A 57,243-nucleotide genomic window follows, 5' to 3' on the forward strand; every position below is an offset into this window, starting at 1 on the left:
CGGGCACTCCCGCGATAGTTCGTTAGCGTTGCTAAGAACAATACTACCTTACGAACATACTTTCAAATTTTATGAAAAGTTGTTTTATAAATTGCATCTCGCCTCACACTTTTGACTTCCGTCCCCTGCCGGTAAGGCGTCGTCCCCCGCGCCCATCTCAGGCTCATCCAGTTACGGTTGCCTGGCAGGTCAATTCTCGCCGCTAAAATTGATCTGCCGATTAATGGCTTAAAATATTAAATTAAAACCATTCTCATTATTTTTAAATCGCCAATGCGTGTTATTCCCATTTGCATTATTAATAAATGATTTTATTAATTTACTTTTTGCAAATAAATTAATAACAAATTATAGTGAGCGCACAATAATCCTTAATTCTATTTTCCCGGAGCGGCCTGATGCTAAAAAATGAAATGATCGAAAAGCTGAATGCGCAGATGAACCTCGAACTTTATTCTTCTCTGCTTTATCAGCAAATGAGCGCCTGGTGCAGCTATCACAGTTTTGAAGGCGCCGCCGCGTTTCTGCGCCGCCACGCGCAGGAAGAGATGACCCATATGCAGCGCCTGTTCGACTATCTGACCGATACCGGTAGCCTGCCCAGCATCACCGCTATCGCTTCGCCGGTTGCCGAATATACCTCTCTGGATGAGCTGTTTCGCGCGACCTATGAACATGAACAGTTGATTACGCAGAAAATTAACGAACTGGCCCATGCGGCGATGACCAGCCAGGATTATCCAACATTTAATTTCCTGCAGTGGTACGTTGCTGAACAGCACGAAGAAGAGAAACTGTTTAAATCCGTTATTGATAAACTGTCCCTCGCCGGCAAAAGCGGCGAAGGCCTGTATTTTATTGATAAAGAGCTGGCAACGCTCGATACGCAAAATTAATAAAGACGGCAGCGAGGCTCAGCGCTCGCTGCCAAATTAATGGCGGCAAATTTTACTTTCGTGCGTATTAAACCCTTCATCAGCGGCAATAAACTTGCCTTTTTTCTGCAAAAACGCCACCAGCTCCGCCGCGCTCAGATTTTCCGCCGAGCAGGTATGGAATCGAGCCTCTTTCCCGAAACGGGCGATAATCGCCGCTTCCAGCGTAGCAACAGTGTAAGACTCGTCTGATGAAATCATCATTTGCAGCACTTCGTGACCATGAATTGATGGCATAACCCCTCCCGTAAACCCCGAAGAGTAAACCAGCCGCAGCGGCAGGTTATTGCGCCAGCGCAGCTTTAGCGCAACCCTTTGTGGTGTAAATTTTTCATTACGCTATCTGTAACCCTCATTTGACGAACTCACTGATTTCACATACTCTGCGCGGCATAATTAATTGTGTAATCCGTGATGGATAGAGAAAAGCGTGAAGAACCGCACTCTGGGTAGTATTTTAATCGTTGCCGGCACCACCATCGGCGCCGGGATGTTAGCGATGCCGCTGGCGTCGGCGGGCGTCGGTTTCGGCGTCACCTTAGGTTTGCTGATAACGCTGTGGGCGCTGATGTGTTACACCGCCTTACTGCTGCTGGAAGTGTATCAACACGTGCCGGCGGATATGGGGCTGGGTTCGCTGGCGGCTCGCTATCTGGGCCGTTACGGGCAGTGGGCTACCGGTTTTTGCATGCTGTTTCTGCTGTACGCGCTCACCGCCGCCTATATCAGCGGCGCCGGCGAGCTGCTGGCTTCCAGCCTCAATCAGTGGCTGGACTGGCGCCTGCCTCCCGCGGCAGGTGTCCTGATTTTTACCGGGATCGGTGGAACGGTAGTGTGCATCGGGACCTCGCTGGTCGATCTTTTCAACCGCTTTTTATTCAGCGCCAAAATTATCTTTCTCGCCATTATGCTGGCTCTTCTGCTGCCGCATATTCACCAGATAAATCTGCTGACTCTGCCGCTACAGCAGGGACTGGCGCTGTCGGCCATTCCGGTGATTTTTACTTCCTTTGGTTTTCACGGCAGCATACCCAGTATTGTGAGTTATCTGGGCGGAGATATTCGCAAGCTGCGCCGGGTATTTGTCATCGGGAGCTTTATTCCCCTGGTCGCCTATATTTTCTGGCAGCTGGCGACGCTTGGCAGTATTGACTCCCCGGTATTTACCGCGCTGCTGGCAAAAAATGCCGGGCTTAATGGCCTGCTGGAAGCGATCCGTGAAGTGGTTGCCTCGGCGCATGTTGAGCTGGCGGTACACTTGTTTGCCGATCTGGCGCTGGCGACGTCGTTCCTCGGCGTGGCGCTTGGGTTGTTCGACTATCTGGCCGATCTGTTTCAACGCCAGAACAGCGCCGCAGGACGGTTACAGAGCGGTCTGATTACCTTTTTGCCTCCGCTGGCCTTCGCGCTATTTTATCCACGCGGCTTCGTGATGGCGTTAGGCTACGCGGGCGTCGCGCTGGCCGTGCTCGCGCTCATGCTGCCTTCGCTGCTGGTCATGAAGAGCCGTCAGCAGCATCCCGACGCGGCATGGCGGGTGGCGGGCGGTTCTCCCGCGCTATGGCTTGTTCTGCTATGCGGAATCGGCATTGTCGCGATCCAGTTTGCGATTGTCGCAGGCCTGCTGCCCGCGGTGGGGTAAAAAAGAGGGGGCCGATTTGGCCCCCTTCTTTTATTTCACTAAACAGCACTGCTTGTATTTCTTACCGCTGCCGCACGGGCAGGGATCGTTGCGCCCAATCTTCGCCTCATTTCTGATGGGCTGCTGAACTTCCGCCGGTTGCGCGTGCTCAGTCCAGTAGTTGTATAGCGCGAGGGCCGCAGGACGAATTCGCTCAACGCTGGCGATAAACGCTTCGGCGGATAATTCATCGAGCGCCTCGAATCGCTCCTCGGTACCGTGCAGGGCGATGGCGTCCAGCTCCGCCTGCAGCTCAGACGGCAGCGCGGACCAGTCGCTCAATCCCACTCCTCGCATATAGCCGAAACACCACTCTTCGACAATCGTGAGTTCCTGCCCTTCCTCTTCCCGGCTGCCAAACATCGGCTCAAACTGATCGGGATAATCGCTTAAACGCTCGGCAATATCGCTCATTTGCTGCAGCGTCAGGTTCACAAAACGATCCCGTTCGCGATCGTTGGCCCAGCGCGGCACGTTATCCGCTCCTCCCCAGATAGCAATCAGCCACTGCGCGGGCTCAATCTCCGTCGGCCCGGAGAGAATGGCCGTCAGCAGCCCATCAAGCTCGGCAACGTCCATGATGGTGCCTTCTACCGCGTATTTCGACAGGATATCATCCAGCCATTCAACTTCGCTTTCGTTCAGGGGTCCAGTTTTCATAAACAGGCTCATCGTCGTAAAAAATGGCGCTTACAGTAGCGGAAATAGCGAGAGAAAACCACCCGGCTACTCAAGGTTCAGACGGCGCAGCGTCTCAGCAATCTCGCTAAAGGCCTCCGGCGAGAGCGGTAACAGCGGGCGCGGTAAGCAATCCTCAGCGCACATACCGAGGATCGTCGCCGCGGCGGCAGTGACCCGCAGGCTTCCGCCATACTTGCGGAACAGCATCCACAGCGGCTCCAGCCTGGCGCTTATCGCCGTCGCCCGCTGGGCCTCGCCCCGCCTCGCGGCAGCCACTATCTCTTGGGCAACGTTCGGGAAAAGTCCGCCGCACACGGAATACCATACCGCACAGCCGGCGTTCAGCCCATCGGCCGCGCTGGCGTCTCCGCTAATCCCAATCGACACCTCCGCCGGGAGCTGTCGCCGCAGGCTCTGCACGCGTTGCGCGACTTCATGGCTGGCGGGTCCGGGTATTTTCATTGAGGCAATACCCGGCAGCGCGGCTATCGCGCTTTTGAGCTCATCGGACAGAGAAATATGGGTAGTAACCGGATTGTCGTAAACGCAAACGGGTACAGAGACATGGCGACAAACGGTCTGGTAAAAAGTCAAAATTTCCTCATCTGACAGGGGCTGATAAGCCATCACCGGCAGGAGTAGCGCGTTCGCACCCGCCCGCTGGGCATCGTCTGCCAGACGAAGAACCTGATCGGTTCCCACCGCCCCGATCCCCACCATCATCGGCACCGAGCCGGCATGCGATTTTGCCTGTCGGACAACCTGCATTCTCTGCTCACGGCTGAGGTATGCGTAACTTCCCGTGGAACCGAGCACGCCGAGAGAATCGACAGCTGCGTCAACGAGACGAGTAACAATGCGAGCAAAAGCGGTTTCATCAACGCCGTGATGATTGAACGGAGTCAGAGGAAAAGCGCAGAGGCCAGTAAACATTTCATCCCCACTTATTGAGATAATGATCGAGTGCTGGCAGATAGTAGCAACAGAAGCTTGTTTTGTCCTATGACAAAATAGAGTGAGGTGACGTTGAGGGACTAAAGTGACGTTGTGGAAAAACAAAAAAACCACCCGTAGGTGGTTTCACGACACTGCTTATTGCTTTGATTATTCTGCTTTATCCCAATGGTACCCGGAGCGGGACTTGAACCCGCACAGCGCGAACGCCGAGGGATTTTAAATCCCTTGTGTCTACCGATTCCACCATCCGGGCTCGGGATAGAAATTGGAGGCGCGTTCCGGAGTCGAACCGGACTAGACGGATTTGCAATCCGCTACATAACCGCTTTGCTAACGCGCCTTAATGCTTTAACACCCGCAGCTGCCGATGTTCTAAACTGGAGCGGGAAACGAGACTCGAACTCGCGACCCCGACCTTGGCAAGGTCGTGCTCTACCAACTGAGCTATTCCCGCATCATCAAGCTAATTTGCTAATTACTTGATTTTGTTATCGTCTGCCAGACTGTGCTGCCGTTCGATGCGATGCATTCTACTTACCTGGCGCAATGAGTCAACGATATTTTTTAAAACCTTGTGTTGTTTGCTGAAAATTGCGTCGAAACGATCACTGATCAAGCAAATCGCCGCGCGCCGCGTTCAAATATTGCAGCATAGACCATAGCGTCAGCACAGCCGCGACGAGAAACAGACCAATCCCCGCCCATTCAACCCAGATATTTGGCCGCCACAGCATCCACACCAGCGCCGCCATTTGCGCCGTGGTTTTCACTTTGCCTATCCAGGATACCGCGACGCTGCTGCGCTTGCCCAGTTCAGCCATCCACTCGCGCAGTGCGGAGATAATAATTTCACGCGCGATCATCGTGGCGGCCGGTAACGTCACCCACCAGGTATGATAATGCTCGGCAACCAGCACCATGGCAATGGCAACCATAACTTTATCGGCAACCGGATCGAGAAAGGCGCCGAAACGGGTGCTCTGATTCCAACGACGCGCCAGGTAACCATCAAACCAGTCGGTCACAGCGGCAACAAAGAAAATTAGCGCGCAGGCAAAAGGCGCCCAGGTAAACGGCAGGTAAAACGCCAGTACAAAGAAAGGAATAAGAATGACGCGAAACAGGGTAAGCAATGTAGGGATATTAAATTGCATAGTAACGGGTAACTATCTGTTGTAAGTAAAAATTAGCCCTATGTTGCTACAGAGCCCCTAATGTTTCAACGAGTAGAAGATCTTTTCTGCCAGACCGTGAGATATACCCGGTACTTTAGCAATTTCTTCCACGCTGGCTTTCTGCAACCCCTGCAGACCGCCCATATATTTCAGCAGCATCTGTCGGCGTTTTGGTCCGACCCCTTCAATGGTTTCCAGCGTGCTGGTGCTTTTTACTTTTGCCCGTTTTTTACGGTGGCCGGTAATGGCGTGATCGTGCGACTCGTCGCGAATATGCTGAATCACATGCAGCGCGGGGGAATCCGGCGGCAGGCTAAAGCCCTCGCCTTCCGGTTCGAAGAATAACGTCTCCAGCCCCGCTTTACGATCGCTGCCTTTTGCCACGCCCAATAGCAGAGGATGATTTTTATCCCACGGCACATCCAGCTCGGCAAAAACCGCTTTCGCCTGCCCAAGCTGGCCTTTACCGCCGTCGATCAGTATGACATCGGGGATTTTATTCTCTTCTATTGCCTTGCCGTAACGACGACGCAGAACCTGGTTCATCGCCGCATAATCATCTCCCGGCGTGATGCCGGTGATATTGTAGCGGCGATACTCCGCTCGCAGCGGCCCGTTGCTATCAAAAACCACGCACGACGCAACCGTCTGTTCACCCATCGTATGGCTGATATCAAAGCATTCCATCCGGTTGACGGCGGGAAGCTTGAGCAATGTCGCCAGCGCCCGCAGGCGTTGGGTAATCGTCGAATGCTGGGAAATTTTGGTGGTCAGCGCCGTCGCGGCGTTAGTCCGCGCCAGCTTCAGGTAGCGCGCGCGATCGCCGCGGGGTTTAGTCTGTACGTTAACCCGGCGCCCGGCCAGTTCAGAGAGTGAATCCGCCAGCAGGGTTTTGTCGCCGAGGTTGAAATCCAGCAGGATCTCGCCCGGCAGCGTACGCATCTGGCTGCCCTGTAAATAGAACTGCCCGACAAACGTTTCCACCACTTCACCCAGCTCGGTGCCATTGGGCACTTTGGGGAAATAGCTGCGGCTACCAAGAACTTTCCCCTGGCGTATGAAAAGCACGTGGACGCACGCCATTCCGGCATCAAACGCCACGCCGATAACGTCCAGATCGTCCCCGGTATTGGAGACGAACTGCTTCTCCGTAACCCGGCGTACGGCCTGAATCTGGTCGCGGATCCGCGCCGCCTCTTCAAACTCCAGCGCCTGGCTGGCTTTTTCCATGCGGGCAATCAGCTGGGTCAGCACCTGATCGTCTTTACCTGCAAGGAACAGGCGTACGTAGTCGACCTGCTGGGCATACTCTTCCTCGCTCACCAGTCCCGCGACGCACGGCCCCAAACAGCGGCCAATTTGATACTGCAGGCACGGCCGCGAGCGGTTGCGATAAACGCTATTCTCACATTGGCGGATGGGGAAGATTTTTTGCAGCAGCGCTAAGGTTTCGCGAACCGCGTAACCGTTAGGGAACGGGCCAAAATATTCACCTTTAGCGTGCTTCGCCCCGCGATGCGTCGCCAGGCGAGGATGCGTATCACCGCTAAGGAAAATAAAGGGATAGGATTTATCATCGCGCAGCAGCACGTTGTAACGCGGCTGGTATAGCTTGATGTAGTTGTGCTCAAGCAGCAGCGCTTCCGTTTCGGTGTGGGTCACCGTGACGTCTATCTGGGCGATAAGCGCCACCAGCGCTTCGGTTTTACGCGAAGCCAGGTTGCTACGGAAATAGCTGCTAAGCCGCTTTTTCAGATCTTTTGCTTTGCCTACATAGATGACAGTACCGCCAGCATCATACATCCGATAGACGCCCGGCTGGCTGGTCACTGTTTTCAGGAAAGCTTTTGCGTCAAAAACATCACTCACTGACTTGCTAACGACTCCGCATTGCACAGGCCATGGCGAATTGCCAGGTGCGTCAGCTCCACATCACCATGAATATTCAATTTACTGAACATGCGGTAACGATAGCTATTCACGGTCTTCGGACTCAGATTCAGCTGCTCTGAGATCTCATTGACCTTCTGACCTTTGGTAATCATTAGCATAATCTGCAATTCTCGCTCAGACAAACTGGCAAACGGCGACTCCGCCTTTTCTGGTTCGATCTGGCTAAGCGCCATCTGCTGGGCGATATCAGAGGCGATGTAACGCTGGCCTGACGCCACGCAGCGAATCGCATTCACGACCTCTTGCGGCGCGGCGCCTTTACTAAGGTAACCTGCGGCGCCAGCCTGCATCACTTTTGCCGGCAGCGGATTTTCCGTATGGACGGTAAGCATAATGACTTTAGCATCGGCAACGGAACGGGCAATTTTTCGCGTGGCCTCAAGGCCCCCGATACCCGGCATGTTCATATCCATCAGGACAACATCTACGGGATTCGCGCGGCACCATTTCACGGCATCTTCACCGCAGCAGGCCTCGCCGGCAACTTTAATCCCTTTTATATCTTCCAGAATGCGTCGTATCCCTGCGCGCACCAGTTCGTGGTCATCAACAAGAAGGACGTTGATCAAAGGAATATTCTCCAGAATTAGGGATAACGCTACTGATAGCTTATCTCCCACATATTACCGGGTTTTAACCTAATTTTAAAAGCCAAAAAATGTTGTTGGAAAGATTTCTTCCGCCGCGATGGAAATTTGTCTGCACACCTGCTGGAAAGCCATACATAACATAGAGTTGTGCAATAGTTATTTTTTAACATTCATCATACAGATTACGTAAAAACACAACACATTGCGTAGGTGATAAATAAGCGCCTGAATATGTAACAATTATTAACACGAAAACAGCGCCATGAAAAAATTAGCCCGCTTAGACCTCATGAATACGTATTATTCAGTGAATTAAATCATTCACCATTCGGATGAGAGAACGGAAATCCAGCACTCCTTTTTTTTCCTTTGCTTGTGGTATACTGCGCCGCCTTCACTTTTAGTCATGCGCATTTGCGCAGAAAGCAACCGAGGATATCGATGAGCACACCAGATTTTTCCACTGCGGAAAATAATCAAGAACTGGCACAGGAAGTTTCGTGCCTGAAAGCAATGATAACGCTGATGCTGCAGGCCATGGGTCAGGCTGATGCAGGCCGCGTGATTATTAAAATGGAAAAGCAAATCGCGCAGATGGAAGATGAGGCTCAGGCTGCCGTATTCTCCAGCACCGTTAAGCAAATTAAACAGGCATATCGTCAGTAATCATTTACCGGCTGAAGGTATTACTAACAGCCGGTCTTACGTCTGGCACGCAGAACAACCAATTAAATCAAATTAAGCCCGTCGCTACGGCATAGCAGGCAATTTGGGTTTTGTTTGGCGCATTGAATTTTCGCTGCATATTCTTCTGGTGGAAATTGACGGTATTTTCAGAGATAGACAGAATCATTGCGACCTCAGCCGAGGTTTTCCCTTCTGCTGTCCATTTCAAAATTTCCAGTTCACGTCGACTAAATTTCATTTCCGGCGGCATAACCATCTCGTCCTCCAGGCGCAATAGCGTCAGCAGGCTCAATTCGGTTAGGGTTCTTAAGCGCATCTCCAGTTCGTCTTCCGCAAAAGGGCCCTGGCTATGGCTTGCGCCTGAAACCGACAGGAATCCCTGAGCATGGTTAGGCAGCGTCAGACACTGCGTCACGCCCTTGCGTAATCCGTGGTCGCGCGCGCCGTTCCATAATTCAGGCGTATCATTGAATAGCTTATCGTTCCAGGGCAAATGCCCACGAAGAAAATTCTCCTTACGCAGTACCGGGTCGATCGCAAAATAATTCTCGGCTTGATAATGCGCCATCCAGGCCTGCGGATAGGTTGATTGCAGCGTCACCCTGGGGCGAGTAAAAGGCACGGGATGCCGTACGCAGAGTGCGAAGTAGTCATATTCCAGCCCTTTTGCCTGCTGCTGGAGAAGATGAAAAACCCCCTCGCCTGCAGAAACTGACTGAAATTGTTGCAGCATTTCCCGCCGCCAGCTGAAAAAATCATTGTCCCTCATAACTGACCAAATAACTCCTGAGTGATAATCATTATTATAAATACATAAAACTAACACATAAATCCTGCTTATATGTATAAAAAATGGTAGCCACCGCATTTATTAGACTGCGGTTGGCAAAAGCGCCAGACGCGTTAAAAAATTATGCCAATTGACGTGGCACAAAACCTTGACAGATGTATCGCCGTTGATGAGCGCCAATATCTGGGGAGGCTTTTTTGCTGATAAAGCGGAAATTCTTCGCGGCCTGCCGCATCCGCCTGAGCGAATGCGGCCAGCGCAAAGAAATTATTGCATCAGGAATTTTTCGAGGAACTGCCGGGTACGCGCCTGCTGAGGGTTAGCAAACAGGGATTTCGCTTCTCCCTGTTCAACGATGCGCCCCTGATCCATAAAAATAGCACGGTCCGCAACGTCACGGGCAAAGCTCATTTCATGGGTCACGATAACCATCGTGCGCCTCTCCTGAGCCAGTTGGCGAATGGTATTGAGGACCTCACCGACCAGCTCCGGATCTAACGCCGACGTTGGCTCATCAAATAGAATGACATCGGGACGCATCGCCAGCGCGCGAGCTATCGCCACGCGCTGCTGCTGTCCGCCGGACAAACGGCGCGGGTAGCTATTCTCTTTACCGGTAAGCCCAACTTTCGTGAGCAGTTCACGCGCCCGGGCGATGGATTCATTTTTATCCTCCCCTTTGACGATGACTGGCCCTTCGATAATGTTTTCCAACACTGTACGATGGGGGAACAGATTAAAATTCTGAAACACAAAGCCCACATGCTGACGCAGACGACGAATCGCCGCTTTTTGCTGGTTAATGCTGCGCGCGGCATCGATCGTCACGTCGCCAACGCGAATCGTGCCGCTTTCCGGCTGCTCCAGGAGATTAATGCTGCGCAGCAGCGTCGTTTTCCCCGACCCGCTGGGACCGATGATCGCCACCACTTCACCCTGTTGAACCTCAAGGTCGATACCGTGGAGCACCGTTTGGCCATGGAATTTTTTCACCAGGTTTTTGACTTCAATCGCACTCATTTTGGATCTCGCTCCTGGCGGTTCAGCTGATTTTCAAAATAGTTCTGCAGCGTAGAAAGCACCGTTGCCATTACCCAGTAGATAAGCGAAGCGGCCAGGTACATGGTGAAAACCTCCAGCGTCCGGGAAGTGATCAACTGGGCCTGGCGGAACAGTTCCGGCACCTGGATCGTCGCCGCCAGCGACGTATCTTTCACCAGGCTGATAAAACTGTTGGACAGCGGCGGTAGCGCCACGCGCGCCGCCTGGGGAAGAATAGCGCGGCGCATCGCCTGCCAGCGCGTCATCCCGATACTCGCTGCCGCCTCCCATTGCCCTTTATCAATCGAGGCAATCGCTGCGCGCAGCGTTTCCGCCGCGTAGGCCGCCGTATTGAGCGACAGGCCGATCATCGCCGCGGGAATAGGATCCAGCTCAATGCCAAACTGCGGCAAGCCGTAATAGATCATGAACAGCTGCGCTATCAGCGGCGTTCCGCGAAAGATGGAAATGTACATCCGCGCCAGCCACTTAATCGGCCAGACGGGCGACATACGCATCAGCGCCAGAATAAACCCCAGCACCAGGCCAAAAAACATGCCGCCGATGCTGAGCTGTAGGGTAAATACCGCGCCTTTCAGCAGAAAAGGCGCAGAATCGATCACCAGTTGGATACTCTCTTGCATTCTATGTGTTCTGCATTAGATATGAGGATGATAGGCGAACAGCGCGGGGGCGCCGCCGGTGTGAACAAACAGTATTGGGCCTTCATCCTTAAAGCGTTTCTGGCTGATGCCATCAATCAGTCCAGCCATCGCCTTCCCGGTATAAACCGGATCCAGCAGGATACCTTCCAGCTGCGCCAGTAGCTTCACAGCGGCCATCCCTTCGTCGTTCGGCGTCCCGTAACCCGGCGCAAAGTAGTCATCCCAGAGCTGAATCCCAGCCTTTGCCTCCAGCTCCAGGCTATTGGCCACCGCCTGCTGCAGCGCAGCCACTTTCGGCAGCTGGTCGGCCACCTTGCGCGACACGGTCACGCCGATAAGCTCGGCATTGGGCATCAGTTGCTCAAGCCCCACGGCGAGGCCCGCATGCGTACCGGCGCTGCCGGACGCGACGACCACGGAGGAGAGCTCAACCGCTCCTTCGCACTGCTGGGCAATTTCCAGCGCGCTCTCCACGTAGCCCAGCGCGCCCAGCGCGTTCGAACCGCCAACCGGGATCGTGTACGGACGGTAGCCCTGAGCCTCGATACGGGTCGCCAGCTCTTCCAGCTGCGCATTCGGATCGGTCAACGCGTCGCACATTTCGACCTGAGTATTAAACAGGTCAAGCAGCAGACGGTTACCGTTAGTCAGGTAGTTCTCGGCCCGGGTGCCGATTGGGTTTTCCAGCAGCGCCACGCAGTGCAGGCCCAGTTTTGCCGCCACGGCCGCCGTCTGGCGCACGTGGTTGGACTGGATGGCCCCTGCGGTAATCAGCGTATCCGCCCCCTCCCGCAGCGCATCAGCCGCCAGGAACTCAAGCTTACGCAGTTTGTTGCCGCCCATTGCAAGCGGGGTCACATCATCACGCTTGATAAAGATTTCGCGGCCAAGGTAATCGGACAAGCGCGGCAGATATTCAAGCGGCGTCGGCGCGCCAATCAGTTCCAGACGCGGGAAAAGGGTTAAATTTTGCAGTGACATAATACCTCCTGACTGAGTTATCCTTGATTATGCACGCTATGGCGCACGAAATAAAAAAAGGCGCTATCAAGAGCGCCTTTTTTCATCGCCGGTCGTTACTTCGTCACGTCAGCGCCAAACCATTTTTCCGACAGCGCCTTCAGGGTGCCGTCTTTTTGCATATCCGCAATGGCGCCATCAACCGCTTTCAGCAGGTCTTCATTACCTTTACGCAGCGCAACGCCGGACTCCTGGCGGGAGAAAGCTTCCCCGGTTACAGCCAGGGTATTGCCGGTTTTCTTCACCAGATCCAGCGCCGCCAGGCGGTCAACCAGGATAGCGTCGATACGGCCTACGCGCAGATCCTGATATTTCGTCGGGTCATCATCATAAGTACGAATGTCGACGCCCTGTACGTTCTGGCGCAGCCACTCTTCATAGTTGGTGCCCAGGCCAACGCCAACTTTCTTACCTTTCAGGTCGGCAGCGGTTTTGATCACGCCTTCGTTACCTTTCTTCACCAGCGCCTGAATCCCGGAGATGGTGTACGGCGTAGAGAAGTCATATTTTTTCTTACGCTGATCGGAAATAGTGACCTGGTTGATCACCACATCGATACGTTTAGAATCCAGCGAAGCCAGCATGCCGTCCCACTTAGTGGGTTTAAGGTCAGCTTTCACCCCAAGGTGTTTTGCCAGCTCGTTAGCAAAATCCACCTCGAAACCGGTCAGCTTACCGTTATCTCCCTGGTAGCTGAATGGCGGATAAGTCCCTTCCAGGCCAACGCGTAACGTGCCGCGCTCTTTAACCTGATTGAGCAGATTTTCAGCCGCAAAGGTTTTTGCGCTGACGCCAGCCATTAATACAACGGCCATTGCGCCCATCAGCGCCTGACGACCCAGAAGTGCTAATTTCATATATACCCCTAACAGAGTGATATTTTGCAATAGTGTAAGGCGTTTAGCCCCGGTCACCAACATCGATACGCTACATCTTATTCCAAATTATTATATATGATGCCTTTTAGGGCATAGGGAAAACGTAGGCGAAACGTCTGCATTTTGCTGGATATCTCTCATACTGCAATAGTCAGCTTGATGACGTCTGGAGCATGGAAGATGAAAAACCCCACGTTACTGCAGTGCTTTCACTGGTACTACCCCACCGGCGGCGAATTATGGCGTGAAGTCGAGGCCCTGGCGCCGAACCTCAATGAAATCGGTATCAATATGATTTGGCTGCCCCCAGCTTATAAGGGAGCCTCCGGAGGATATTCGGTCGGTTATGACTGCTACGATCTGTTTGATCTCGGCGAGTTCGATCAAAAGGGGTCTGTCGCCACTAAATACGGCGATAAAACCCAGCTACTGGCCGCTATCGCCGCGCTGCGCCAGCACGATATCGCCGTGCTGCTCGACGTGGTGGTCAACCATAAAATGGGCGCGGATGAGAAAGAGCCGGTACGCATTCAGCGTGTTGATCAAAACGACCGCACGCAGATCGCCGATGAGATTGTTGAGTGTGAAGCCTGGACGCGCTACACCTTCCCGGTACGGGCCGGCCAATACTCTGAATTCATCTGGGATTATAAGTGCTTCAGCGGCATCGATCATATCGAGAATCCCGACGAAGATGGCGTGTTTAAAATCGTCAACGACTATACCGGGGAGGGATGGAACGATCAGGTCGATGATGAGATGGGTAACTTCGACTATCTGATGGGCGAAAATATCGACTTTCGTAATCGGGCGGTGACCGAGGAGATTAAGTACTGGGCGCGCTGGGTGATGGAACAAACCGGCTGCGACGGCTTCCGTCTCGATGCGGTTAAGCATATCCCCGCCTGGTTTTATAAAGAGTGGATCGACCACGTCCAGGAGGTCGCGACAAAACCGCTGTTTATCGTCGCGGAATACTGGTCGCATGAAGTCGATAAGCTCCAGCAGTATATCGCCATGGTTGACGGCAAGACGATGCTCTTCGACGCCCCCCTGCAGATGAAATTCCATGAAGCCTCGCGGCAGGGTCGCGATTACGACATGAGCCAGATTTTTAGCGGCACGCTGGTGGAAGCCGACCCGTTCCACGCTGTGACTCTGGTGACTAACCACGACACCCAGCCGCTGCAGGCGCTGGAGGCGCCGGTTGAGGCCTGGTTCAAGCCGCTGGCCTATGCGCTGATTTTGTTACGTGAGAACGGCGTTCCGTCAGTCTTTTATGCCGATCTGTTCGGCGCCAGCTATGAGGATACCGGCGGCGACGGCGAGACCTACGCCATTGAGATGCCGGTGATCGAGCAATTACATGAGCTGATCGATGCCCGTCAGCGTTTTGCTCACGGCGTACAAACGCTGTGGTTCGACCATCCGAACTGTATCGCCTTCAGCCGAAGCGGCACCGAGGAAGATCCGGGCTGCGTGGTGGTGCTTTCCAACGGCGACGACGGCGAAAAAACGCTGCCTCTGGGCGAAAACTACCGTAATAAACGCTGGCGGGATTTTCTCGGCAATCGTGAGGAGGTCATTGAAACCGACGATGAAGGAAACGGCATCTTTACCTGTAACGGCGGCAGCGTCAGCGTCTGGGTTATTGAAGAGGTGCTGTAAAATACGGGGAAACGCCGCGGGCTGAGAAGGTTTTCAGCCCGCAAAAAGCTTATTGTCCGTTTTTATCCGCCGACGCTTTTTTCCGTGCCAGTTCACACTCCGGGGTGAGACGATCCACCCTTTTAAGCGTCATCCGATCGTAGCTCAGGGTATCGCCTTCGCGCTCAATCGGATAGACGTCCAAAGCGGAGGTGACGTTATAAACCGCGTCATCACGCTTCATTAATTTCCCCGGCAGGACGATGACCCGCTGCCACTGACGACAGTCAAGCGTGTCACCCTGTTTAGTCACTATCAGGCTGGCGATCGCCTCCGGGCTCATCATCTCGCTCTGCGGGCCTGCCGATTGCCAGTATCCTTCCAGCCCTGTCGGCGCTGGCGCTTTAACAACATCGCTGTAGCTATCAACCTGAACGCACCCGGCGAGGGTCAGCAGAGCACCAGCAAACACTATCTTTTTCATCATCCATCCCACAAACCGATAAAAAAACATTGTGGCATTAAAGCGTTAAGCTCGCCACCCTTCCCGGATCGGGGAGCGGCGCAGCAAGACGCGGCCGGCTCAGCCAATATGGCTAAAAATTGCCTTCGAATGTTAAGTTATTCTTACTCATCTTATAAAACCGATAAATCAGAAGATGTTATTTTAACCATTCAATATAAGGATAATCCTATTTTAAAATACCGCCATAATGGCCATCCTATATATGACGGGTATTTAATGTTTTTATTTCCTCCACATAGCGATTTGTAGCCTTTACTTTGAGAATATTCCTGGCAAATTATGGGGCTTATACGAAATAGTTCAGGCTGCCTAATGGTTCCATGGCAGCAGTCGTTTTAATTGCTAACTAAATGGACTTCATCGCTTGTCGGCGAGGAATAAATTATCGTTACGTGTTGATTGAGGATGGGTCATGTCAACGATTATTATGGATTTGTGCAGCTTCACCCGGCTGGGATTAACCGGGTACCTCACTGGCAGGGGGGTAAGGAAGCGAGATATCACTGAAGTACACAGTGCGCCAAGCCTGAAAGCCCTCTGTGAGACCAGCCGACCTTCAGTGGTATTTATCAACGAAGATTGCTTTATTCATCATGAAGACAGCAACCAGCTAATCCGGCAAATCATTAGCCAGTATCCTGCGACGCTATTTGTGATCTTTATGTCGCTGGCGAATATTCATTTCAACCACTACCTGCTGGTGCGCAAAAACTTACTTATTTGCTCTAAATCTCTGACCGAAAAAGACCTCGATGACATTCTCGCCATCCGCCTGAAATATGAGAACTATCGTGCCGCCCGGCTTAATATCCCCACGCTGTCTTTAAGCCAGACCGAGTCAAATATGCTGCAGATGTGGATGGCTGGTCACGGAACCTCGCACATATCAGCGCAGATGAACATTAAGGCGAAGACTGTCTCATCGCACAAGGGCAATATTAAAAAGAAAATTCACACCCACAATAAACAGGTGATTTATCACATCGTACGACTGACTGAAAACATCACGTCCGGAATTCATGTCAACCTGCGTTGAAAGACGCTGGCGGCCGCTGCCGCCAGTTCACTTACGGCAAGTCACTCGTCCCGCTCAACGAAAATACCGTCGGGATGCCCGTTCTCGTTAAAAAACCAGATGCCGAGCGGATAATCTTCCAGCGAAACCAGATACATCACCCCTTCGCTAAACGACTCTATCGCCAGCACAACACCCGATCGACGTGGGCCGCCATCGGTCTTCACCGTGACACGATCGTTTACCTGCATAACTCATCTCCTCTATTTTTGAGCCAGTGTAGAACAAAACAGCCGATCGCGCAGTGTCCGGCCCGGTAACTGCTGTTTTTGTAGACCGTCTATACTTAAGAGGCCCTATCTGAGTTAAGCGAGGTAGCCGAAATGAAAACCGCCAAAGAAAATAATGGCGCAGGCGGCGTTGATGTTGACGCCCTGCTGGCGGCGATTAATGAAATCAGCGAAAGTGAAGTGCAGCGTACGCAAGACGATCCCCACCGCGTCAGTATTGATGGCCGGGATTACCATACCTGGCGCGAGCTGGCTGAGGCCTTTGAACTCGATATCCATGACTTCAGCGTCACCGAAGCCAACCGCTGAATTCTGCGCGAAAAAAATCCCGACTCGCAGGAGTCGGGATGAAGCTTGCTAATGCAAGAAGCACTTGAAAATTCGTTACACCAGGATTTCCGATGCGCTACAAACATTACCCTCAATTATTTTGCATGACAACAAACATTCATGAAGCAAATTATTGAAAAATGTGGCTTAGCATTACCGCCACGCTGGCAAAGCTCGCCAGGCAAGGACTGCAACCCTTCGTTCTTCTACGAACGTCCGATTGCCGCTAAACGATTTTTAAGAATAATCTCACTAAAATAACCATAGCGGATGATTTCAATTCAATTTATTCACAAGAGAAATTTCTTTCACCCTTCAGCACAGACCCGATCGCGCCCGTTCTGCTTGGCCAGATACAAGCGATGATCGGCGACTGACTGCAAATTTTCGAAGTTATATTCGCCGGTATCATCGCTACCGCTCACCCCAAGCGAAGCGGTAATACGCAAAGAAATGCTGTTACCCAGCAAAATTTCGCGGCTATTGATCCGGATACGGATCCGTTCAGCAATCACCTGCGCTTCTTTTAACGGGGTATTGGGCAGCACAATACAAAACTCCTCCCCGCCAACCCTCCCCGCCAGATCGCCTTGCCGAATATGGCTGGCGATAGTGCTGGCCACCAGCGACAGCACGCGATCCCCCGCGTGATGACCGAAGCGATCGTTAACGCTTTTAAAATAATCCAGATCGAGCTGAATTACCGCCACAGGCCGCTTCAGACGCTCGCTCAGGCGAGTTTCCGCAATGGCACGTTCAAACAGCGCGCCGCGGTTTAATAAACGGGTCAGCGCATCATGCCAGGCCTGCCATTCCAGCGAGGTCTGCAGCACGCTCATGTTGCGCACCATTCGACGAATGACCAGCCAGGAGATCAGCAGCATCAAAGTGAACATTAACCACATCAGCATCAGCGCAATGGTGATGCTGCCAAAATCACCGCGGACCCCTTCCTGGATAGTATGGATACGGATCAGCACCCCATCAAAATTGCGTAAATTTTCCCAGCTGATATAGCGCGTGACCAGGCGAATCCCGCCCTGATTCTCATGGGAAGAGGCGCGGCTTAGCATCTCCTGTTCACGCGGCGACAGCAGCGTCAGCACGTTGCCCGGCGCGGAGGAGGCAATTAAATTGAGTCGATTATCATAAAGCTGGTACTCACCTTCCTCGCCCGTTTTGATCGCATTGACCAGAAATGTTTTCATCTCCTGTACCGAGAAATCCATCGCCAGAACGCCGAGCCAGTAGCGCTGGAAATCAAGCGGAATAGACGCCGTCACCACCTGCATTTCGCGCTGCGATTCATCATCGGGAAACGTTTGCCACACAATACCGCGAGCAGGATTATTCCGCTGCGTTTGTCGGGTAAACCAGGCGGCGCCTGTTGCCCGCGAATAGAGAGCCAGCGCCTGCGTCGAATTTTTCGGCAGCTCGGTCGTCGTAAAAAAACCGCTGCGCGACACGTACAGCATGCGTTTCGCAAATCCACGGTTGTTATTGGCCAGACGCAGCATATAACCCAGCTCCAGTGTGGCCATGAGCTCATTTCCGGAAAAGGGATTATCACGGGAAAGCAGCGCGTCGCTGTCGACAAAGGCATCCGCGACGCCGTAGATCGGCAGCGTCCGGCGGTTATGGATCTCAACCGACCATATGGGATCGTGCCGCTTTGTTAAGTAATCCTCTTCGGCCTTGCGCAGCGCGGCAAAATCCAACGGCGTACCCAACGCCGACCGCATACCGTTGCGAAAAAAAATCATTCTGTCGATATTAAACTGCAGCAAACTGTCGAACTCATGGGCCACGTTTTCAAGATTATTGCGCTGGTTTGCAACGTAGGCTTCTTCCAGGACCTTGATCTCACGCCATATCAGCAGCGTGGAGAAGCAGAAGACGATAAAAAAACAGAGGTTAACCACATATCCGGGGCTTAAAATCTGACGCAATTTTTCCACCCACATCAGCTTATCCATCGTTTTCTCGCAGCACAGTTAAAGAAGCAAACGTCATCCACGCTCCCTGTTTGTAAAATAATCACTATTATGAAAACGCCCGACGAATGCCGGGCGCTGATAAAGGGTCAGGTGCGATTCGACTTCCCTCCCCCTCCGCGAATAAGTTCATCCTCACGAAACGCCTCGCGCTTAACGCCGTAACCGTCATACCAGCGGCACTCCACCATGCCGCTGGCGAACCCGGTAACGACCATGCGGGGGCCACCGTTTTTTCGCCTCACTTCATCACTGACCAACAAGACCATTTTTGCCTCCGGTATCAGGAAGAAACAGATTTACCTTAGACGAAGCTGAACCACTTTGCATGAGCAGGAGCACATTTACTTCGCCGGACGACGAAGAGCGCCAATCGCTTTCACACCGGCCAACACAATAGCGCCAATGATGAATCCCAGCACCAGGTTGGCGACCGTTGGCAGCAGCGAGGCAATCACCGCATTCTGCCCATGGGCCAGATTTTCAATGGCATGGTGCAGCGGCGTAATACCGTGCCCCACAATGCCGCCGCCGACCAGGAACATCGCCAGCGTGCCAACGATGGACAACACTTTCATCAGGCGGGGCGCAATCGCCAACAAAGCCTTGCCTGACCACTGCGCCAACGAGCTGGTTTTCTCCACCAGCCAGTAGCCCATATCATCAAGCTTGACGATGATCCCCACCAGACCGTAAACCCCCACCGTCACCAGCAGCGCGATGCCGGACAAAATCAGGATCTGATTTAATAACGGCGCTTCAGCCACAATCCCCAGCGTAATCGCGACAATTTCAGCCGACAGAATAAAATCGGTACGTATTGCCCCTTTCACTTTATCCCGTTCAAAAGCCATGGGATCCTGGCTCGCCAGGGCCTCAAGCCGCTGCCGGCGAACCTGCGGATCCTCTTTATGCTTCCGGGCCTGCAGACTGTGCAGCACCTTCTCGACGCCTTCGAAGCAGAGAAACGCCCCCCCCAGCATCAGCAGCGGGGTAATCGCCCACGGGATAAAAGCGCTGATCAATAACGCCAGCGGTACCAGGATCACTTTATTGATCAGTGAGCCTTTGGCTACGCCCCAAACGACCGGCAATTCGCGGTTGGCCCGCACGCCGGTGACCTGTTGAGCATTAAGCGATAAATCGTCTCCCAATACGCCTGCCGTTTTTTTTGCTGCCAGTTTCCCCATGACCGAAATATCATCGAGTAAAGTGGCAATATCATCCAATAAGGTTAATAGACTACTTCCCGCCAAAATTGCATTCCTTCATTTATGGTTGTTCCTCCTGAAGTATGAAGCAAAAGCGCTTTTTCGCCCACCAGTGTCCATAGTCAACAAAAATTTAACCATAGCAGGCGAATTAAAGCGCTCGCCAGCACGCGAGTTTTCACGTTTACTATATCTCCCCTTTCTGTCTCTGCACCGTCGTGAGGAAGTATGTCTACCCGTCAGCTGTTGCCGCTCATCGGGGCGTTGTTTGCGCTGTATATCATCTGGGGTTCCACCTATTTCGCTATCGCCGTCGGCGTCGCCAGCTGGCCCCCGCTAATGATGGCTGGCGTGCGCTTTCTTTCCGCGGGCGCGGTGCTGACCGCCTGGCTACTGGCAACCGGCCATAAGCTCCCTGCGCGAAAGCCTCTGCTCAACGCGGCGCTGATTGGCGTGTTACTGCTGGCCGTGGGGAATGGTTTTGTCACTCTCGCCGAGCACCAGCACGTACCTTCCGGTATTGCGGCGGTCATGGTCGCGACGGTGCCGCTGTTCACCCTGTGCTTTAGCCGTTTTTTTGGTATTGCGACCCGCAAACTTGAATGGCTGGGTATCGCTATTGGTCTCGCGGGGATCGTACTGCTCAACAGCGGCGGCAACCTGAACGGTAACCCCTGGGGCGCGCTGCTAATACTTATCGGTTCAATGAGCTGGGCGTTTGGTTCCGTCTACGGCTCGCGAATCGAGCTACCGACGGGGATGATGGCGGGCGCCATTGAGATGCTGGCGGCAGGCGTCGTGCTGATGATCGCCTCCACGCTAACCGGAGAAAAATTAACCCAAATGCCGTCGTGGTCCGGCATTTTTGCCGTCGCCTATCTGGCGATCTTTGGTTCGCTTATCGCCATCAACGCCTATATGTATCTGATTCGCAACGTTACACCTGCCGTGGCGACCAGCTACGCCTACGTTAACCCGGTGGTCGCCGTGCTGTTGGGCACCGGTTTTGCCGGCGAAAGCTTATCCGCCGTAGAGTGGCTGGCGCTGGGAATCATCATCTTCGCCGTCGTTCTGGTCACGCTCGGCAAGTACCTGCTTCCGGCTCGCCGCGACATCACCTCCTGTAAGGCGCAGAAGTAACGTCTAACAGACCTATACCTTGCGTATCGATCTGCGCGCAGTTCCCTCCGCCGCAGATCCACTCCTCCAGCCGTTCCCCCAGCGCTTCGTCGCTGAGCTTCTGGCGCCCGCGCAGCGCGCACTCCCAGACCACCAGCACTCGCCATCCCTGCTCCGCCAGGAGGCCGATATCCCGGCGATCGCGCGCCACGTTTTTGGCTATTTTATCCAGCCAGAACTCAGTTCTCGTCGCGGGGACCTTAAACAGGTAGCAATTATGATGATGCCAGAAGCAGCCGTGGGTAAAGATAACGCACTGATACTCGGCCACCACAAAATCCGGGCGGCCGGGCAGCGCGGCATCCTGCACGGTAAAGGAAAATCCTGCACGCGCCAGCAGTCCCGCCAGCCGTTTTTCAATCGCCGTATCGCGGGTGCCGATCGCGCGCATGTTTTTACTGCGGGTGGCTTTATCGTGGACATCGGCCATGGTCAATCTCTTGCTCACGGTAAGCCACCGCTCTTGCTATACGCGGCGCCAGCAGCTTCGCTACCGCCGCAAAGACCGGCACGACAACCGAATTGCCAAACTGGCGATAGGCCTGGGTATCCGATACCGGAATGCGAAAATGGTATCCCTGCGGCGCTTCAAATCCCATCAAACGCGCGCACTCGCGGGGAGTCAACCGACGCGGACGCCGAAGCTGGTTCTCCGCATCGTCAAAAGACTTTTCGCCTAAAAGCCGATCCCAACCGCGATCGATAAGGATCTCCGCGCCATCTTTGTAGTAGCGGGCAGACAGCGTACGCGCCACGCTGCGCGGATTCTTGGGGTCAACGAGCCCGTAGCCAAAACCGTTCCCTCGCTCCTGATGCTTGCGCGCATAGCGATAGAGATATTTCCACAGCACTCTGGTGAGGATAAATTTGTCGTCAACCACGGGTTCCAGCAGCTCGCCGAAAGTTGGGCGAACGGAGGGATAGAGAGTGGCGATATCGCGCAGGGTGAATCCCTCATGCAGCTTGAGGTCGCGCCGAAAACCCACCAGCACAATGCGTTCCCGGTGCTGAGGTAAAAAATGACGCCCGTCGATCACTTTCGGATCATCCGCTCCGGTATGAGCCGCATCAGCAACCTCATAACCCAGCTCATCCAGCGTCTGCATAATGATACGAAATGTCCGCCCCTTATCGTGGCTCTTCAGGTTTTTGACGTTCTCCAGAACAAATATCGGCGGCTGCCGGGCGGCGATAATCCTGACTACGTCAAAGAACAGCGTCCCCTGCGTTTCGCAGGCAAAGCCGTGGGCGCGGCCAAGGGCATTCTTCTTCGATACGCCGGCGAGCGAAAAAGGCTGGCAGGGAAAGCCGGCCAGCAGAACATCATGCTGCGGGATTGTCTGGCGAATGTGCTGCGCCGCGTCTTCATCGCTCACCTCGGGGAGATGGCTCAACGTGACGTCACGGATATCTTCATTGAAACAATGCTGCTCAGGATCGCAGTACCAGTTGGCTTTATAGGTGCGCACCGCATGTTTATTCCACTCGCTGGTAAACACGCATTGCCCGCCAATCGCCTCGAAACCATGACGAATGCCGCCGATACCGGCAAACAGATCGACGAAGCGGAATCCATAATGCGGATGATGCGCAGGCGGCTGCGGCAAGAGCGTGCGCAGGTGGGCCTGCTCCTGCGCAGTTATACGACCTGCCGCGCGCGTTACCGTCGCAACGCGCTTCAGTATAGCCGGGCTCCAGTGCTGCTCGCCGACGGCAACCAGCTGCGCGACCAGCGTTTTGACATCATATATCGCCATCAGCTGGCGCAATAGCGCCTGCGCATCTTCTCCGGTATGTTCAACCTTCAAAGACGGGGGATTTTCCTTGGATAAATTTTGCGCCATAACCTCAACCAGCCCGACTATTTTTGCAGAGGTTACCATAAATAGCGCAGCCAGTTTTACGCGAGTGGGTTAAAGCGCTGCAAAACCTCGTCATCAATAGCCATCGGGTCTCCACGAAGCTCCGCGCTGAGCTTGGCCATAAACTGCACCAGAAAGCGCGCATTGTGTATCGCCATTGCCCGGCCCTTTTCAGTCTGCATCGTTTGCGGTAAACGCAACAGCTTGCACTGGAAGTGATCCAGCGCGTAGGTTTTATCATTCAATTCCCGCCGGTCGGCAAAGGGATCGCTGGCATCAAACAAGATATTGTTCAGCGCGCCGGACACGGCAAAAACGCGCGCCAGGCCAATCGCCCCCAACGCCTCGAGTCGATCGGCGTCCTGAACGATTTTCGCTTCTTCGCTTCGCGGAGCAATCGCCGCGCTAAAACTGTGCGCTTCAATAGCGTGTAAAACCGCCGCGTAGCGTTCAGCGGGGAAATCAGGAAAAGCTGACTGGAGGATAGCCAGCGTTTTTTCCGCCGCCATCGCAGAAGAGCGGCTACGCTCAGGATGGTTTTTCGCCAGGCTGACGATGTCATGAAAATAGCAGGCGGTCAGGATCACCAGACGGTCAGCATCTGTATCTTCGGCCAACCGCTGCGCTGTAGCCCATACCCGGCGGAAATGCGAAATATCATGAGCCGCATCCCCTTGCGCGTGATGTTCGGTTAGCCAGGTTTCAAATCGTTGCTGCCAGTGAAAAAGGTCCATGCACGTTCCTTAGGTAACAGGCCAGCAACGAGCATAGCAACTTTATTCGTGATGTTCATAGATCTGCGCATTAGGGCGCGTGTACCAGGCAATTGCGCCAAGAATGGCCCCCACGATGCCTAACACCAGAAATCCCAACAGAGCGCCAATCCATTTCCCTGCCGTTGAACCAAGTTCGCCATCAATCGTAGCGCCGGGCACGCTTTGAATCTGCCCGACAACCCACCAGTAACGCGCCATCGCCCAGAGGAAATAACCACAAAAAGCATAAAATGCCCACAGCGCCAGTTTCCCACCAGGACTTCTTTTCGCTTTATCTTCCATTCATTTGCTCTCCGTGAACTCAACAAGCAACATCACTTGCCAGTCAAAAATAGTGATATCCATCACATTATATAGCGAAAATTCTTGCAAGGCAGCAGATCTCTCTACCCGATGCATTTTTGTGCATCATCCAGCTTCTTTGTCATAATGCCGGCTATATATTCAATGAATTTATTCCATTTTTAAATAATACAAATTTATGAATGGCATTTAATTTCTGGCTCTTTTTCACTCACCCTCCTTCGATCCTCATTTCACCAGTCATTACTCTTACTCAGATCATCCTCTGAAAGATAAACCTACGTTTAAAGACGTGCAAAACAATTATTCGTAAAATAAATATTAAATAACAACATATAGGATGCATGAAACTTATCTACAACAAAATCCAATCAACGAAGAAGCATAAGTCCATGTTATTAAAAGCCATAAATGCAGGAAATAAATTATCACAAAACAATATAATTTTAATATAATGAATATAACGGAAACATTTTGTAATATTAGATATAATTTAGTTACATATTTAATTTAAAGAAAAATGAACTTAATCGCTAGTATCAAATAGTCACCCCGGAAGGAATGACACAATTCATATTAATTATGATTAAAAGGGAATATATAATGAAAAGAAAAGTACTGGCAATTCTGGTTCCAGCTTTATTAGTCGCTGGCGCGGCTAATGCAGCAGAAATCTATAATAAGAACGGCAACAAACTGGATTTCTACGGCAAAATGGTTGGCGAACACATCATGACCCATGATGGCGACAACAACAATTCTGACGATACCTCCTATGCGCGTTTCGGCATTAAAGGCGAAACCCAGATTAGCAGCGAATTGACCGGTTATGGCCAGTTTGAATACAACATCAAAGCGGACAAACCGGAAGGTCAGCAGGGCAGCGCTACCCGTTTAGCATTCGCCGGTCTGAAATTCAGCGACTACGGTTCATTCGATTATGGTCGTAACTACGGCGTGGTTTATGACGCGGCAGGTTATACCGATATGCTGGTTGAGTGGGGCGGCGACGGCCTGGTTTACACCGACAACTTCATGACCGGTCGTACCAACGGTGTTGCAACCTACCGTAATACCGACTTCTTCGGCATGGTTGATGGCCTTAACTTTGCTCTGCAGTATCAGGGTAAAAATAACGACACCACCGCGAAAAAATCAAACGGCGACGGTTTCGGTTTCTCCGTTAACTACAACATCGACGGCTTCGGTTTCGTTGGAGCCTACAGCAACTCCGATCGTACTGATGAGCAAGCTGCGGACAAGCGGGGCGAAACAGCTGAAGTCTGGAACCTGGCGGCTAAATACGATGCAAATAATCTGTATGCATCAGTCATGTATGGCGAATCCCGTAACATGACTCCGCTGGAGAAAACGACTTTTGGCAGTTTTGCCAATCACACCCAGAACATCGAAGCCGTTGTTCAATATCAATTTGATTTCGGCCTGCGTCCGTCCCTGGGCTATGTCTACGCGAAAGGTAAAGACCTTGGCGCCAAAGAAGACACCAATGCGGATATCATGAACTACGTTGAATTGGGTACCTGGTACTACTTCAACAAAAACTTCAACGTTTACACCGCATACAAATTCAATCTGATCGATGATGAAGACGCGGCGGTAAGTGGCGCAGCCACTGACGATCAGTTCGCTGTAGGTATCACCTACCAGTTCTAAGATTGTCTCATTAACCTAAAGCCCGCTTAATGCGGGCTTTTTTCGTTGTCACCCCTAAACCACCTCCTGGGGAGGTGGTGATTGATCCTGTAAGTCTTTAGCCTGAAGAATGCCCATGCCAGAAAATCATTTGATGCTAAATTCAGTCCTGAAAATTTCAGTTACAAGGAGGTGACTAAGCAGGAAGAGTAGCAAATTAACAAACACCGCAGGGCTGCCTGGTAATCGCCGCACCAGAACTCACGCCTCCGATAGCTCTCCGGCTTTTATATCCTCGCCATTCGGCATAATCATGTCCAAACAAACTCGGGTGGAGAAGCGTAAAACAATACCCACAGAGGAATATGTCTACTGTAATAAAAACCCTGGTTGACACAGACCACGAGTTGGCGTCAAATACTTATATTCCAGGAGCTCATTGCTTATCTCAATTGCGCATTTAGTCTCTTAACTGCCCCTTTAAAAATTGATGTAAATCAATAAATGATTAATCATACCTTGAAAAAAAACACATCCAGAGAAGCGGTCAGGTACATTATCGTTGGCCTGGCAAATACAGCAATTACGGCAATTGCTATATTTGGCCTGATGCAGGCCGGCGTGGGAGTCTACCCTTCAAACGCAACAGGATATGTCGTTGGCATTATTTTCAGTTTTGTTATGAATGCGAAGTTCACTTTCTCAAAGACATTGAGCCCTCTGAGGTTTATCAAATTCGTATCCACATGCGCTTTTTGTTATATTTTAAATTTAATAGCAATAAAAGTTTTTTTCATCGTCATACCTAATGCTATCTATACAGCACAAGTTGTAGGTATGATTATTTACACTACAGCTGGTTTTATTCTAAACAAATACTGGTCAATGAAATGAAAGAAATTAATATAAACAACGCGAGGAGTCAAATACCTTCGTTAGCAATCGTTGTTCCTTGTTATAATGAAAAAGACGCCTTCCCATACTGTCTGGAGGGGCTCACCACTATATTAAAAAACCTCCTGGCAAAAGAAAAAATCGCTCGAAATAGTTATATCCTCTTTGTCGATGATGGCAGTAAAGACAACACCTGGGAACAAATCAAATCCACATCACAGGAAAAGTCATTCATCCGCGGCCTGAAATTATCAAGGAACCGGGGCCATCAGATAGCCCTGCTGGCGGGGTTGGCAAACGCGGATACGGACGTTACCGTAAGTATCGATGCAGACTTACAGGATGATATAGGTTGCATTGAGAAAATGATAGACAAATATAATGAAGGGTTTGAGATTGTTTATGGCGTACGCGACAACAGGAGTAGTGACTCAGTATTCAAAAGGGCAACAGCCAATAAATTCTATTCTCTGATGTCAGGGCTCGGTGTCAATCAGGTTCCTAACCATGCGGACTTTAGGCTTCTTAGCCGTACCGCACTGACAGCATTAAAGGATTTTAAAGAACAAAATTTATATTTAAGAGGGCTAATTCCGCTGTTGGGTTATAAGTCTAGCAGTGTTTATTATAGCAGAGATGAAAGGGTTGCAGGCGAATCAAAATACCCCTTGAAAAAGATGGTAGCACTGGCGTTAGAAGGAATAACATCTCTGACAATTACCCCGTTACGTATGATCGCCGCCGCTGGGGTTATCACATGCCTTCTATCTTCACTAGCTGCAATCTATGCCTTCATTGAGAAGATTTTGGGAAATACCGTTGCGGGTTGGACATCTGTAATGATTGCGATTTTCTTCCTTGGCGGTGTCCAGATGCTTTCTTTGGGGATAATTGGCGAATACGTTGGGAAAATATATATGGAATCCAAAAATCGGCCAAAATATTTTATCGAAGAGGTAGCAAAGCACGAAATGAGAGGCGAGCAATGAACACTGAGGACGAACGGATGTCTCCTTGCACTAAAAAAGTTATTGCCATGCTTTACCTTGCAGCAATTTTCTTAGTTTATAGCCCAACTATTATATTTAGTTACGCATTTTCAGACGATTGGTCGACACTATCCGATGTTTTTTCAGGGAAAGGTTCTCCGTTTCAATGGGATATGCAATCCGGCAGACCCTTGTATGCCGTTGCCAGGCGACTTGGCTTTACGCTAGTTCACAATATCAATGACCTTGCCTATCTTAGATTTTTTACCATAATAACGGTATTTGCGCTTTGCTTTTTCCTCTTTTTATTTATAGAAAAAAGAAACATATTCGAGCGTAACATCACAACAATCACCCTCCCTTTATTAATAGGCCTGACGCCGGCAATACAGGTATATAGTGCATGGGCGACATGTTTCCCGTTTGTACTCTCTATACTCCTTGCCGGAACAAGTTACGCTACATTAAAACCCGTAAACAAGAACACAACAATTATAAGATTTGCAGCATCCATCATTATTCTATGGTTTGCATTTGCTATATATCAACCCACGGCGATGGCATTTTTATTTTTCGTCATGCTTGATAACTGCCTGAAAAAAGATAAGCCATTTTCCATGAATATTGTTTTAATCAGTGGCGCCGTTTTATTTATCGGCATGCTTGGCAGCCTGCTGTTTTCAAAATTTGTACCTGTATGGTTATATGGCAGTTCAATTGCACGTGCCGAGTTAACTAATAATCCACTTGAGAAATTACAATGGTTTATAAAAGAACCATTGATTAACGCCATCAACAACTTTAATATAACCCCAGGCTCTTTATTCACAACTCTCTCATTAATAATTTGCGCAATAGGCTTACTTTCAATAATAAAAGGTAAATCAGGGCCTATGAAAGTTCTCATGTTCATTATCATGGGGATTGGTGCCTACTCTCCAAACTTACTAGTCAAGGAAAACTGGGCTGCATATAGGTCGCTGATAGCACTGGAATTTTTCATATGCGCTCTTATAATTATTGGTGTAGATGCCTTGACAAGCAAACTCAATATAGCAAAAAAAGCGCTACCCATATTGACGGTATTCGCGATGATCGCTGCATCATACAATATCTTTAATGGTTTCATTATCCCACAAAAATCGGAGTTAAACGCATTAGCAAGCGCGCTTTCCTACAAGGTGGGAAAAACATTTACGGGGGATGTTCTTTTTGACATTCAAGACCCCGCCTATAATGCCTTTACTAAAACACAACGTTATGACGAGTTTGGCAATATTTCCCTTGCGGCCCCCTGGGCTATCAAGGGGATGGCGGAGCAAATCTTAATGAGCAAGTCAATGCATTTCAGGCTTCCAGAAAATGTTATTCTGACGGCAAAGGAGCAATGCACCACTGATTGCATCATTATAAAAACGGGCGATGCCATGAGGAGTTCAACCACTCACTATTGAAACTTTTCATCATTCCCGTATACAGGCACATGATCCCGCGCCAGATCCGCGCGGGATAGTTTTTATCAAGGCAGCTCCGGCCAGGGTCATAAGTTTCTCTATCGCCTCATAGCGCTCACTCGACAACAAACCATGCTTTTACTGCTTTCCTGAGTTCGCTCCTTTTCATCCATCATCCATTCTCTTTAAGATACTCTTACAGAATCCGTGTGTAGCAAGGGCAGTTAACTGCTTTGTTATCAGGGATGCGCAACGGGCTAAGTTATTGTTAAGAGTGTGAGCTTGTGAGCTAAAGAGGATAAAAGTGGATGCCCAACAAGAGGCAACATGGTAAAAAAGACAGCGTTAGAGGCGAGAAAACAGAGCGATAGAAAGAAATTTTAATGCAGGGATTCATGCAGGGCAAAATCAAAAGCGCTTTGCGACTGATTGATTTTGTTGAAAAGTGGCGGAGAGAGGGGGATTTGAACCCCCGGTAGAGTTGCCCCTACTCCGGTTTTCGAGACCGGTCCGTTCAGCCGCTCCGGCATCTCTCCGCTGTTGAGGTTGCTATAATGCCAGGTTCTTTGGCATTTTAATAGTTCCTGTCTCTTTAATTCAGTTCAAGTGACGACTTTGCGAGCAATATGATATTTAAATGGCCCTGGAAAGCAGATGAAGAGTCCGGCAACGCGGAAATCCCCTGGGAAAAGGCGCTTGCCATTCCCGTATTAGCCAACCTCTCCGAACATGAGCAGCAGCAGCTGGTGCAGATGGCTTCCCGCTTTTTGCAACAAAAGCGTCTGGTTGCCTTACAGGGGCTCGAGCTTACTCCCCTGCACAGCGCTCGTATCGCGCTACTGTTTTGCCTGCCGGTTCTCGAGCTGGGTATCGAATGGTTAGATGGTTTTCACGAAGTGCTTATCTACCCTGCCCCGTTCGTCGTCGATGACGAATGGGAAGATGATATCGGCCTGGTGCATAACCAGCGAATCGTACAATCAGGTCAAAGCTGGCAGCAGGGGCCGATTGTTCTCAACTGGCTGGATATTCAGGACTCCTTCGATGCGTCCGGTTTCAATCTGATAGTCCATGAAGTGGCGCATAAGCTGGATACCCGCAATGGCGATCGCGCAAGCGGCGTACCCTTCATCCCCCTGCGCGAGGTGGCGGGCTGGGAACACGATCTCCATGCCGCTATGAACAATATTCAGGATGAGATAGACCTGGTCGGTGAAAGCGCCGCGAGTATCGATGCGTATGCGGCCACCGACCCTGCCGAATGTTTCGCCGTGCTCTCTGAATACTTCTTCAGCGCGCCAGAGTTATTTGCTCCCCGCTTTCCCGCGCTTTGGCAGCGTTTCTGCCTTTTTTATCGTCAGGATCCACTGAAGAGATTACGTGAGAATAGCCCGCCAGATGATAGCGATAACCCGGTAGTACACTAAAACAACGACCTGCGCTAAATTTAGCCATTTGAATCAGCAAGTTAAATTTGGTGTTGACACAAAAATACGAGACCAGTAGTATTCGCCTCGTTCACACGATTCCTCTGTAGTTCAGTCGGTAGAACGGCGGACTGTTAATCCGTATGTCACTGGTTCGAGTCCAGTCAGAGGAGCCAAATTCTTGTTTCTATGCGTCTCAGCATGTCTCAATAGTATTTTGATTAAGAGAGTTAGCACAGAAATCCTTCCCGGCGCGTATCTATTTATCTCTCTGCATCGGGAAAAATTGGTGGTCTGATTTGGGGTCATTTCAGTTCGATAATGGAGTGACCACCACATGTCCCTGTCCGACGCGAAAATCCGCAGTATCAAGCCTTCTGATAAACCCTTTAAACTGACCGATTCTCATGGTCTGTATCTGCTTGTCAATCCCGGTGGCTCACGCCTCTGGTATCTCAAATATCGCTTCAATCGAAAAGAATCCCGCATCGCGTTAGGCGCTTATCCGCAAGTTTCGCTATCCGACGCTCGTCAACAACGCGATGGGATCCGTAAACTGCTGGCGCAGAATATCAATCCCGCGCAACAACGTATGACTGAAAAAGCCGCCGTTTCACCGGAAAAATGCTTTGAGGCCGTCGCGCTGGCATGGCACAAAACCAACAAGAAATGGTCGGCTGACTACGCTGAACGCATCCTTGCCAGTATGAAAAACCATATTTTTCCGGCAATTGGTCATCTGCCCGTCACGATGCTGAAAACGCAGCATTTCACTACTCTGCTGAAAGTTATCGAGGATAAAGGCTTTCTGGAAGTCGCGTCCCGAACCCGGCAGCAACTCTGTAACATCATGCGTTACGCCGTACAGCAGGGGCTGACTGAAAATAATCCGGCCCTGCATCTGGAAGGCGTTACTGCCCCTCCGGTTAAAAATCACTATCCCGCTCTGCCGCTGGAGCGGTTGCCCGAACTGCTGGAGCGTATCGGTGACTATCAGCAGGGGCGGCAGTTAACAAGACTGGCAGTAGCACTGACCCTGCATCTGTTTATCCGTTCCAGCGAACTGCGCTTTGCCCGCTGGAGCGAGATAGATTTCAGACACAAAATCTGGACCATTCCCGCCACCCGCGAGGCGATAGCCAAAGTTCGTTTTTCAGGTCGTGGCGCAAAAATGCGTACTCCACATATCGTCCCATTATCCCGGCAGGCTATCGCCATTCTGAAGCAGATAAAGGAAATCTCCGGCCATCTGGATTTAGTTTTCCCCGGTGATCACAATCCCTACAAACCGATGAGTGAAAATACCATCAACCGGGCGCTGCGCTTAATGGGTTATGACACAAAATCGGATGTCTGCGGGCATGGCTTCCGGGCAATGGCCTGTAGCGCGTTGGTGGAATCTGAACTCTGGTCACGGGATACGGTGGAGCGGCAAATGAGCCATCAGGAGCGCAACAGCGTGCGGGCGGCGTATATCCACCGTGCTGAACATCTCGACGCCCGCAAAGCCATGATGCAATGGTGGTCGGATTATCTCGACGTCAGCCACGAGGGATACATTGCACCCTATATTTATGCCCGACAGCATAAGGTGGCCTGAGCCATCAGTAAGGTAATGTGTTGATAATGGAAAAGCAGTTTCCGGTTGTCCGGGAGCTGCTTTTTTACATTGAAAGGTTCTGGCTTCATTTTTTATATTATTAATCGGGAAGTGCCCGAAATTATTCGACGCGAATAATTTTGCCAGATAACCTATCAATTACATATAAATCAATAGGTAAATATAGAAAGATATATGAGGTGAATAATTTCGGGCGAAGCTGCGAAACAATCTGCACCAGAAACCGATTTAACCGAAACACCATAACTGCACCAGTTCATTCTCACCGTTTATCTGCACCAGCCTGTCGTCGTCGGTATACAACAGGACTGCACCAGGTATTGCCGTATATATATATCGATCTGCGCCAGCTTTAGCCTTTTAAGCCCTTTGGCCTTTTCCGGTCTGGCGCTGTTACCCTTAATCACCCTTTACCTTTATCCGGCATTTTCCCTTTTGCTGGCGCAATCATCAGCAAAAATACCGTAATGCTGCGCCAGAAGCCTGTTAATAGGCTATACCGTTCGTAAACACCATTATTAAGAGGAAACCGTACAAAAAATTTTGCCCCCAAAATTTTTTGTACGAAAACCGATTAATGACCAGCCTTACGAAAGACAACGGCTATCAGTCAGAATCCCCCGCCCGTAAACCTGCGCCACATACCGTCCGCGTCCGTCGCCGTGCCCTAAATCCATCGCCGTCATTGCCAGCGCTTCCTTCTCACAAAATCCCTGCGCCAGATAATAACCAATCGCATCCTGCGCCCAGGCATAGCGCAACGAGTGCGGAGAATATGCGCCAGTTAAGCCGAGACGTGACGCCTGACTGTGCAAGTATTTCATGGCGGTTTTCAGATCTGGCCTGTCAATCAGCCTGCCGTGGCGATCTTCTGCCACAGCCAGCGCATTATTCAGCGCTTTTTTAACTGCACCAGCATCAAGAATAATCGTCTCACGGGGCCGCCCGCCTTTGGTGCCAAACACCACGGTTAACCGGGGATCGCCACGCTCCAGCGCCTGCTGCCACGTTTTTAGCGACTGTACACTCTGCACCGCCTCCTGTGAACGCAGCCCCATCAGTCTTGAGAGTTCCAGCGCTGCCGCCAGCCCCGGATCTTTTACGCGGGCGGTTTCCAGCACATGCCGGTAATGATCCGGCGTGATCGCCCGCCTCGTACCGTTACGGGATGCGCCGGACAATCCCAGCGAATGGTTATTCAGCCGCTCACTCTGCGCCAGCCTGTCACGCCCGGCCTGTTTCAGAATGCAGCGCACTGCCGCCATCTCGTTTTGCAGGGAACGCTTTGTGATGCCCTTCGCGATTCGTTCGCGGATATAACCCTCGATATGCCGCGCCTTAAGCTGCTCCACCCGGCGGATCTGTACATTCTGCGCCAGCACCAGACGTTCACAAAACCGCTGCGCCAGCCTGATGCGGTCGTGAACGGTCTTATGGCTGCCGCCCGCCTGCTGCGCAAGTCGCTTCATTTCCTGCTCCAGTATTGCCATACATTCCCCCTTTCATGATTGCCACAAACTCATCCCAAAAAACCAACACTGATACAGCTTTCCCCAGCGCACAGGCCAATAGCCCCTGAGTTTTGTCGGGGCTGCGAACGATACCTGAGCGCCGGGGCGGCTGCCGTTGAGGTGTGGTGAGGCTTCGGTTGTGCTCTCTGAGCAGCCGCCCGCCTTAGCGGGTTATCCCCCGGATCGTCCTGATCCGCCTCCGGTATCGGTTCATGTTCTCCTTATTGGTTAATTGGCCTGAAAAGGTTGTGTCAGAATCCAGCAATGAGCTGGCGCAGTTGAGTTTTCTGGTGCAGGGCGAAAAGGCTGTGTGCGTCACTTTCCCGCTTTGCGCGGTTAAAGTGACGCACTGGTCTGGTGCAGTGTTTAAACGTTGTGTTTCTGGTGCAGTTTTACGGCCACGCGGCAGCAAAGCCTGACGGCAATGCAGGCCGCAGCCCGTAAAGGTAAAAGGCGCTGGTTATCAGCAGATACAGGTTACCTGGGAGAATTCCGGCGCGGTGCAGATTCAGACCAGCAGGCTGGCGCAGTAAAAGGACATATCGAGTGAACTCAGGCCTCCATCGCGATGTTCTGCGACCCGGTGTTTGCAGAGGTCGGCACCGGTAAACGGATCAACCGTCCTGATAACAGGCGCTTCTTTCAGGTTGTGAAGCGTGGCGCTGTCAACGACAGCATAGGGCAACGGGGAGACTATGCCAGTACCACTGGTGCGGAAAGGAGAAACTGTTTTTAGCTGTAAAAGGATTTTTAATCACTTTGTGTCGATATAAAAAATGAGGGCACTGTGTGTGACAGCGCCCTCGTTCAGGTTACATAAAAAGCATCAGCTCAGAATAGCCTCCAGTCGGGCCAGCACTTCATTCACAACAGCGTCGGGTATGCGTTCCAGTCGCTTACCGCTCCGGGCTCCCATATCAATGGTTCTGGGCTGGTCGCAGCGAATAACGCCCGTTGTTTTTGTTCCCGCGCCGTCCAGTGAGACGGTAAAACCGGCTTCGCGAGCAAAGTTTCCGCCGCTGGTGACAGGGACAACGACAGGCAACCGGGTAAACGTGTTAAACGATGCCTTCGATACGATGAGTACCGGACGTTTTCCACTTTGCTCGTGACCGGCAATCGGATCCAGTGAAACGAGCCAAATTTCCCCTCTGTCCATTTACAGGATCTCCTTGCCCACCGCAGGCGCATCAATCCATTCCCGATCCTCTTCACTCATTTCGGCGTGCGGATCGCACTGCGCCAGCAGTTCTTCAAGCGAATAGCGGGGACGTTTTTGAGGTTCAATAACCAGGCAACCATTATCAATGGTCATGCCCACTTCGCTGTCCGTCGACAGCCCCAGCGTTTTCAGCACGGCGGGAGGGACCGCCAGCATGACGGATCCGCCAACCTTTTTCAGGCGTGTGGTATACATAGAGCACCTCCGAATATTATATTTTAATATAACATTAACGGCAGGCGGTGCACAATTATTCATCAGGTTCATTGTGATTTCCTTAGCGTAATAAAGCGTGAAGAAAGCCTTAATCCATCGGAAGACAGATCCGGCAGTTTTCAAAGGCGGCATTGCCGGTAAAACGGCAACCGTCCTGATACATCAGGCGCTTCTTTCAGGTCATGAAGCATTTCGTGCAGGCGGGAGCTTAGTTCGTGGTAAGAAGGCCGATAATAGAAAACTGTTTTTGCGGTTCAAAGGATTATGACGGATCAGATAAACGAAATGCGGCGCAGCTTCCGTATCCGGGCTGCGCCGGAGGGAGATCAGCGATAGCGTGAAGGCCAGATGTTCTCAGGCGCAACATCTAACGCTTCGGCAATCAATCTTTCGCCTTTGGGCCAGCGGCGGGTAAGCGCATTAGCCAACGTAGAGGATGCCAGCCCCGCCTGACGGGAAAGCGCTGACAGCGAAGTGCCAGGTTTTTTCAGCCCGGCGATAATGTCGGCAGAATGCCAGTCCTGTTGCATCATGCGGCCACCTCGTCGATAAACTTCACACCATCGGCAGTGCGGAGCCAGCGAGGCGCTTTCATTTCCGCAGCGAAATAGTTGATCAGTTCATACAGCAGGCAGCTAAAGTGTTTCTCCATTTCAGAGTAAAAGCCTTGCCCTGCCAGCATCTGCGTCAGGGAGAGACAGTAGCGGCAAAGCTCTGTACATTCAGGCGCAAAACGGGGGGAATTTGCAGGGAGGGTGTCAACGGTCAGGCTTTCAACAAGATGGGGAGGAACGGGGTCTAACAATGTGGGCTGCAACAGCGTCAGACAGGCGTTGAGTCTGCCACAGAGCGCCATTTTTAGCGTGGGATCGTTGCTTTCAATCAGGGTTTCGGCGAAGTTTTCGCAGTGATCGGCCAGTACGGTGAAATCCGTGGCGGCATTAAAGGGAACAGCAAGTAATGGATGTGTTTGGATTGGGGTAGTAGCCATAGCGGCAGCCTCCTGTAACGGGTTTAAAACCCACCACCAGAGGTTCCAATCTCATGGTGGTGGACTGAACGGGGTTGGAACTACCGGCGTTACAGGCAACCGGCGCACCTTACGGTGCCCCCGCCCAGCCCACCATTGAGGTATAGCCGAGCGCACGACATAAAAAAAGACGCGGGGCGCGTCGTATGTCGCCTGTAACATTTCTCGGGGTTCCAATCCCGGCACCTGAATTTGCAGGTACGGGTAAAAGATACCGCTTTCGGTCAAAAACAGCAATAGGAAGTGGTGGAATACAGATCGCAGATTGTTATAAATATAAGCATTGGTCGCTAAAGTATCATCTTCATCAATTTTTCGGAGGGAATCCGTTGAATACTACAGAACAACAGATTGTAAAGCTGGGGCCACCAGTTGGAAAAGCAGATGCTTATTTACCACTGGAGCTTATGGAACAGAAAACGTTTGAGCTATTTTGTTGTGAGCTCATCAAAAAACGGCTGAAAATCGAAGACGGCGAGATAGTTGATGCCATGACGATTGGCATTTCCGGCCAATCACAATTTGGGGCGGATATTTTTACGCATCGTCAGCACGGCAATCAGGACGTTTATTCGTTATACGAAGTGAAACGTTGTAAAAAATTTACAAAAAGTCATTATATTTCCACTGTCGAGCGCTTTAATAAACATCGGGAAAAATGGCAGGTGAATATCAATGAGTTTTACATTTTCCTCAGTGAGAAAGCGTCAGCGGAGCTAATTGCGGAATATAAAAAACAAGAGGGTCTTTTTAAGGAGCTGAATATAGTACATCGACTGCTTGATACGGAATTGATCCACGACTGGCTGAAAAATCTTTATTGTCCAAATCTGTTGTATCGTTTTTGTCACGAGAGCTGGGTATCTCTGTTTTATGGCGAGCGAGCGCTGTTAAATATCAAAAACTATGGCTTGTGGGACTATAACGAATCTTCTGCCTGGCGAAATTACACACATCCATATGAACACATTAATGGTGATACCTATACTCTTCAGAACGATCATGTGCTGATTAAGGCGTTTTTACCTAATCTGAAAGGAAATCCACTATCCTGTTTCATTGATTTTCGTAATGGCCGCTATAGCCATGTTTTGCTGACGATGAGTCAGAATGACCTGCTAAATTCAGCCTTCGAAGGAGCCGGTAGCCCACCGGAGGCGAGAGTCAGACCGTGGGTTTTAAAAGAACCTCATGGTGAAAATTATTATTGTGATATTGGTAACTGCCGCCTTGCACTTACCCTAAATGAAACCCGCTCCCTCTGTGATGCTTTTGATAAGTTCTGGAGGTGCTATAAACAGCGCATGGAAGAGATTGACCAGATTTGTCGCACCGTTGATTTCTCGAACAGTACACCACTCGGTGATAATATTCATCTTATTACCATTCCTTACTGGCTATGGGGTCGCATCAGCACCTTTTGTCAACACCATGACTATCTGGATACCGAAGGCGAGTGGTCGATATTTAATCCTGCCCGTGAGCGCATTATGGTCTTTACCCGTCATAAAGATGAAGTAATGAACGAAGGGCATCACGTCACACTATTAGCCAGCCGCGACCCTAATTTTCATCGCCTTACTAATCATCGTGTGGCGCTAATCTGGCAACCTCCCAGTCGCTACGATATCGATAATATGGAAGAGGACGCCATCGGGCCTCGTAATTACTGGGATGCGTTGACAACATATCGCTGGCTGATGGAGAAATTAATCCCTGCGGCAGATAGCTGGTACTGTGCTAATTACTTTCCTGAACGCCGGGGCTGGCAACGACTGCCATTTCGCGCACCCCGCCATATCGCCTACACATCCGATGATATTTATTCCAACTACCAACCGGAAAGTAATGTCTCTGTTGAAGAGATAGACAGCAAACAGAGTTTGCTGGCGTTGCTGACTGAATTACAAGATTTTTATCATCTCTACACTCGCCGGGTGTACTTTAAGGCAAGTGAGTTTGAGCAACTTTGCGATGCCTTTCTCTTTTTGTTGAACAAGACTACTGTCAATTACTGGGGTTATATCCGCAGTAGCGTCGGTGCTTCGCAGGAGGAGCGAGAGTCTGTGGTAACGGCATTGCAAAAGTACCGGAGGGAAAGTTCGGTTTATGAAAAAAATTCGTCACTGTATGACTATCTGTTTCGCGGCATGATGGCGCTATTTGGTGACGGTGACTGCCATATTAACGAAGTGGAAGCGATAAAGGTTGCTACGTTGTTGCGCCCCTTTGTGGATAAGATGTCGGAGGGGCGTTTTTTGCGGCGCTGTCAGAGGACATTATGAATGCCCTCTGACAAATAACACGTTTAATTATATTAAAAAATGCTATTGGGCAGCTGAAGCATATGTCTTCCTCTGCCCATTAACTTCCTAATCGTTTTTATTCTCCGCGCTTCGACGAAATGGTTTCGCAGTGAACAGAATTAAGCTCTTTAAGCGGTCCGCCATATGCCGTATGCAATACCTTTTCCAGTTTTGGATGCATAATTAAATCAGCGCCGATAATTACGTGGGCATCTATGTCACCAGTACCTTTTCCTTTAACTCGCCATGTTCGTAATACAACGGACGGTTGGTCATTCTCATCGTACCAGCATAGCGGCCCCGCGTAATGAGATGATTTCAATTGCGCATCATATTTCAGAGCTGCAGGAGGAAGAAGGACAAAGACATCATCCAACCAGTCTTTGACTTTATCCAGCTTAACTAATCGTGGCTTTGCTCGAGCCTGCATTGCCTCCATCCAATCAATGTCTTCCCACCAAACTAAGGCATCATCACTGCCCAAAGGCGATACTTGCGGAGGAACCATTCCATCAAGATTTGTCCTGACAATCGCAGCGCACTGCACCGTTTTCCTGTCCATGGGGCCATAATCTTTACCATCTGCCCGGAAATAATATTGTTCAAACAGTCCTAATCTTATCCATCCCCCCCATGTTGGGTCTTCATTAGAGACCCGTGTAAATTCTGCCAGTTTATATTGTTTACTTTCATATAACGGCCAGTTTGGTCTGGGGATCCGACTGGCGTCCAGAGCCAGATGAAGAGGCATAAGAGGCAGAATTTGTCCCAGGATGCTACGTTCTATATCTGCTTCCCACAATCCCTTACGCCAGAATTGTGCCGGAAGTTCGGTCAAAACGTCATCAAAAATGGCAAGAAATAATTCAGAATGCCATAGCAAAGTTCGAGCCGAAGGTTTTACGTAATTTCCTCGGTCATATTTGAGTTCGTATCGTTTTTTCATAAAATGCTGGAAAACACTTTCAGCGTCACCAGTAATATATGATTCCATTCTGGTAGCTACAAGCAAAGGTAGCTCAGGCCACACTTCTTGAAAAAGATTCAATAAACAGCTTTCATCAGCAAAGAAAACTACTTCCATGGCTTTATTTGAAGGCGTGTTTGTTGCCAATGACATCGCTGATTTCGCGTTAAATGATGTTTCCTTGATACGCGATAAAAGAAGCTTGGCCAACAGTGACAAACTTAATGAAGAACTTTGAGCATAATCCCTTAATGGCTCTTTGAGCCTTTGAACCAAAGCAGTTACATCTGCCGGCGTTTCGTTAAGAATCTGTAGTATGGATTGTAGTGAGGAAACACTACTGGTATGCATCAGATAGTATTTTAGAGGGTTATAAAAGAGTTCTGTTCTCTCTTTTACCAGTCGAGCAACACCTGACAGGGCTGCTATTCGTCTGGAGATGACCGCATTACCTGTATTCGTGAGTAAAAGCACACAAAGTGATTCATCCAAAGACCATTCAGGGGTAGCCTGAAGTTCAAGTTTTTCAAACACATGAATTTGACCGGGGAGCGGTAATCGGCTTTCAATAATGGTAAAGGCCTCTTCCCAGGCATTCACTGCCAATTCATGATCGCCCCAGTCAGCTATCCTTTCAATCAGGTGACGGGATAACCCATAATAGCCGTCCATATTTAGCCGTCGGAGCGTCTCCTGTGCCAGCGTTTGCAGTGCCAGCTTTTTATCCATCTCCAGAGCCCGACGGAGAGGTGCGGATTGTGTGTCATCACCAAAATTGAGCCATCCCCGTCCTCCTCTTGCAGAAGTGAAAGCAAGCGTATAGGCAACAACAGCCAATTTTTCATGTCCAGAATTATCTAGACACTCCGCCAGACACAATACCGGCGTAATACTTTCCAGCGACCAATAAGAACGTTCGTGAACAAAAAAATAGAGTAGACGCAGAGCCTGATCTTCTTCTCCTCTTTGTACCATTTCCGTCATTATATAACTTAATGGTAGTGAAACAGACTCTTGATATTCAGCACGAGAAAGAGTTGATTTTGAAAGCTTTCGCAATATCGTTAGCAGTTCGACAAATTTTGGTGCTGGCGGAAATACTGGAATGCGTAAAGCTATAGAGGTAATCGGAGATGTATCTCCGATATATTCTCTTCGATGAGTTTCTCTATTTTTATTCGTTTCATGTAGTTTGTAAGCTGGCATATGCAGACTATGTTCTTCGGCAAATTGCCGCAAAGGCCCAACCGCGCTTAATTGGTAGTTAGAAGAATCATTAAATACTTCTGCACAAAGTACCGTGAATCGTTCCTGAGCATAAGCCGGATATTCTGTAAGTAAGCGTTGGACAGAGGACAGCCTCTCTTTTACTACTGCTTCTCCGGCATTCTCATAGTCAATATCAACCAATAATGTTGACCATAGTGCATTCAATAAAATTGAATCCCCCCGGTCAGCCAGTTGACGTAATGTCTCCTTCTGTGCCTCTATACTTGTCCAAGAAAAAATACCTCGTTCATACATTAGAGTACGATTAAGTAATTCGATTGCCTGAACTTCGTCAACTTGCAACAGTGAACTAAACCATGCATTGGGGGCATGTTTTGTCGTTCTATGATCGGTATGACAAAGTACTGCACTTAGTAGTGGGTGGAGACTAATCAGTGCACGTATCGCTGATTCTCTTGAATGAAGTCTTAACGCAGGAATGCATTCGATGATATCAAACAATGTAATATCTTTTCGAAAACCATAACCTAATAAAAACACAATGGCCTGTTGCCAGTGCCTGATTGCCTCCAAGGGGGATGTTTTCGCATAAAGTTGAGCCAACTTCATTCGTTCTAGTGCATGTACACTGTAATAAGTGCCATTTGCTTCCATAGATTCAAGCTCATCTTCTAGCTTTTTAATGATTAAATCTGCAATCTCGGGCTTTACAGTGTGTGCAAGAAAAAATGAATACAATACATCTCCTGAAAGCGGACTATTTTCATCTCGATCCAGATATGTTGTCGTATCATTACGAACCATAGAAATAATACTTAGAGCTTTTTCCCACTCCTCACGAGTTTTGAGGAGCTTAAGTGCACGAACGAGACTCGCTTTGATAATGGGATGTATCGAATAGAGATCGCAGGCTCTGGGGCTACCAACGAATGGTCTTGTGTCCTTAGTTAATTCTTCAAAAGCGGCTAGAATATCGTATGATTCATCGTTCACCGCAGCCGCTTCAGCCAATGCAACAGCAAGAACAAACCTCAACCAACAGCGATACCAGCCGTCTCCCTCCAGACTAAGTCGTTGAAGCTGGAAAAACCTCTCACAATCCACATCGCGAGCTTTCAGCCGTACTGATGCCACCCATTCATGCACAAACTCGGCTTCTGGTGAATAACGCTCATTTACTGGAGTTGTTTCAACTTTCAGCTCGTTACGTACTATATCAAGTGCGCGTTCACCTGAAGCTCCAGCATCAACACACCACATAGCTTCTATTGGCGTAACAGCCTGGCATAAGGCCATTTCGGCATAATGCCGACTGTCATCTACTGCTTTTATATTCCGGTAGAAATCAGAAAGACCAAGAAATAAGAGGCAGACAGATCTGTCTGGTAATCTGTAACGTCCGGTATAAGTAGGATCCCCTCTATAGCAAATTCTTTCGACTAAGGCTGGGGACATAAACTGAGCAAGTTGTTGAGCTAAATTACGCAAGAACCAAGGCGAAAAAAGCAACCCTGAACGACATAGATTCCAATAAATATGTCGGATAACTTGTCTATACCGCCCTAACCGTAACGCACCGTAAATAGTTGCGAGGGCTTCCTCTTCATTATTACAACGAACGTCACCATGAGACTCAGTATCCGAATAATCGAGTCTATCTTCTATTTCTGTTGTAATAGATAAGTATTCTTGCCAAGGCGCGGCAACCCCATTGGAATCAACTAACTGACAGGCCAGTAAACCTTCTTTTTGAGTTAGTGTTGGACGACCATCGAACAACAACCTCTCGGCTAATGCATCAGCCCCATAAATAGAATAGTAAGCCCGCCAATACTCTTGCCAATCATTGTTCCCTTCCTCAAAGCAAGAATTAAGTGCTCTGGATAATTCAGCATAGCGGACCAATGCAGGCCAGTTAAGAGTACGAGCAGCGACATCCGTCGCAAGCATAATATTTTTCTGAATAGCCTCGAAAGGATGGCCATGAGCGACACTGTCGCGTACAAATGATGCTGAAACGTATGTCAGAATTTCGTTATCTCTTCCAGCTCGCCTCATAATTGGTAGTAAAAAGCGATAACTTTTAGCATCAACAAAAAAACCTCGTGTTTCCAACCATACCGCAACGGGATATAAAATATCAGCAACTTGTCTTCCTTGACGAACCAGCTCATCAATCATGAAACGTCGAAAACTTTCATGAAATATCCTCATGCCGCCCTGAGTAGTTGCCTGGGTTAGGACAGGACGTAGGATCTGTAGTGCTGCGGAAACATATCCTCTAAGTAATGGACCGACAATTTCACATAATTCACTTTCAGTTACTGAGAAATCCATCACCCCCATAAGATCAGCAATAGCCTGAGCTTGTTTTCCTGCCGACGAATACAGGTACCCATAGTAATGTTTAATATCGCCATTTAGATCGGGCACCCCTATGAGCCATTCAAACGGTTCAGTAATTGCACCAGATAAAAGACCATTCATCAGACCAAAACAAAGGTAGCGAGTATATAGAGGATTACCTTCCGAACGCTGGAACAACATTTGTATTACGTCATTTTCTTTTTCTTGTAGGTTAATCTCTGCTAGTGCAGTACCTAACCCAAGTTTTATAGCTAGTTCCCTGACCTCTTCGAATGACCAAGATTCAACAACGTATTCGTTTAAATTAGAGTTGTATACTTCCCGTAATGGCTCAAGATGTTTGCCTGGTTGCGAGCCGATAATTAGCGTTACTCGTTCTGGTAGTTCAAGCGTTGCCAATTGTTCAACAATATCTGTTTCATTATCACTGAGGTCTAATGATGCATCACGAACACGTGCAATATGATCCAGCCCATCAACAATGATCACAGTATGTCTTTCAGAGGCAGAAATTTCACCTAAGATCTGTTCGAGCTCATGAATACCTGAAGAAAAAACCTGTTGTATAGGGATTGCATTTTTTTGACAGGATTCATGCAATTCAGCCAGCAAATTAGCGAAGAAAACGTTTGTTGTAATTCTTCGTTCAACCAGTTCATCCCCTGGTTCCAAAAAACAATAATGGCGAGCTACAATAAAATCCTGTTGTACCAGTTCTTCTGACAACTGCGTCAAAGACCATGATTTACCGGCTCCTGGACCAGCAAGAACAAGATGAACCCCTTGTTGTTGTGCTGCCTCAAAGAGTTGTTTCTGTAATGACTTCCGCTCGAATAAAACAGCTCTGTCTAAAGGGAATGCTTGAGCAATACGACCAAAGTCGGTACGGAGTGATAAACGTTGCGCTATAAGGGATGGCGATAATGATTCTCCTCTTGTCCTTGCAACATTAGCGATATGAACTGCCAATGCTGCCACATCTTCCACGCGGCGTTCATCATTTGGATAGCGACCAATACCAACATGCTCCACAAGCATTTTTAATAGTAAATTTTCGAGAGGACCGGGATGTTCAAGATCAAGGGAAGCAGCAGGAAATGCAATTTCAATAATAAACCGCTCGCAAAAAGCAATTACATCATCGCGACTAGGTACAGCTTCCCCTCCAGGAATACTCACCAATGGTTTAAATACTGGGGAAGAATTTTTCGGCCAGACCCTATCAGGGTCCAAATAGTATAGCTCCGTGGAGTATCCATCGAAAGTACCAGCGCTATCAGCTGGTATAAGTAATTCAACAACAGGGTCGTCAGAATTAGGATACTGCCATGTTGCACAGAGGCGATATTCTTCTGTAGCAGTATCATCTTCTGAGGAGAGAAACGTGTTGACTAGTCGATCAAACCGTAAAGATGAATTCTTTTTATCAAAATCATCGAAAGTTAATGGCCTGGTTATATTTTCACTTGATTTTAGCTGCCTACGTAATTTATGCCCGTTTACAATGACCTCGATATCATCAAAACGGTCGTCTTCAACGGTTTTGCGATCAACAGTTATCTTCTTATCCCTGCGCACAAGGCAGCAGATGAATAGATATGCCGTGACCAAATCTTGGTAGACGTAACCTCTGTGGGCTGCACTCAGGGGGCTGTTACTAAATCGCTTTTCTGGTCTTCGGTCACTCATAACACCAACAACCTCCCAACAAAATGATTACATATGCCAAGTTATTGAACTTTTATGTTCTTAATATTCAAATACATTCCTCGGATACTTGCAAGACAAAAGCAAGAGAATCAAACAGATACCTCATAGAATTAATTAAATCAACAAATTCATTAAGTTACAGTCAATTTTTGTATAAAATGATAGAGTTGGCCGCATCGAATTACGATACTTTCTCACAGCTATAAACATAAAACGGGGATTAAAAATGGATATATTAGGAAATTTCCTTTTACAAATGATTACATCCACCGCTTTCAGCTTGGTATTTCTGGCTGGTGTTGGATGGTTTTTTAGAACCTGGATTGGAAACCGAATTCATTTAAGTATTAAAAATCAATATGATAATAAATTAGAGAGGCTTAAGGCTGAACTTAAAACCGAAAGCGATGCTCATCTAACAGATATGAAGGCAGAATTAGATCGACAATCGAATATATTAAAAATTGCTGCTGCATCTTTCTCTGAGGTACAAAAAGCAACAATTTCAAGAAAAATTGATGCAGTCGATATTCTTTGGAAAGGGATAATCAACTTTCGCAAAAAATTTCCTAGTGCAGCCTCTTTTACGGACGTTTTCACTGATGAAGAAATGAAAAATTTTTATACTGATGCACGATTACATAAATATTCACATGAATTGGAGCAATTTGAACTGACCCATTTAATCAATGCTAGTTCTGAAGACGTTAAGTTAGTAAGGCCACATATTGGTGAGTTTGTGTGGGCGCTTTACTCTACTTACTGCACTATTCTGATGCGTTCTATTTATTTATTGAAGGCAGGGAAAAATGATCCATCCAAAGTGGCATGGCATTGCGATTCTAATATTGAAAATTTAATTTTAGTTGCATTTGGTGAAGAGTGTTCTTCTGAGTTTAAAGAACTCCGTTGGGGGAGATATCAATGGCTTCATAACCAGTTTGATTCGTCATTATTTAAAGCGATTGACACTCTTCTAACTGGTAAAAGTTTTAGTGACACAGCTTTACATGAAGCACAATTAATGGAGCGTCAAATTAGTGCCAGTAGATCAAATGAGCTCAAGATTTCACATCCTCTTTAATAGGTGCGCTAATTAGCACCATTCTAAATATACATCTAAATGGTGGTCATTCTGGTGGTCTTGACAACCCCAATTTTTAGGTTTAGTTTACCAAACAGCCAGTTAATGGCAAAGGCGATCCCAGTCAGAGGAGCCAAATTTGAAAAGCCTGCTTTTGAAGCAGGCTTTTTTTATTTTCATTTCCTCCTCCACAGCGGAAGAATTTTGGGATCAATTGGGTTCGATGACGGAGTACCCCAAATGTCCCTTAACGCCTCAAAAACAGAAATTGAGTACCATTACAAAACTCTTCTAAGACAGTCTTACCGCCACTCGCTCATACTGGTCAAACGCGCCTCATGGTTTCATAACGATGCGGCCAAGCGATTTCGCTGTCTCAGCGAATTTATGGGCCGCGGCAGCGTTAGCCTGGGGGAAGATGCGGTCAATGACACCCCTGATGCGCCCTGCAGCTACAGCCTGCAACATGTCGTCCACACGTGTCCGAACTCCGTGCCTTTCAAAAAGGGGTCCTATGAATACCCCCATGAGTGTCTGGTTAGACTGCATTGGCGACCACAGATCGACAGTCAGACTGCCCGCGGCCGCGTAGCCGACGACCCATGAAGACAAGGAGGCGGCGTCGAACGGCGGTTGATCAGATCCCCCTTCAATTGAGATAGCCTCGACAGAAATCAGAACGTCGTCAGGTTCCGCGACCGGATCGGGAATATCGACATATTTCAGGACGCCGGGAGCGCCTTGCACGTCATAACCCGCTGCTTTCACAAGTATTCCTCCATCTCTCTGACCGCTCGGCAGTCACCACCATCGCCCGCTGCCACACGGCTCCGTAACGCTTAGGGCAGCCTGGCAATCACCTTAATCTCAAACTTGAATCCATACAGCCACGTCACGCCGATCCCGGTCAACGTAGGGTAAGGCGCTTCCCCCCAATATTCTGGCAGGATACTCCAGATAGCTTCGAGGTTTGACTCGGGATCGACGACAAAGAGGGTAACGTCAACCACGTCACCGAACGTGCAGCCCGCAGCCGCGAGGACAGCATTAAGATTATTGAATGCCAGCCTGACCTGCGCTTTCAGATCGGGCTCAGGCGAACCATCCTCCCGGCTACCAACCTGCCCCGAAACGAACAAGAAACCGTTAGATTTGATGGCCGGTGAATAGCGATTGCGCTCATAGAGCGCCTGCCGACCAAACGGAAAAACTGCTTCGCGTGCCGTCATGTTTGTACCTTTGCAATGGGGCGAAATCAGCCCGGTGAACATAAAGACACTTTACAGGTGTGAGATCGGGTGGATAAACAAGCGACTTTGTCCATCATTGTTTGTAATATCCAAACAATCGGTGAAAATGAGGACCAGGAATGGATCGTTTCGATGCGATGCGCGCCTTTGCTCGCGTGGTGGAGGCAGGTAGCTTCACAAAGGCTGCCCAAACGCTTCATATGAGCAAAACCACAGTGACGCAACTCATTCAGCAGCTAGAAGCGCGCTTGCGCGTCAAATTGCTCCATCGCACCACCCGCAGGCTCGGTGTGACTCCCGATGGCGCGGTCTACTACGAGCGCGTCATTCGCCTGTTGGCGGACATGGAGGATGCTGAGAACAGCCTGTCCAGTGCGGCGATGACGCCCAGGGGACGGCTACGGGTGGATGTGCCCAGTCCACTGGCCCGCCTCATCCTGGTGCCGGCGCTACCGGTTTTCCACGCACGTTACCCTGATATCCAGTTCGACATGGGCGTGAGTGACCGGGTGGTGGATCTGATCGGCGACAACGTGGATTGCGTCCTGCGCGGTGGCGAAATCAACGACCAGTCCCTGATCGCACGCCATGTCGGCGATTTGCAAATCGGCGTCTACGTCGCCCCCAGTTACGTGAAACGCCTTGGCGCCCCTGCGCACCCGCGAGAGCTGGAAAACACCGACCATCGCATAGTGGGATTCTTATCCTCACGCACCAGCAAGATTGATCCTCTGGTATTGCGCAGTGAGAGTGAACATATTGAAATCACGGGCAGTTATGTACTTGCCGTGGATGACGGCAATGCTTACCTCGAAGCTGGCTTAGCCGGGTTAGGCGTGATTGCGCTGCCGGTCTATATGGCGGCAGCGCATCAGGCTGCTGGCTCTTTGATTCCGTTATTTACACAATGGCGTATCAGTCCAATGCCTCTGCACCTGGCGTTTCCGCCGAACCGCCATGTCAACGCCAAACTGCGCGTTTTTATTGATTGGATCGTTGAATTGATGCAGCAGCATGTCCCCAATTCCAACTATAAGTAACGACATCCCAGCCTCCAGATTCTCTCATCAGCGTCGATTGGCGATCATTCTGATGGTCTTGACAGAGGGAATGCTGATTTAGCGTATTTATTTGCCGGTTACTGGCAACGTCGACCCCGGTCAGTTTAAGAAGCCCGCAACCATAGCGCTGCCGACATCACTCCCTGCGGTGCCAACGCAGCGCGTCAACCACCAGCGTAAACGCCGCCGGAAGATGCTGTCGGCCCGGGTAATACAGGTAATATCCCGGAAAATTAGGACACCACTCGGCGAGCAGCGGCACCAGTGCTTGCGTGGCAATATGTTGCGCCGCTAAGTCGCGGGGAACATAGGCAATCCCTGCCCCGTCCAGCGCGGCCTGCATCATCAGAAAGGTATTGTTGAACACGGTTTGTCCTTCGACACGAACGCTGGTTTTCTGGTCCCCCTTTTCGAACTCCCAGGCGTACAGCGCGCCGTGGGTGGGCAAACGCAAATTAATGCAGTTATGCGCCATCAGATCCTCAGGACGTTTTACCGTCGCCCTGCCGGAGAGATAGCCGGGGGCGGCGACCACCGCCATCTGCACATCGGGCGTTATGCGCACCGCAATCATATCCTTATCCACCTGATCGCCCATACGCACGCCGGCATCAAAGCGTTGGGCGGCAATATCGGTGAGTTCATATCCGACGCTGAATTCGATATTGATATCCGGATGTTGATTTAACAAGGGCCGCAGGCGAGGCCAGAGCACGGTGACGATGGCGTGATCGTTCGCGGTAATACGCACCGTTCCGGCGGGTTTATCTCGTGAAGCGCGCAGTGAAGCCAGTTCACTCTCAATTTCATTCAGCCGCGGCGCAAGCACCGCAAGCAGGCGGGTCCCGGCATCGGTTGGCGAAACGCTGCGCGTGGTGCGGATTAATAACCTCACCCCGAGGCGCTCTTCCAGCCCGAGCAGCGTATGGCTCAGCGCTGAACGGGATACGCCCAGGATGGCTGCGGCCCGGGTGAAGCTTCGCTCCTGGGCCACCGTGGCAAAGGCCTGCAAGTCGTTAAGTTTTTCTTTGCTCATCATTGGTGAATTATGTGCACCAGTGTATTCATATTTGAGCATCTTATCATTTAATCGAACCTTCTCTACACTTTGTTCGGTGAGCCGTAATGACTAGCTTGAAGCCCGAAACTGAACTGTGGAGACATCATGAACCAACAATTTGACGGTAACGGTATCTTCCCCAAGGGGAAGAAAAACGAGGCTTATGCGCAGTATTTTCAGGGCACCAGCTACCTGAATATGCTCTCCACGGAAGGCGTCAATATCGGCAATGTGGTGTTTGAGCCCGGCTGTCGAAACCACTGGCATATCCACCATAAAGGCGGACAAATCCTGCTGGTAACCGGCGGACGCGGCTGGTATCAGGAGTGGAATCAACCGGCGCGTGAGCTTACCGCCGGGGATGTGGTGAATATTCCTGCGGGGGTCAAACACTGGCACGGTGCGGCCGCCGATAGCTGGTTTGCGCATCTTGCCGTTGCCGTCCCTGCCGAAGGGGCGTCTAACGAATGGCTGGAGCCGGTCGCCGACGAAGCGTACCGTCTGCTACCTTAAGCAGCGCGCTTTGCAACGAGGCGTTAAACATCTCCCCATGAGACAGCCCGGGATAAGGCCACCAGTTGACCGCCACGCCCTTTTTCTTAAGCAGAGAAACCGTCTGCAGGACGTTGCCCCGGGTCTCTTCTGCCCCTGCGGAAGAGACCCGCTGCGTCGCAACCGCCCCTTCCATCAGGTACAGGGATCTCTGGCTAAACGCATCGGCTTTTGCCTCGGCCATCTTATCTAACAACGAGGCATTGCCTCGTCCCAGGGAAGGACTGGCAGAAAAATAGATCCGGAAGCGGGATGACGCCAGCCAGGAATCAATAATAAATAATCCGCCGTAGGAGTGCCCCCAGATCGCCCGTCGCCGCGGGTCAATCTTCATCCCGCGCTCAACGTTTTCCACGATAGTATTCTGTAATAGCTGGCGAAATGCCTCGCTACCGCCGCTTTTGCGCGAGTCCCGCCCGCTATCGGCAGAATTCTCTTTGACGGTCGGCCGGTAGTCATAGGCTCTGGCGTTCTGATCAAAGGGCAATGTCGTTTGATAGCCCACGGCCACAATAACGGGCGGCGTTTTTTGCGTAAGCTGCGCAAGCAGCGAGTCGGACACCCGGTCCATCACCGCGTTGCCGTCCAGAGCGTAGAGAATGGGATACCCCTCTGCTGGCGGCGCCGCGTTCGGTATCGCGGTCCAGACCTTATAATGCCGTTCGCCGTCAAGCGAATCGAAATAAGCAACGTTGAAGTGATAATACGCTGAGCCGCGGTCAGCGATATTCGGCCCTAACGGTCTCATATCCGGTTTGGCGTCAGCGTTAATGCCGTAGAACGCGCAGACCAGCGCGGCGATAAAAATCCGCCCTTTAGGCGGATAAGCAGAATAAAACTTACGGATTAACATCGGTTGATTTTTCCAGCACGCCATCATTAATGATAATGATTGCCAATATCAATCTCAATTGCAAGCGAAGGGGGGATTCCCTGGGCGGCGCGTTGCACCTGTCCGGCTATCCAATCATCATCGTACGGGTAGCCAGGAGAGGTGCGCAGCAGCGCCTCCGGGTGAGGTTCAGGCCGTGCGCCATCTCCGGGTCAGCGGTTTCTCAACCTCTACAATAAGGAACATGACAAAACCGATAATAAAGGTGATCACCCAGTAGCGGAACGGCAGCGCTTCGGTACCAAACAGCATCTGCATAAACGGCGCGTAGATAATCAGCAGCTGCAGCACCAGCAGCACCCCGCTGACAATCCAGATCCCGCGGTTCGCCAGCAGCCCTTTACTCAATGAGAAGCCATCCGCAACCCGGCAGTTAAGCATATAGAACCACTGGGCGGTGACCAGCGTCTGCAACAGCACCGTGCGAATAAACTCAGGCGAATAGCCGCGCGGCTGCAGCCAGGCCTCAAGCACAAAGGCGCTAACGGCAATCATCGAACCGACAAAAATCACCCGCCAGATAGCAAAGCCGTCCATTACGTGCAGCTTAGGATCGCGCGGCGGACGGCGCATGATGTTCTTCTCACCGGCTTCAAACGCCAGGCCAAACGACAGCGTGGCGGAGGTCGCCATGTTCATCCACAGGATCAGCACCGGCGTCAGCGGTATTAAATTCCCCGCCAGCAGCGCGATAATAATTAACAGCCCCTGCGCCAGGTTAGTCGGCATGATAAACAGGATGGTTTTCTTCAGGTTATCGTAGACCCGGCGCCCTTCTCTGACGGCGCTGGCAATGGTGGCGAAGTTATCATCGGTGAGCACCATATCAGCGGCCTCCTTGGTCACTTCGGTACCCTTAATCCCCATGGCGATCCCGACATCGGCCTGCTTCAGCGCCGGGGCGTCGTTCACGCCATCGCCGGTCATCCCGACCACCTCTTTCCTGCTTTGCAGCGCCTGGACCAGGCGGAATTTATCTTCCGGGCTGGTACGCGCGAAAATATCAAATTTCTGCGCCGCTTCGCTAAGCTGAATATCGTCCATCACCTCCAGCTCGCGCCCGGTAATGGCGTTTTCCGCATTGCCGATCCCCAGCATCTTGCCGATACTCATGGCGGTTTGCGGGTGGTCGCCGGTGATCATCTTCACGCGGATCCCGGCCTGCAGGCAGTCGCCGATCGCCGTAATCGCCTCCGGTCGCGGCGGATCCATCATCCCGGCGATCCCCAGCAGAATGACGCCCTGCTGCAAATCCTGATGGCCAAGCTCCGTTTGCCCGTCGGCTGCCGGTTTCCACGCCGCCGCCACCATCCGCAGCCCTTCCCGCGCGTACTCTTCGATTTTCGCTTCCCAGTAAGGCTGGTCGAGCGGCTCCAGGCCATGATCGGTTTGCTGATGCTGGCACAGGCGAAACAGGACATCGGGCGCGCCGGTAATCAAAATCATCTCTTCATCGCCGATGCGGTACAGCGTCGACATATATTTGTACTGTGAATCGAAAGGTATTTTACTGCGCAGCTCGGTGTTGACCGCCGGGAGCGGGACTTTCGCCGCCAGCACCTTCAGCGCCCCTTCGGTCGGGCCGCCGGTAATTTTCCACAGCCCGCTTTCATCTTTGATAAGCTGGCTGTCATTACACAGGTCGATGGTGCGCAGATAGCGTTCCAGCAGCGTGCCCGGCGCAACGGTTATCGGGGCGGGTTCATCGATCGGATGAATATTCCCTACCGGCTCGTAGCTGTCGCCTTCCACCCGATAAACCTTATCGGCGGTGATAACGGCCTTGACCGTCATCTCGTTCATGGTCAGCGTCCCGGTTTTATCCGAGCAGATCACCGTCATCGCGCCGAGGGTTTCCACGGTCGGCAGCTTGCGGATAATCGCCTTCTGCCGGGCCATGGTTTGTACGCCGAGCGAGAGGATAATCGAGATAATCGCCGGTAGCCCTTCCGGCACCGACGCCACCGCGAGGCTAATCAACGACAGCATCAGTTCAGAAACCGGCATATCGCGGAACAGCAGGCTGAAGACAAATAGCGCGGCCATCATCACCAGAATGATGATAAAGATGGCTTTACCGAGCTTATCCATCTGCACCAGCAGCGGCGTACGGTGCTTTTCGATATCCGACATCATCTGGTTAATGTGGCCCAGCTCGGTATCGCCGCCGGTCGCCACCACCAGGCCTTTTCCGCCGCCCGAACTCACCGTAGTGCCGGAAAACAGCAGGTTCGTCCGATCGCCAAGCGGCAGTTCACCGCTGAGCGCCTCGGTGCTTTTCTCCACCACCGTCGATTCACCGGTCAGAATCGCCTCTTCCACCCGCAGATTATGCGCTTCGATCACCCGCAGGTCGGCGGGAATACGATCGCCTGCGCGGATCACCACAATATCGCCGGGAACCAGAGCGGTGGTCGGAATCGTTTCATGATTACCCTGACGAATCACCACTGCCTCGCTGGAGAGCATATTGCGAATGCTCTGGAGCGATTTTTCCGCGTTGCTCTCCTGGATATGGCCGATCAGCGCGTTAATCACCGCCACGCCCAGAATTACCAGGGTATCTACCCAGTGGCCCATGACCGCCGTCAGCAGCGCCGCCGCCAGCAGGACGTAAATCAACACATCATTAAAATGCGCCAGAAAGCGCAGCCACGCCGGCTTTCCGGCTTTTTGTGGCAGCGCATTTTCACCATATTGCTGCAAGCGCGCCGATGCCTCGGCGCCGCTGATACCTTCCGGGGTGCTGTTGGTGCTGGTCAGCGTTTCTTCTACGGAGAGCTGATAAAACGGGCCGCCCGGTTTTTCTGTACTCATAGTTATCTCCTCACTCCTGTAACGGAAATCAGGACAGCCTCAGGCCACCCTCAACGCACCACAAAAACCGGAACATGGGCATAACGAACAATACCTGCCGCCTCCGATCCCAGCAGATGGGTCTGAATATTGGGATTGCGCGAACCGACGATCACCACATCCGCCTTCAGCTCATCGGCCAGTTTGGTCACTTCATCGCGAATGTTGCCGCTGCGTATGTGAATCTGGATTTCGTTTTCCGCCAGCGAGAGTTTTTTACTGAGCTCGTCCAGCTTTTCTTTAGATGTATTAACCAGATAGTCTTCCATTTTCCGTGCATCGGAAATAAAACCGCGCGTCAGCACCGGGGAAAAAGCGGGAATGACGTGCAGGAGATGAATCTTTCCGGCAGAGCTTTGCGCAAGGAATCGGGCATGGGATAAGGCCTTGTCGGCAATACCGATTTCAAACACATCAACCGGCACGAGGATATTTTTATACATAGAGACAATCCTTTTATTACCTATAAAAAAAGGTGGTGAAAACAGCCCAGGCAATGGTGCTGAGGAAGCAATCTCAAGAACAAAATCTGTTAGACGCGTGGCTATAATTAAACGTAGCACACCACGGTTAACATTATTAAGCAGCCAATTAATATATTGAAAAATATCACAGAGCCAGGTACAGCCAGACAATTCGACTACAAACCCGGTAAAATCGTCGACATCGCCATAATTTTTGCTCTTTTTAACATTTCCGTTTTACTACGACTATCCTCATTATCAGTGGCTTGCTCGCTTTCTGGCGCCCCACAACAATTATTAAGATAAGAATTTACTTAGCCAGCTATTTAAGCTAAAGGAGGAACGATGTTCGGTTACAGTCTGTTTCGCCTGAGCCTGTTTATTGCCCTGGCAATAATCGCCTGTACGGCTACCGGGTTAATTACCTATTTCGTTGTCTCGGCACTCGCTGAATAAAATCAGCGATTGTGAACAATATGTAAAACATAGCCTTTAACTCCGAGGGGAATACAGTGAATCGTTATTTTTCTCTCATTCCGCTTGTTATTTTAATAACAACGGCTTGCGATCGGAAAGCACCTCAAATTACCCCGCTGCCGCGGATGGTCAAAGTCGCCGAGGTGGTTGCCATCGGTGATTCACAGCAGCGAGTATTCCCCGCCCGCATTGAGTCCGGGGATTCCACCGATTTATCTTTTAAACGCGGCGGGCAGATTGAATCGCTTGATGTACGTCAGGGGGCCGCTATTACTCAGGGGCAGCCCCTTGCCCGCCTCAGCGCACGGGAGGCGCAGCAGCGCGTGAATGAACGGCAGACTGCCGCCACCCTCGCCCAGCGGCAGTTCGATCGTTTCCAGACGCTGGCCGGTCGCCAGGCGATTTCAAAGGCGGAAATGGATATCCAGCGGGCCAACCGCGACGCGGCCAACGCCGCGCTGAAAATCGCCCGCGAAGAGCTGTCGCAAATGACGTTGACCGCCCCGTTCAGCGGCGTTGCCGCTTACGTCCCGGTACGTAACCATCAGGTGGTTGCCGCCGGGCAGCCGATTGTGACCCTGACGCGAACCGATCTGCTCGACGTGGTGTTTAGCGTTCCGGAAAATCTCTTTACCGCGCTCGATATTCGCAACGCGCAGTATCGTCCGGTCGTCAAAATTAACGCCATGCCGGACCGCCAGTTTACCGCCGAATATAAAGAGCACACCGGCAGCAGCGACAGCAGCACGCTCACCTGGCAAATCATCCTGACCATGCCGCGACCGGCCGACTTTCCAGCGGTGGGAGGCGTGAGCGGAACGGTGACAATCAACCTGGCGAACCTGCCCGCCAGCGCCGGTAAAAATGCGGTGGTGGTGCCGGTCGAAGCGGTGTTTAACCCGGATAATCGCCCGCGCAATGACCCCCACGTCTGGGTCGTTCAGGGCAGCGGCGACCAGCTTAAGCTGGAAGAGAGACAAGTCGGCGTTGGTCAGGTCACCTCTCAGGGCGTGGTGATCACCGAAGGGCTCAGCGTCGGCGAGCGTGTAGTGGCGGCAGGCGTCAGCGAATTGCATGCGCAACAGCCGGTTCGTATCTGGACGCGTGAACGAGGTTTGTAATGGATATCTCCCGCCAGTTTATTAACAACCCGATCCGCGTCTGGCTGACTATTTTGCTGCTGGGCATCGGGGGGATCTTCGCCCTGCTGAATATTGGCCGTCTGGAAGACCCGGCGTTTACCATCAAAACCGCCGTGGTGATCACCCATTATCCCGGCGCGTCGGCACAGCAGGTTGAAGAAGAAGTCACCCTGCCGCTCGAAAACGCGCTGCAGCAGCTGCCGTATCTCGACAACGTCAGTTCGATCTCCTCCAACGGCCTGTCGCAAATCACCGTCAATATCGCCTCGCACTACCACTCCAGCGAGCTGCCGCAAATCTGGGATGAACTGCGCCGCCGGGTGGGCGACGCCGCCCGTCAATTTCCTCCCGGCGTCGCCTCCCCGTTTGTAAATGATGATTTTGGCGATGTCTTTGGCTTCTTCTTTGCTATCTCCGGCGATAGCTTTACCAATCCTGAACTGGTTCGCTACGCCGAGCAGCTGCGCCGCGAACTGGTGCTGGTTCCCGGCGTCGGCAAAGTCGCCATCGGCGGGGCGATCCCTCAGCAAATCAACATCGATATCTCGCTGGCGAAAATGGCCGCCCGCGGCATCACGCTCAACCAGCTGGCGGCTATCCTCAGCCGGTTGAATGTGGTATCTAACGCCGGCGAGATTAAATCCGGCAGCGAGTCGATCCGCCTGCACCCGACGGGGGAATTTGCCAACCTCGATGAGCTCGGCGACCTGTTAATCAGCCCGCACGGTTCGGGAACGGCGACGCGGCTGCGCGATATCGCCACGCTATCGCGCGGGCTGAGCGAAACGCCCGCCAGCATCTACCATGCCAACGGCCGCCAGGCAGTCACCATGGGGGTATCGTTTATTCCCGGGGTTAACGTGATTGATGTTGGCCGCGCGCTGGAGAGCAAGCTGGAGCAGATGTCGGCGGAAAAACCGGCCGGGATCAGCATTGACCTGTTCTACGATCAGGCGGCGGAAGTCGCCCACTCGGTCAACGGTTTTATCACTAACTTCCTGATGGCGCTGGCGATTGTCGTTGGGGTCCTGCTGATCTTTATGGGCGTGCGCAGCGGCATTATTATCGCCCTGTCGCTGGCGCTCAACGTGCTCGGCACGCTGCTGATCATGTATTTGTGGGGCATCGAGCTGCAGCGCATTTCGCTGGGGGCGCTGATTATCGCCCTCAGTATGCTGGTCGATAACGCCATCGTCATCGTCGAAGGGGTGCTGATCGCCCGCCAGCAGGGGTCTACGCTGCTTACGGCGATAAATTATGTGATCCGCCGTTCGGCGCTGCCGCTGCTGGGGGCCACGGTAATTGCCATTCTCGCCTTTGCGCCGATTGGCCTGTCGCAGGACTCGACCGGGGAATACTGTAAATCGCTGTTCCAGGTGCTGCTGATTTCGCTCATGCTGAGCTGGTTCTCGGCGCTGACCATTACCCCGGTCCTGATTAAATGGTGGCTATTTAAAAATCAATCGCAGCCGGTAGCGCAGGCCAACGCCAACCCGTACGGCGGGCGCTTTTACCGCCTGTATCAGCAGGCTCTGCAAGCCCTTCTGCTGCGCAAAACCCTCACCCTGACCATCATGGCGGCGCTATTGGCCGCCGCTATCTGGGGGTTCGGATCGGTGCGG

Annotated in this window: 52 protein-coding genes and 5 tRNA genes (1 of these 57 running past the window's edge); 21 read left to right on the forward strand and 36 right to left on the reverse strand. The window is 50.9% G+C overall.

Annotation, left to right across the window (positions count from 1 at the left end; translation table 11 throughout):
• Positions 1-398 precede the first annotated feature (398 nt).
• The gene (gene ftnA / locus CMQ96_RS01585; protein WP_004136616.1) at positions 399-896 is read left to right on the forward strand and encodes a non-heme ferritin; all 498 of its coding nucleotides are present in this window, start codon (positions 399-401) and stop codon (positions 894-896) included.
• A 36-nt stretch (positions 897-932) separates the two neighbouring features.
• Here ftnA and CMQ96_RS01590 read toward each other — a convergent pair whose 3' ends face one another.
• Positions 933-1,172, reverse strand: coding sequence for a YecH family metal-binding protein (locus CMQ96_RS01590; RefSeq protein ID WP_004136615.1), 240 nt, complete (start codon positions 1,170-1,172; stop codon positions 933-935).
• Positions 1,173-1,365: 193 nt separating this feature from the next.
• Here CMQ96_RS01590 and tyrP point away from each other — a divergent pair, with 193 nt between their 5' ends.
• Positions 1,366-2,577: a tyrosine transporter TyrP gene (gene tyrP / locus CMQ96_RS01595; RefSeq protein ID WP_024359887.1), complete on the forward strand. Its 1,212-nt coding sequence runs from the start codon at positions 1,366-1,368 to the stop codon at positions 2,575-2,577.
• A 30-nt stretch (positions 2,578-2,607) separates the two neighbouring features.
• On the opposite strand, the gene CMQ96_RS01600 is transcribed toward tyrP, so the two are convergent.
• The 8 genes from CMQ96_RS01600 to uvrY form a co-directional block, all read right to left on the reverse strand.
• Positions 2,608-3,276 (reverse strand): YecA family protein, encoded by a 669-nt coding sequence (locus tag CMQ96_RS01600; protein ID WP_004136609.1) that lies wholly within the window; start codon positions 3,274-3,276, stop codon positions 2,608-2,610.
• A 66-nt stretch (positions 3,277-3,342) separates the two neighbouring features.
• Positions 3,343-4,230, reverse strand: a complete 888-nt coding sequence (locus CMQ96_RS01605) for a dihydrodipicolinate synthase family protein (RefSeq protein WP_098065732.1) — start codon at positions 4,228-4,230, stop codon at positions 3,343-3,345.
• A 190-nt stretch (positions 4,231-4,420) separates the two neighbouring features.
• A tRNA-Leu gene (locus CMQ96_RS01610) sits at positions 4,421-4,507 on the reverse strand.
• A gap of 13 nt (positions 4,508-4,520) precedes the next feature.
• Positions 4,521-4,594: transfer RNA gene (locus CMQ96_RS01615), tRNA-Cys, on the reverse strand.
• A 38-nt stretch (positions 4,595-4,632) separates the two neighbouring features.
• Positions 4,633-4,708 (reverse strand) — tRNA-Gly (locus tag CMQ96_RS01620).
• 151 nt (positions 4,709-4,859) lie between these two features.
• Entirely contained in the window at positions 4,860-5,408 is a 549-nt protein-coding gene (gene pgsA / locus CMQ96_RS01625) for a CDP-diacylglycerol--glycerol-3-phosphate 3-phosphatidyltransferase (RefSeq protein ID WP_004122100.1), read from the reverse strand.
• Positions 5,409-5,465: 57 nt separating this feature from the next.
• Entirely contained in the window at positions 5,466-7,298 is a 1,833-nt protein-coding gene (uvrC, locus tag CMQ96_RS01630; protein ID WP_049099988.1) for an excinuclease ABC subunit UvrC, read from the reverse strand.
• Positions 7,295-7,951: a UvrY/SirA/GacA family response regulator transcription factor gene (uvrY, locus tag CMQ96_RS01635; RefSeq protein WP_004122102.1), complete on the reverse strand. Its 657-nt coding sequence runs from the start codon at positions 7,949-7,951 to the stop codon at positions 7,295-7,297. Before uvrY ends, uvrC begins: the two co-directional genes overlap by 4 nt.
• A gap of 462 nt (positions 7,952-8,413) precedes the next feature.
• Here uvrY and CMQ96_RS01645 point away from each other — a divergent pair, with 462 nt between their 5' ends.
• Complete coding sequence (locus tag CMQ96_RS01645) at positions 8,414-8,638, forward strand: DUF2594 family protein (RefSeq protein ID WP_004122104.1); 225 nt, start codon at positions 8,414-8,416, stop codon at positions 8,636-8,638.
• A gap of 67 nt (positions 8,639-8,705) precedes the next feature.
• Here the strand turns inward: CMQ96_RS01645 and sdiA are convergent, their stop codons facing one another.
• The 5 genes from sdiA to tcyJ all read right to left on the reverse strand — a co-directional run bounded on the left by sdiA (position 8,706) and on the right by tcyJ (position 13,032).
• A complete protein-coding gene (gene sdiA, locus CMQ96_RS01650; protein ID WP_024359890.1) occupies positions 8,706-9,428 on the reverse strand; it encodes a transcriptional regulator SdiA in 723 nt (240 codons plus the stop codon).
• Positions 9,429-9,716: 288 nt separating this feature from the next.
• Entirely contained in the window at positions 9,717-10,469 is a 753-nt protein-coding gene (gene tcyN / locus CMQ96_RS01655; RefSeq protein ID WP_004122108.1) for an L-cystine ABC transporter ATP-binding protein TcyN, read from the reverse strand.
• The gene (gene tcyL / locus CMQ96_RS01660; RefSeq protein WP_004103458.1) at positions 10,466-11,134 is read right to left on the reverse strand and encodes a cystine ABC transporter permease; all 669 of its coding nucleotides are present in this window, start codon (positions 11,132-11,134) and stop codon (positions 10,466-10,468) included. Before tcyL ends, tcyN begins: the two co-directional genes overlap by 4 nt.
• A gap of 15 nt (positions 11,135-11,149) precedes the next feature.
• A complete protein-coding gene (dcyD, locus tag CMQ96_RS01665; RefSeq protein ID WP_024359891.1) occupies positions 11,150-12,136 on the reverse strand; it encodes a D-cysteine desulfhydrase in 987 nt (328 codons plus the stop codon).
• Between the two features lie 95 nt (positions 12,137-12,231).
• Positions 12,232-13,032, reverse strand: a complete 801-nt coding sequence (tcyJ, locus tag CMQ96_RS01670; RefSeq protein ID WP_098065734.1) for a cystine ABC transporter substrate-binding protein — start codon at positions 13,030-13,032, stop codon at positions 12,232-12,234.
• 201 nt (positions 13,033-13,233) lie between these two features.
• On the opposite strand from tcyJ, the gene amyA reads away from it, so the two are divergent.
• On the forward strand, positions 13,234-14,721 hold the full coding sequence (gene amyA, locus CMQ96_RS01675) for an alpha-amylase (protein ID WP_024359892.1): 1,488 nt from the start codon (positions 13,234-13,236) through the stop codon (positions 14,719-14,721).
• Positions 14,722-14,770: 49 nt separating this feature from the next.
• Here the strand turns inward: amyA and yedD are convergent, their stop codons facing one another.
• Positions 14,771-15,184, reverse strand: coding sequence for a lipoprotein YedD (gene yedD, locus CMQ96_RS01680; RefSeq protein WP_024359893.1), 414 nt, complete (start codon positions 15,182-15,184; stop codon positions 14,771-14,773).
• Between the two features lie 454 nt (positions 15,185-15,638).
• Here yedD and rcsA point away from each other — a divergent pair, with 454 nt between their 5' ends.
• Positions 15,639-16,262, forward strand: coding sequence for a transcriptional regulator RcsA (gene rcsA / locus CMQ96_RS01685; protein WP_004136600.1), 624 nt, complete (start codon positions 15,639-15,641; stop codon positions 16,260-16,262).
• Positions 16,263-16,303: 41 nt separating this feature from the next.
• Here the strand turns inward: rcsA and dsrB are convergent, their stop codons facing one another.
• The gene (gene dsrB, locus CMQ96_RS01690) at positions 16,304-16,492 is read right to left on the reverse strand and encodes a protein DsrB (RefSeq protein WP_004136599.1); all 189 of its coding nucleotides are present in this window, start codon (positions 16,490-16,492) and stop codon (positions 16,304-16,306) included.
• A gap of 132 nt (positions 16,493-16,624) precedes the next feature.
• Between dsrB and yodD the strand changes: the two genes are divergently transcribed.
• The gene (yodD, locus tag CMQ96_RS01695) at positions 16,625-16,840 is read left to right on the forward strand and encodes a YodD family peroxide/acid resistance protein (RefSeq protein WP_004136598.1); all 216 of its coding nucleotides are present in this window, start codon (positions 16,625-16,627) and stop codon (positions 16,838-16,840) included.
• Positions 16,841-17,169: 329 nt separating this feature from the next.
• Here yodD and dgcQ read toward each other — a convergent pair whose 3' ends face one another.
• The 3 genes from dgcQ to CMQ96_RS01710 all read right to left on the reverse strand — a co-directional run bounded on the left by dgcQ (position 17,170) and on the right by CMQ96_RS01710 (position 20,111).
• The gene (gene dgcQ, locus CMQ96_RS01700; RefSeq protein ID WP_004136593.1) at positions 17,170-18,837 is read right to left on the reverse strand and encodes a cellulose biosynthesis regulator diguanylate cyclase DgcQ; all 1,668 of its coding nucleotides are present in this window, start codon (positions 18,835-18,837) and stop codon (positions 17,170-17,172) included.
• A 107-nt stretch (positions 18,838-18,944) separates the two neighbouring features.
• Positions 18,945-19,124, reverse strand: coding sequence for a YodC family protein (locus tag CMQ96_RS01705; protein WP_004122136.1), 180 nt, complete (start codon positions 19,122-19,124; stop codon positions 18,945-18,947).
• 75 nt (positions 19,125-19,199) lie between these two features.
• Entirely contained in the window at positions 19,200-20,111 is a 912-nt protein-coding gene (locus CMQ96_RS01710) for a DUF808 family protein (RefSeq protein WP_098065736.1), read from the reverse strand.
• 183 nt (positions 20,112-20,294) lie between these two features.
• Between CMQ96_RS01710 and yedA the strand changes: the two genes are divergently transcribed.
• A complete protein-coding gene (gene yedA / locus CMQ96_RS01715) occupies positions 20,295-21,206 on the forward strand; it encodes a drug/metabolite exporter YedA (protein ID WP_004136588.1) in 912 nt (303 codons plus the stop codon).
• Here the strand turns inward: yedA and CMQ96_RS01720 are convergent.
• From CMQ96_RS01720 to drpB, 4 genes are read right to left on the reverse strand one after another with little or no spacing between them, the layout of a single operon-like run.
• Complete coding sequence (locus tag CMQ96_RS01720) at positions 21,181-21,675, reverse strand: very short patch repair endonuclease (RefSeq protein ID WP_004136586.1); 495 nt, start codon at positions 21,673-21,675, stop codon at positions 21,181-21,183. The genes yedA and CMQ96_RS01720 overlap by 26 nt on opposite strands.
• A complete protein-coding gene (locus CMQ96_RS01725; RefSeq protein WP_176518969.1) occupies positions 21,656-23,089 on the reverse strand; it encodes a DNA cytosine methyltransferase in 1,434 nt (477 codons plus the stop codon). Before CMQ96_RS01725 ends, CMQ96_RS01720 begins: the two co-directional genes overlap by 20 nt.
• Before the next feature lie 56 nt (positions 23,090-23,145).
• Positions 23,146-23,841: a phosphohydrolase gene (locus tag CMQ96_RS01730; RefSeq protein WP_049089595.1), complete on the reverse strand. Its 696-nt coding sequence runs from the start codon at positions 23,839-23,841 to the stop codon at positions 23,146-23,148.
• Positions 23,842-23,883: 42 nt separating this feature from the next.
• Positions 23,884-24,165, reverse strand: coding sequence for a cell division protein DrpB (gene drpB / locus CMQ96_RS01735; protein ID WP_004136582.1), 282 nt, complete (start codon positions 24,163-24,165; stop codon positions 23,884-23,886).
• Positions 24,166-24,789: 624 nt separating this feature from the next.
• Between drpB and CMQ96_RS01740 the strand changes: the two genes are divergently transcribed.
• The 4 genes from CMQ96_RS01740 (at position 24,790) to CMQ96_RS01755 (ending at position 29,176) form a co-directional block, all read left to right on the forward strand.
• A complete protein-coding gene (locus CMQ96_RS01740) occupies positions 24,790-25,860 on the forward strand; it encodes a porin (RefSeq protein WP_024359897.1) in 1,071 nt (356 codons plus the stop codon).
• A 483-nt stretch (positions 25,861-26,343) separates the two neighbouring features.
• On the forward strand, positions 26,344-26,733 hold the full coding sequence (locus CMQ96_RS01745) for a GtrA family protein (RefSeq protein WP_049086147.1): 390 nt from the start codon (positions 26,344-26,346) through the stop codon (positions 26,731-26,733).
• The gene (locus tag CMQ96_RS01750) at positions 26,730-27,722 is read left to right on the forward strand and encodes a glycosyltransferase family 2 protein (protein WP_004136576.1); all 993 of its coding nucleotides are present in this window, start codon (positions 26,730-26,732) and stop codon (positions 27,720-27,722) included. Before CMQ96_RS01745 ends, CMQ96_RS01750 begins: the two co-directional genes overlap by 4 nt.
• Entirely contained in the window at positions 27,719-29,176 is a 1,458-nt protein-coding gene (locus CMQ96_RS01755) for a glucosyltransferase domain-containing protein (protein WP_098065740.1), read from the forward strand. The genes CMQ96_RS01750 and CMQ96_RS01755 overlap by 4 nt, the downstream gene beginning before the upstream one ends.
• Before the next feature lie 446 nt (positions 29,177-29,622).
• Here CMQ96_RS01755 and CMQ96_RS01760 read toward each other — a convergent pair.
• A tRNA-Ser gene (locus CMQ96_RS01760) sits at positions 29,623-29,712 on the reverse strand.
• Between the two features lie 90 nt (positions 29,713-29,802).
• Here CMQ96_RS01760 and mtfA point away from each other — a divergent pair.
• From mtfA to CMQ96_RS01775, 3 genes are all read left to right on the forward strand, one after another.
• Complete coding sequence (gene mtfA, locus CMQ96_RS01765; protein WP_155553273.1) at positions 29,803-30,603, forward strand: DgsA anti-repressor MtfA; 801 nt, start codon at positions 29,803-29,805, stop codon at positions 30,601-30,603.
• A 100-nt stretch (positions 30,604-30,703) separates the two neighbouring features.
• Positions 30,704-30,779: transfer RNA gene (locus CMQ96_RS01770), tRNA-Asn, on the forward strand.
• Positions 30,780-30,940: 161 nt separating this feature from the next.
• On the forward strand, positions 30,941-32,203 hold the full coding sequence (locus CMQ96_RS01775) for an integrase arm-type DNA-binding domain-containing protein (RefSeq protein WP_098065742.1): 1,263 nt from the start codon (positions 30,941-30,943) through the stop codon (positions 32,201-32,203).
• Positions 32,204-32,811: 608 nt separating this feature from the next.
• On the opposite strand, the gene CMQ96_RS01780 is transcribed toward CMQ96_RS01775, so the two are convergent.
• Complete coding sequence (locus CMQ96_RS01780; protein ID WP_098065744.1) at positions 32,812-33,714, reverse strand: integrase domain-containing protein; 903 nt, start codon at positions 33,712-33,714, stop codon at positions 32,812-32,814.
• Between the two features lie 233 nt (positions 33,715-33,947).
• On the opposite strand from CMQ96_RS01780, the gene CMQ96_RS01785 reads away from it, so the two are divergent.
• The gene (locus CMQ96_RS01785; RefSeq protein WP_224253472.1) at positions 33,948-34,154 is read left to right on the forward strand and encodes a hypothetical protein; all 207 of its coding nucleotides are present in this window, start codon (positions 33,948-33,950) and stop codon (positions 34,152-34,154) included.
• Positions 34,155-34,561: 407 nt separating this feature from the next.
• Here CMQ96_RS01785 and CMQ96_RS01790 read toward each other — a convergent pair whose 3' ends face one another.
• From CMQ96_RS01790 to CMQ96_RS01810, 4 genes are all read right to left on the reverse strand, one after another.
• Positions 34,562-34,894 carry a type II toxin-antitoxin system PemK/MazF family toxin gene (locus tag CMQ96_RS01790; protein WP_098065746.1) on the reverse strand — a complete coding sequence of 111 codons (333 nt, stop codon included), beginning with the start codon at positions 34,892-34,894 and terminating at the stop codon, positions 34,562-34,564.
• Positions 34,895-35,152 (reverse strand): antitoxin, encoded by a 258-nt coding sequence (locus CMQ96_RS01795; protein ID WP_098065748.1) that lies wholly within the window; start codon positions 35,150-35,152, stop codon positions 34,895-34,897.
• A gap of 347 nt (positions 35,153-35,499) precedes the next feature.
• Positions 35,500-35,706, reverse strand: coding sequence for a helix-turn-helix transcriptional regulator (locus tag CMQ96_RS01805; protein ID WP_098065750.1), 207 nt, complete (start codon positions 35,704-35,706; stop codon positions 35,500-35,502).
• The gene (locus tag CMQ96_RS01810; RefSeq protein ID WP_098065752.1) at positions 35,703-36,164 is read right to left on the reverse strand and encodes a hypothetical protein; all 462 of its coding nucleotides are present in this window, start codon (positions 36,162-36,164) and stop codon (positions 35,703-35,705) included. The genes CMQ96_RS01805 and CMQ96_RS01810 overlap by 4 nt, the downstream gene beginning before the upstream one ends.
• 185 nt (positions 36,165-36,349) lie before the next feature.
• Between CMQ96_RS01810 and CMQ96_RS01815 the strand changes: the two genes are divergently transcribed.
• Positions 36,350-38,488, forward strand: a complete 2,139-nt coding sequence (locus CMQ96_RS01815; protein WP_255256973.1) for a hypothetical protein — start codon at positions 36,350-36,352, stop codon at positions 38,486-38,488.
• A 97-nt stretch (positions 38,489-38,585) separates the two neighbouring features.
• Here the strand turns inward: CMQ96_RS01815 and CMQ96_RS01820 are convergent, their stop codons facing one another.
• Positions 38,586-44,762: an ATP-binding protein gene (locus tag CMQ96_RS01820; protein ID WP_141522371.1), complete on the reverse strand. Its 6,177-nt coding sequence runs from the start codon at positions 44,760-44,762 to the stop codon at positions 38,586-38,588.
• Between the two features lie 247 nt (positions 44,763-45,009).
• On the opposite strand from CMQ96_RS01820, the gene CMQ96_RS01825 reads away from it, so the two are divergent.
• A complete protein-coding gene (locus CMQ96_RS01825; RefSeq protein WP_098065758.1) occupies positions 45,010-45,867 on the forward strand; it encodes a hypothetical protein in 858 nt (285 codons plus the stop codon).
• A 336-nt stretch (positions 45,868-46,203) separates the two neighbouring features.
• On the opposite strand, the gene CMQ96_RS01830 is transcribed toward CMQ96_RS01825, so the two are convergent.
• Positions 46,204-46,635: a zinc-binding dehydrogenase gene (locus tag CMQ96_RS01830; protein WP_141522372.1), complete on the reverse strand. Its 432-nt coding sequence runs from the start codon at positions 46,633-46,635 to the stop codon at positions 46,204-46,206.
• A 71-nt stretch (positions 46,636-46,706) separates the two neighbouring features.
• Positions 46,707-47,096: a RidA family protein gene (locus tag CMQ96_RS01835; RefSeq protein WP_049100074.1), complete on the reverse strand. Its 390-nt coding sequence runs from the start codon at positions 47,094-47,096 to the stop codon at positions 46,707-46,709.
• A 140-nt stretch (positions 47,097-47,236) separates the two neighbouring features.
• On the opposite strand from CMQ96_RS01835, the gene CMQ96_RS01840 reads away from it, so the two are divergent.
• Positions 47,237-48,157, forward strand: a complete 921-nt coding sequence (locus CMQ96_RS01840) for a LysR family transcriptional regulator (RefSeq protein ID WP_098065760.1) — start codon at positions 47,237-47,239, stop codon at positions 48,155-48,157.
• Between the two features lie 157 nt (positions 48,158-48,314).
• Here CMQ96_RS01840 and CMQ96_RS01845 read toward each other — a convergent pair whose 3' ends face one another.
• Positions 48,315-49,217 carry a LysR family transcriptional regulator gene (locus tag CMQ96_RS01845; RefSeq protein WP_049131044.1) on the reverse strand — a complete coding sequence of 301 codons (903 nt, stop codon included), beginning with the start codon at positions 49,215-49,217 and terminating at the stop codon, positions 48,315-48,317.
• A 126-nt stretch (positions 49,218-49,343) separates the two neighbouring features.
• Here CMQ96_RS01845 and CMQ96_RS01850 point away from each other — a divergent pair, with 126 nt between their 5' ends.
• Positions 49,344-49,751, forward strand: a complete 408-nt coding sequence (locus CMQ96_RS01850) for a cupin domain-containing protein (RefSeq protein ID WP_004136567.1) — start codon at positions 49,344-49,346, stop codon at positions 49,749-49,751.
• Here CMQ96_RS01850 and CMQ96_RS01855 read toward each other — a convergent pair.
• The 3 genes from CMQ96_RS01855 to CMQ96_RS01865 form a co-directional block, all read right to left on the reverse strand.
• The gene (locus CMQ96_RS01855) at positions 49,699-50,643 is read right to left on the reverse strand and encodes an alpha/beta hydrolase (RefSeq protein ID WP_049089262.1); all 945 of its coding nucleotides are present in this window, start codon (positions 50,641-50,643) and stop codon (positions 49,699-49,701) included. The two genes, CMQ96_RS01850 and CMQ96_RS01855, sit on opposite strands and share 53 nt — an antisense overlap.
• A gap of 168 nt (positions 50,644-50,811) precedes the next feature.
• Positions 50,812-53,499 carry a cation-transporting P-type ATPase gene (locus CMQ96_RS01860; RefSeq protein WP_004136560.1) on the reverse strand — a complete coding sequence of 896 codons (2,688 nt, stop codon included), beginning with the start codon at positions 53,497-53,499 and terminating at the stop codon, positions 50,812-50,814.
• Between the two features lie 50 nt (positions 53,500-53,549).
• Positions 53,550-53,981 (reverse strand): universal stress protein, encoded by a 432-nt coding sequence (locus CMQ96_RS01865; protein WP_098065762.1) that lies wholly within the window; start codon positions 53,979-53,981, stop codon positions 53,550-53,552.
• A 533-nt stretch (positions 53,982-54,514) separates the two neighbouring features.
• Here CMQ96_RS01865 and CMQ96_RS01870 point away from each other — a divergent pair.
• Together CMQ96_RS01870 and CMQ96_RS01875 are read left to right on the forward strand one after the other, a co-directional pair.
• Positions 54,515-55,600 carry an efflux RND transporter periplasmic adaptor subunit gene (locus CMQ96_RS01870; protein ID WP_049089257.1) on the forward strand — a complete coding sequence of 362 codons (1,086 nt, stop codon included), beginning with the start codon at positions 54,515-54,517 and terminating at the stop codon, positions 55,598-55,600.
• Positions 55,600-57,243 carry the 5' portion of an efflux RND transporter permease subunit gene (locus CMQ96_RS01875; RefSeq protein ID WP_024359971.1) on the forward strand. The gene runs 1,419 nt beyond the window's last position, so the window shows 1,644 of its 3,063 coding nt (coding positions 1-1,644); it begins with the start codon at positions 55,600-55,602; its stop codon lies off the right edge, out of view. Before CMQ96_RS01870 ends, CMQ96_RS01875 begins: the two co-directional genes overlap by 1 nt.

Source organism: Klebsiella sp. MBT K-1 (assembly GCF_002556465.1).
In the GTDB taxonomy this organism is placed as follows: Bacteria; Pseudomonadota; Gammaproteobacteria; order Enterobacterales; family Enterobacteriaceae; genus Klebsiella; species Klebsiella grimontii.

What these genes read in the sequence shown, in the direction of transcription:
- ftnA (WP_004136616.1), top strand. Translation starts at nt 399, where the DNA reads ATGCTAAAAAATGAAATGATCGAAAAGCTGAATGCGCAGATGAACCTC.
- CMQ96_RS01590 (WP_004136615.1), bottom strand. Translation starts at nt 1,172, where the DNA reads ATGCCATCAATTCATGGTCACGAAGTGCTGCAAATGATGATTTCATCA.
- CMQ96_RS01600 (WP_004136609.1), bottom strand. Translation starts at nt 3,276, where the DNA reads ATGAAAACTGGACCCCTGAACGAAAGCGAAGTTGAATGGCTGGATGAT.
- CMQ96_RS01605 (WP_098065732.1), bottom strand. Translation starts at nt 4,230, where the DNA reads ATGTTTACTGGCCTCTGCGCTTTTCCTCTGACTCCGTTCAATCATCAC.
- pgsA (WP_004122100.1), bottom strand. Translation starts at nt 5,408, where the DNA reads ATGCAATTTAATATCCCTACATTGCTTACCCTGTTTCGCGTCATTCTT.
- CMQ96_RS01645 (WP_004122104.1), top strand. Translation starts at nt 8,414, where the DNA reads ATGAGCACACCAGATTTTTCCACTGCGGAAAATAATCAAGAACTGGCA.
- sdiA (WP_024359890.1), bottom strand. Translation starts at nt 9,428, where the DNA reads ATGAGGGACAATGATTTTTTCAGCTGGCGGCGGGAAATGCTGCAACAA.
- tcyN (WP_004122108.1), bottom strand. Translation starts at nt 10,469, where the DNA reads ATGAGTGCGATTGAAGTCAAAAACCTGGTGAAAAAATTCCATGGCCAA.
- tcyL (WP_004103458.1), bottom strand. Translation starts at nt 11,134, where the DNA reads ATGCAAGAGAGTATCCAACTGGTGATCGATTCTGCGCCTTTTCTGCTG.
- dcyD (WP_024359891.1), bottom strand. Translation starts at nt 12,136, where the DNA reads ATGTCACTGCAAAATTTAACCCTTTTCCCGCGTCTGGAACTGATTGGC.
- tcyJ (WP_098065734.1), bottom strand. Translation starts at nt 13,032, where the DNA reads ATGAAATTAGCACTTCTGGGTCGTCAGGCGCTGATGGGCGCAATGGCC.
- amyA (WP_024359892.1), top strand. Translation starts at nt 13,234, where the DNA reads ATGAAAAACCCCACGTTACTGCAGTGCTTTCACTGGTACTACCCCACC.
- yedD (WP_024359893.1), bottom strand. Translation starts at nt 15,184, where the DNA reads ATGAAAAAGATAGTGTTTGCTGGTGCTCTGCTGACCCTCGCCGGGTGC.
- rcsA (WP_004136600.1), top strand. Translation starts at nt 15,639, where the DNA reads ATGTCAACGATTATTATGGATTTGTGCAGCTTCACCCGGCTGGGATTA.
- dsrB (WP_004136599.1), bottom strand. Translation starts at nt 16,492, where the DNA reads ATGCAGGTAAACGATCGTGTCACGGTGAAGACCGATGGCGGCCCACGT.
- yodD (WP_004136598.1), top strand. Translation starts at nt 16,625, where the DNA reads ATGAAAACCGCCAAAGAAAATAATGGCGCAGGCGGCGTTGATGTTGAC.
- dgcQ (WP_004136593.1), bottom strand. Translation starts at nt 18,837, where the DNA reads ATGGATAAGCTGATGTGGGTGGAAAAATTGCGTCAGATTTTAAGCCCC.
- CMQ96_RS01705 (WP_004122136.1), bottom strand. Translation starts at nt 19,124, where the DNA reads ATGGTCTTGTTGGTCAGTGATGAAGTGAGGCGAAAAAACGGTGGCCCC.
- yedA (WP_004136588.1), top strand. Translation starts at nt 20,295, where the DNA reads ATGTCTACCCGTCAGCTGTTGCCGCTCATCGGGGCGTTGTTTGCGCTG.
- CMQ96_RS01720 (WP_004136586.1), bottom strand. Translation starts at nt 21,675, where the DNA reads ATGGCCGATGTCCACGATAAAGCCACCCGCAGTAAAAACATGCGCGCG.
- CMQ96_RS01725 (WP_176518969.1), bottom strand. Translation starts at nt 23,089, where the DNA reads ATGGCGCAAAATTTATCCAAGGAAAATCCCCCGTCTTTGAAGGTTGAA.
- CMQ96_RS01730 (WP_049089595.1), bottom strand. Translation starts at nt 23,841, where the DNA reads ATGGACCTTTTTCACTGGCAGCAACGATTTGAAACCTGGCTAACCGAA.
- drpB (WP_004136582.1), bottom strand. Translation starts at nt 24,165, where the DNA reads ATGGAAGATAAAGCGAAAAGAAGTCCTGGTGGGAAACTGGCGCTGTGG.
- CMQ96_RS01740 (WP_024359897.1), top strand. Translation starts at nt 24,790, where the DNA reads ATGAAAAGAAAAGTACTGGCAATTCTGGTTCCAGCTTTATTAGTCGCT.
- CMQ96_RS01745 (WP_049086147.1), top strand. Translation starts at nt 26,344, where the DNA reads ATGATTAATCATACCTTGAAAAAAAACACATCCAGAGAAGCGGTCAGG.
- CMQ96_RS01750 (WP_004136576.1), top strand. Translation starts at nt 26,730, where the DNA reads ATGAAAGAAATTAATATAAACAACGCGAGGAGTCAAATACCTTCGTTA.
- CMQ96_RS01755 (WP_098065740.1), top strand. Translation starts at nt 27,719, where the DNA reads ATGAACACTGAGGACGAACGGATGTCTCCTTGCACTAAAAAAGTTATT.
- mtfA (WP_155553273.1), top strand. Translation starts at nt 29,803, where the DNA reads ATGATATTTAAATGGCCCTGGAAAGCAGATGAAGAGTCCGGCAACGCG.
- CMQ96_RS01775 (WP_098065742.1), top strand. Translation starts at nt 30,941, where the DNA reads ATGTCCCTGTCCGACGCGAAAATCCGCAGTATCAAGCCTTCTGATAAA.
- CMQ96_RS01780 (WP_098065744.1), bottom strand. Translation starts at nt 33,714, where the DNA reads ATGGCAATACTGGAGCAGGAAATGAAGCGACTTGCGCAGCAGGCGGGC.
- CMQ96_RS01785 (WP_224253472.1), top strand. Translation starts at nt 33,948, where the DNA reads ATGTTCTCCTTATTGGTTAATTGGCCTGAAAAGGTTGTGTCAGAATCC.
- CMQ96_RS01790 (WP_098065746.1), bottom strand. Translation starts at nt 34,894, where the DNA reads ATGGACAGAGGGGAAATTTGGCTCGTTTCACTGGATCCGATTGCCGGT.
- CMQ96_RS01795 (WP_098065748.1), bottom strand. Translation starts at nt 35,152, where the DNA reads ATGTATACCACACGCCTGAAAAAGGTTGGCGGATCCGTCATGCTGGCG.
- CMQ96_RS01805 (WP_098065750.1), bottom strand. Translation starts at nt 35,706, where the DNA reads ATGATGCAACAGGACTGGCATTCTGCCGACATTATCGCCGGGCTGAAA.
- CMQ96_RS01810 (WP_098065752.1), bottom strand. Translation starts at nt 36,164, where the DNA reads ATGGCTACTACCCCAATCCAAACACATCCATTACTTGCTGTTCCCTTT.
- CMQ96_RS01815 (WP_255256973.1), top strand. Translation starts at nt 36,350, where the DNA reads ATGTCGCCTGTAACATTTCTCGGGGTTCCAATCCCGGCACCTGAATTT.
- CMQ96_RS01820 (WP_141522371.1), bottom strand. Translation starts at nt 44,762, where the DNA reads ATGAGTGACCGAAGACCAGAAAAGCGATTTAGTAACAGCCCCCTGAGT.
- CMQ96_RS01825 (WP_098065758.1), top strand. Translation starts at nt 45,010, where the DNA reads ATGGATATATTAGGAAATTTCCTTTTACAAATGATTACATCCACCGCT.
- CMQ96_RS01835 (WP_049100074.1), bottom strand. Translation starts at nt 47,096, where the DNA reads ATGACGGCACGCGAAGCAGTTTTTCCGTTTGGTCGGCAGGCGCTCTAT.
- CMQ96_RS01840 (WP_098065760.1), top strand. Translation starts at nt 47,237, where the DNA reads ATGGATCGTTTCGATGCGATGCGCGCCTTTGCTCGCGTGGTGGAGGCA.
- CMQ96_RS01845 (WP_049131044.1), bottom strand. Translation starts at nt 49,217, where the DNA reads ATGATGAGCAAAGAAAAACTTAACGACTTGCAGGCCTTTGCCACGGTG.
- CMQ96_RS01850 (WP_004136567.1), top strand. Translation starts at nt 49,344, where the DNA reads ATGAACCAACAATTTGACGGTAACGGTATCTTCCCCAAGGGGAAGAAA.
- CMQ96_RS01855 (WP_049089262.1), bottom strand. Translation starts at nt 50,643, where the DNA reads ATGTTAATCCGTAAGTTTTATTCTGCTTATCCGCCTAAAGGGCGGATT.
- CMQ96_RS01860 (WP_004136560.1), bottom strand. Translation starts at nt 53,499, where the DNA reads ATGAGTACAGAAAAACCGGGCGGCCCGTTTTATCAGCTCTCCGTAGAA.
- CMQ96_RS01865 (WP_098065762.1), bottom strand. Translation starts at nt 53,981, where the DNA reads ATGTATAAAAATATCCTCGTGCCGGTTGATGTGTTTGAAATCGGTATT.